Raw genomic sequence first — 56251 nt, forward strand, 5'->3', positions numbered from 1 at the left:
CGCCCGCCTCGATCTCGGCGGCCAGCGCGGCGGGCTTGGCTGCGATGACAGCGTGTTCCTCGGCGATTTCGGTGAGGCGGCGGCTGGTTTCGGCCATGCGCCGCTCGGCATCCGAGGCGCGCGCCTGCCAGCCGGCGTGATCGGCCTGCTGCCCGGCGAGCCGCTCGCGCGCGACGGCGAGGGCCTGATCCTGCGCGGCGAGATCGGCCATCGCGGCCTGCACCGCAGCGCGGGCGGCGGCGTTCTTCGCCTGCGCGGCCTCGAGCGCGGCGCGCCCGGCATCGCGGGCGGGGAGCTTTTCGCGGGCAGCCTCGGCGGTCGTGACGTCCTCGTGCGCGGCGGCGATCTGGGCCTCGATGTCCGAGGCGCTGGCGGCCAGTTCGGCGAGGCGCGCGGCGAGGCGTTCCTTCGCGGCTTCGGCCTGGTCGAGGCGGCGCAATGCCTGCCGCTCGGCCTCGATGGCCCCGGCGATGGCGCGCTCCTGCGCGACGAGCCCGGTCTGAAGCTGGCTGAGTTCCTCGCGGACCGCCTTGTCCTCGGCCTCGGCGCGGGCGGCGGCTTCGCGCAAGGGGGGCAGGGCGGCGTCCAGTTCGGCAAAGCGGTTGGCGGCTTCGAGCTGCGCGGCCTCGGCAGCGCCTTCGCCGCGCGCGACGAAGCCGTCCCAGCGCCTGAGGTGGCCGGCGCGGGTGACCAGCCATTCGCCGGGGGCGAGCGCGCGGCCATCGTCCGCATCGACACAATGCACCAGCGCCAGACGCGCGGTGAGTTCCTCGGGGCATTGCGAGAGGCGCTTTGCCAGGCTGTCGGCGACCGGTTGCGGAGCGGCGGCGCCTGTCCAGAATCGCCCGTCCGGCGTCCCCCCAGGCGCGCCCAGCGGCGACTTGCCGTCGCGTCCCAGCACCGCGGCGAGGGCGCGTTCGTAGCCGGGGGTGACGGTGACGCGGTCGAGCGGGGTCGCCATGCCCTGCCGCCCGGCCTCGCGCTTTGCGCGCGCTTCGCGGTCGCGGGCGAGGGCACTGTGCTCGCGTTCGACCCCTGCGAGTTCGGCGCGCGCGGCGGCCAGCTGGCTTGCGACCTCGTCGCGTCGCGCTTGGAGTTCGGCCTTGCGTGCCTGATCTTCGGCGAGCTTGGCGCGCAAGGTAGCGAGATCGTCGGCGGCTTCGTCGGCGGCCTCGCGCGCGGCGATGACATCGGCCTCCAGATCGCCGCTCGCCGCCAGCTCTGCGCGGGTGCGCTCGAGGCGGGCGGCCTCGGCCTCGATCCGTGCGAGGCGCGCTTGCGCCTGCTCGACCGCCGCCTCGGCGACGCGCCATTCGGCCTCGACCCCGGCCTGATCGGCGGTGGCCTTGGCGAGTGCGAGTTCGGCGGCGCGGCTGGCGCGTTCCTTGTCTTCGGCCTTCTCGGCAAGCAGCGGGCGCGCGGCTTCGGCGGCGGCCGCCGCAGCGCGGCTGACTTCGAGTTCCGTGGTGAGCCGCGCCAGTGCCTCGACCGCCGCGCTGGTCAGCCGGTCGGCATCCGAGCGGTCTTCCTCGAGCCGCACGCGCTGACGTTCGAGATCGCGCAGCCGGGTTTCGGCCGCATCGAGCTTCTCCGCCAGCGCCGCCATGCGGTGGCCGTGGGCGGAGGCATCGTCGCGCCGGTCGGCGAGTTCGTCGCGCGCTTCGGCGAGGGCCTGCGCGGCCTCGGCCTGCTCCTTCTGCACCACCTCGACCGCCTTCTGCGCCTCGGCTACCCGCGCCTCGGCACCCTCGGCGGCGGCCCGCGCGGCCTTGGCGGCGGCGGCGGCTTCGCGCCAGCGGGCGAACAGGAGGCGGGCTTCGGCGGCCTGTATCTGCTTGGAGAGTTCGGTATAGCGCTCGGCCTGCCGCGCCTGCCGCCGGAGCGAGGCGATCTGCGCGTCGAGCCCTGCCATGAGGTCTTCCAGACGCGCAAGGTTGGTCTCGGCCGCGCGCAGCTTGCTTTCGGCATCCTTGCGGCGGACGTGGAGCCCCGCGATCCCCGCCGCCTCTTCCAGCATCGCGCGGCGCTCGGCGGGCTTGGCGGCGATCACCTGTGCGATCTTGCCCTGGCTGACGAGCGCGGGGGAGTGCGCGCCGGTTGCCGCATCGGCGAAGGTCAGGGCGACGTCCTTGGCGCGCACGTCCCGCCCGTTGACGCGGTAGGCCGAGCCCGCGCCGCGTTCGATCCGGCGGGTGACGACCAGTTCCTCGCCGCCGTCATCCGAGGCGTGGAGCACCACTTCGGCAAAATCGCGCGGCGGGCGGGTGGAGGTGCCCGCAAAGATCACGTCCTCCATGCCCCCCGACCGCATCGACTTGGCCGAGGTTTCCCCCATCACCCAGCGGATCGCCTCGAGGAGGTTGGATTTGCCGCAGCCGTTGGGGCCGACGACGCCGGTCAGCCCGGGCTCGATGCGCAGTTCCGCCGGCTCGACGAAGCTCTTGAACCCGCTGAGCTTGAGCCGGTGGATCTGCATCTATGCTGCCGCGCCCCCCGCGAACCTGCCTCAGCGCGCGCCGGCGCGCTGGAGCTTGGGTTCCAGGTCCGCCCAGGTGCCGGCGTCAAGCTTGGTGCCGTTGAGCAGGAAGGTCGGGGTCTGGTTGATCTTGTCGTCGTTGGCGTAGCTTTCCGAGATCTTGGAGAGCTTCTCGAGGCTCGCGAAATCGGCCATGCAGGTGCGCGCCTGGTCTTCGCTGATGCCGCGCGCGGCGAAGAATTCGTAGAGCCCGGTCAGCTCGCCGAAGCGCACGAAGCGTTCGTTCTCGGGGAACTTGGCGAGATCGTTCAATGCGGATTCGTTGGCATAGGCGCGCTGCTGGATCGGGCCGAGGTTGGCCCAGATCTGGTCCGCGAGCGGCAAGGCGGCCTCGGGCGCGGAGCAGCCGATCAGGCGGGTGAGCGCAAGATCGAGCGGGCCGTGGATCAGGAAGCTTCGGAATTCGAAGCTGACCCGGCCCGAATTGACGTATTTCTCCATCAGCGGCTTCATGCCCTCTTCGGCGAAGCGCGCGCAGGCCGGGCAGGTGAGCGAGCCGTATTCGACCAGCTTGAGCGGGGCATCGGGATTGCCGACGAGATAGCCGCCGCGTTCGGTGGTGGCGACCTTCTGCGACCAGGTCGTGCCCGCCGGCGGCGCGACGACCGGCAGCGGCTCGCTGCTGGCACCGTCGGTGGCGGCATCCCCGCCGCAGGCAGCCAGCAGCAGCGGCGCGAGTGCGGCAAGGCACAGGGAGAACAGGCGGGTCAAGGTCATCGGATTATCCTCGGGCGGTCGTCAGGGGGAGAGGGATAGCCCCGCACGCGCCATGCCAGCAAGCACCGACGTGCAGGGGATGTGGAACAATCTGTGGGCGCGTCAGTCGGCCTTGGCGGTGAACCGCGTACGCAGCAGGGGGTAGAGCTCCTCCCAGCTGTGGACCTCGGGGAGCAGCTTGCCGTCCATCGCGAAGCTGGGCGTGCCGTTGACGCCGAACTCCTTGGCATCGGCCTCGCCGTTTGCGACCAGCTTCTGCGCGGCCGCATCATTGGCCACGCAGGCGTCAAGCTCGGCCTTGGACTGGCCCTTGGCGGCGAGCATCGCCGTCAGCCCGAGCGCGTTTGCCGCATTCGCGCGCCCCGCCTTGTCGCCGCGCTGCCAGATTTCCTGCTGGCTCTGCGGCGCGTTGCGCGCCTTGCCGAGCCAGTCGGCCTGGGCAAGGATCAGCGCGCGGTGGCGTACCTTGAACTGCGCCGGATCGCCGCAATTGGCGAGCAGCGTGACCACAAGGTCGAGCCCGTTGCGGATCACCGGGCGCACCTCGACATTGAGCTTGCCCGGACCGAGCAGCACGACATCGAGCGCCGGTTCGCCGCGCGCGGCAAAATCGGCGCAGTGCGGGCAGGTGTAGCTGATGAACTCGACCAGCGTGGTCTTGGCCTGCGGGTCGCCCACCAGATGGCCGCGATCGGTGCGGGTGACCGTATTCTGCCAGTTGGACGCCTTCGCCTTGGGCCCGAGGGAACTGTCGGGGCGTGAGAGGTCCTGGGCGGCGGCAACGCCGGCGACAAGCGCCAAGGCGGCGGCGGCGGCGGAAAGAAGGGGCTTGAGCATGGGGGCTATTCTTCCGGTGGGGTCTTGGCTTCGCTGTTCGAGAGGCTGCGGGCGAGCGATTCGAGCACGGTGCGCAGTTCGGGGTCGCCGATATCGCGCAAGCTGTCGCCCAATTCCAGCGGGATCGGTTTCAGCGAGGGCGGGGGCTTGGCGGGGCGGCCATCCGCAGGCGGCGTGACTGCGCCGTGGCGCAGCTTGACCCGCGCGACGGCGCGGTAGCCGAAAAAGCGGTTCACCCGCTCGATGATCTCGGGGATCACCTGCGTGATGAGCGGCGCGTGGGCGGGGATCACCACCAGCTGGAGGATCCCTTCCGCCTTCTCGCCCGGAGGAAAGCGGATCGCCTCGGGGCTGCAAACGCGGGCGTGTTTCGGGCCGACGATCTCGGGCCAGCGGGTGACGACCGAGGATTGCACGAAGCCGAAGCGGCGAAAGGCGGTGCGGCCAATCTCGGGCATCAGATCGCCGATCGCCTTCGCGCCCTGACCGCGGGGTCGGGTATATTGTTTCGGAGTTTTCTTGTCGCTTCCCATGGGTCCGTCCGCCATGCCATAGGCCGCGCGTGACTGCCAGCATCTCCGAAAATCTGCTCGGCTGGTATGGCCGCCACGCGCGCCATCTGCCGTGGCGCAATCCGCCGGGCGCGCCGCTGCCGGATGACCCGGCGTGGCCCTACCGGGTGTGGCTGTCGGAAGTGATGCTCCAGCAGACCACCGTGGCGGCGGTGAAGCCCTATTTCGCCAAGTTCCTTGCGATCTGGCCGACGGTCGAGGCGCTCGCGGCCGCCAGCGATGATGACGTCATGGCGGCATGGGCGGGGCTCGGCTACTACTCCCGCGCCCGGAATCTTTTGAAGTGCGCGCGGGCGGTGGCGGAGCGGGGCGGCTTTCCTTCGACCGAGGCCGAATTGCGCGCGCTCCCCGGGCTCGGCGACTACACCGCCGCCGCGATCGCCGCGATCGCCTTCGGGCAGCGCGCGGTGGTGGTCGATGCCAATGTCGAGCGGGTGGTCGCGCGGCTATTCGCTATAACCGAACCGTTGCCAGGGGCGAGGAAGGCGATCCGCGCGGCGGCAGCGACGATCACGCCCGAACATCGGGCGGGCGACTTTGCGCAGGCGATGATGGATCTCGGCAGTCATGTCTGCACCAGCAAGATGCCGCGCTGCCTCCTGTGCCCGCTCGCCGAAAGCTGCGAAGGCCGCAAGCAGGGCGAGCCCGAGCGCCTGCCGGTGAAGCCGCCAAAGAAGCAGGTCCCCGAGCGGCGCGGCACCGCCTTCTGGATCACCCGCGCGAAGGGCACGCAGGTCTGGCTCGTCACCCGCCCGCCCGAGGGGATGCTGGGAGGGATGCGCGCGCTGCCCGATGACGGCTGGAGCGCGCGCGAGGACGGAGCGGGCAAGGTGCCGCTCGCGGGCGATTGGCGGCGGCTCGGCGCGGTGCGGCACGGGTTCACCCATGCGCACCTGACGCTCGAGGTGCGCGCGCTCGAAACGCTCTCGCGGCCGCGGGGGGAAGGGCAGTGGTGGCCGGTCGACAAGATCGGCGAGGCGGGGCTCGCGACCCTGTTCGCCAAGGCCGCGCGGCTGGCGCTCGCGGCGGACTAAGCATCGCGCGAAAAAGTGGGAACCGGTCTTCCGCCCCGGCGATGCGACAACAAAAACTAGAGGATGCCGCCGCCCAGAGTCAGCCGAACGCCCGCGATCAGCAGCACCACCAAGCAGAAATTGCGTCCCCCGTCCTTCGACGACAGCGCCCCGATGATCACGCCGATCACGATCAGCGGCAGCGCAAGCCAGTTGGCCCAGCCGAGCAGCGGGATCTGCGCGGGGATGACGATGACAAGGCTGACAAGGCCGACGAGATAGGCGAGCAGGTTGAGCATGTGTCTTATATAGATAAGACACCGATCGCTTGCAAGACCAAGCGCGGATTGACGGGGCCCGCGCCCTGCCGCAGACAGGCGCGCAAAATCCTTTGGGAGATTCTGTGCAATGCCCCTCGACACTCTGGCCGACCCCCGTTTCTCCCGGCGTTCGCTGTTGCGAACGGGCGCGCTGTTCGCAGGCGGCGCGGCGCTTTCGGGCCTGCCCTTCGGCCGCGCGGCCTTCGCCCATGATGTCTCGGAAAACTGGGTCAATGTCGCCGCGCTTGCCGACAAGTACGTGGGTGGGCGCAAGGTCGCCAACCTGTTCCTGACCTTCGGCTGGGGGCAGGAGGATCACCCGCACACGGTGGGCGGCGGCACGCTGGCGCTCGGCAAGCCGGCGCAGGTGGACGAGAATTCGCTCTACCGCATCTATTCGATGTCCAAGCCCATCACCGGCATGGCGACGATGATCCTGATCGACGAGAACAAGCTCGGCCTCGACCAGCCGGTCCACGAGATCCTTCCCGCCTTCCGCAACATGCGCGTGCTGGTCGATCCCGAGGGCCCGCTCGACGAGACCGTGCCCGCCAACCAGCCGATCACCATCCGCATGCTGCTGACCCACACCGCCGGGCTCGGCTACCAGATCATCAGCAAGGGGCCGCTGCAGAAGGCCTTCAACGAGCAGGGTCTGATCGGCGGGCGGGTGAGCCGCTTGCCGATCCCGGGTGTCGAGCCCGTCACGCCCGCGCCGGGCCTCGCGGTCTGGGCCGACCGCCTGGCGGAACTGCCGCTGATGTATCAGCCCGCCACCAAGTGGAGCTATTCGGCGTCGATCGACCTCCTCGGACGGGTGATCGAAGTGGTGAGCGGCATGCCCTTCGAAGCCTTCCTCAAGAAGCGCATCTTCGACCCCTGCGGCATGACCAGCACCTTCATGCAGGTGCCCGCGAGCGAGGCGCATCGCCTGACCGACAATTACGGCGTCATCGGCGGCGTGCCCTTCCCGATCGATCCGGGCGCGAGCTCGATCTATCTCGATCCGCCCGAAGTGCCGGCGGGCGGCGGGGGCCTCGTCTCGAGCCCGAGGGATTACGACCGCTTCCTCAGGATGCTGCTCGGCTACGGCACGCTCGACGGCAAGTTCGTGATGAGCGAGAACGCGGTGCGTGTCGGAACCTCGAACCTGATCCCGGCGAGCGTCGATCTCAAGGGCAGCTGGCTCGAGGGCGAGGGGCACGGCGCGGGCGGGCGGTCCAAGGGTTCCAGCTTCGGCTGGGGCGGGGCGGCGGGCACGCTCGGCGCGGTCGATTTCGGCATGAAGCTGCGTTCGTGCCTGTGGACCCAGTACATGCCGTCCGAGGCCTATCCGATCCGCGACGAATTCCTCGCCGCATTGGAGAAGGACCTCGCGGCGATGCGCGCGCACAAGAAAGCCGCCTGATGCACGCACCTGCCGCAGCCCCGGGAATGGCCTTCGCCGGATCGCCGCTTGACCGTGCGGATCATATCCGCACCGATCCCGAGGCGCTGGCGGGACTGATGAACTGGCGCGCCAAGGTGCTGCTGCTCGATGGCTTGCTGCCGGGGGTGGATGATCAGCGCGGCCTCGTCTGGGGCTCGCTGGCCGACGTGGCCGAGGATGCCGAACTGGTGTTCCTCGGGATGCTCGACGGCAAGGCCCACTTCGTCCCCGTACCGGGCGTCGGCGCGGATGGCCCGGCCTATGCCATGCCGCGGGCATGGCAGCTGATGATGCAGCTCTCGCCCCCCGATCTGGCGATCTACGGCGGAGCGAGGAGCCTCGCCGATTGGCACGCCCGCCACCGCTTCTGCGCGCGTTGCGGCGCGGCGACCAAGCTCGTCAAGGGCGGCTGGCAGCGGCACTGCGACAATTGCGGCGCGGACCACTTCCCGCGCACCGACCCGGTGACGATCATGCTGGTCGAGCATGAGGACAAGCTCCTCCTCGGCCGCCAGCCGCGCTTTCCGCCGAAGATGTATTCCGCGCTCGCGGGCTTCGTCGAACCGGGCGAGACCATCGAGGAAGCGGTCGCGCGCGAGATCCACGAGGAGGCGGGGGTGCGGGTGCGCGATGTGCGCTACATCGCCAGCCAGCCCTGGCCTTTCCCGAGCCAGCTGATGATCGGCTGCACCTCGGTCGCCGACGACCCCGAACTCACCATCGACACAACCGAGCTCGAAGACGCGCGCTGGTTCACGCGCGCGGAATTGGAAGCCGCGCGGGCGGCGGGGGAGTCGGGGACCGACCTGCTCTATTTCCCGCGTCCCTTCGCTATCGCCCATCACCTCGTGTGCTGGTGGCTCGACCGATGAGCGCTCCGCAGAGCCTCACCATCGACATCTATTCCGATGTCATGTGCCCGTGGTGCCTGATCGGCTACGGCCAGCTGACCAAAGCCCTCAAGGAACTCGAGGGCGAGATCGCGGCGGAAATCCGCTGGCGGCCGTTCGAACTCAACCCGCAAATGCCGCCGGAGGGCGAGGAGCAGGAAGCGCACCTGCGCCGCAAATATGGCCGCCCCGCCGAGGAGGGCGCGCGCATCCGCGGGCAGATGAAGGCGATTGCGGAAGGGGCGGGCGTCTCGCTCTCTTATGAAGGCGAGGACGAAGCGCCCCCTGCGATGATGTGGAACACCCGCGATTGCCACAAGCTCCTCGCCTTCGCGCTCGAGCAGGCCGGGCCCGGGGTGCAGACCGCGCTGAAACTCGCGCTGTTCCGTGCCCATTTCAACGAGCGCCGCAACCTCGGTGACCGGATGGTGCTGCTCGACATCGCGGCGAGCACCGGCCTGCACCGCGAGGCCGCCAAGGCCGCGCTCGACGACCCTGACCTCGAAGCCCGCGTGCTCGCCGAAGAAGCCCAGGCGTGGGACATGAACATCTCGGGCGTCCCGGCGATGATCGTCGAAAACAAGTTCCTGATTCCCGGTGCGCAAGGACCCGAGGTCTATGTCAATGCGCTGCGCCGGGTCGCGGAAAAAAGTCGGGCGGCGGCGGGCTGAGGCGACGGCAACTAAGCCCATGCAGTCGTTCCGGGACCTCGCCGCGCTGTTCCGCCAGCTGGGTGCCTTGTGGTTCACGCTGGTTGTCGGCGGCCTTTGTGCAATCATCGTCGGTTATGGCTATCTCTATGCACGGCTTGGCAAGACCATCGGCTGGCGCGAGGATTACGGCTTCACCTGCCGCCGCAAGTGCATGATCGAGGACATGTGGCACAGCTGGAAGCTGCTCGAAGGCGGAACCGGGGCCGAGCTCACGCTGTTCGCCATGATCTGGTTCATTCCGGCAGTGGGTGCTGCGATCGGGTTGTATGCGGCGGGCAAGCGCGCGGTCGCGCGGAATCGCAACCGCATCCGGCCAATGGAACGCGAATGAGCGCCGTCGGCGGCGCGACCACCTGACCCGGAATTCGGCTGAGCGCCGCCCCATCACCCACCCATGACAGCGCCTCCGCGCGTCCACTCCTGCAAGTCGTTGCCACGCGCCCTCGCGATCCCCGTGCGGGCGCTTGCACCTTGCAGGAGAACAGCAATGTCCAAGGTATCCGCGATTTTCGACAGCCACGCCGAAGCCGAGCGCGCGGTCAATGACCTGCGCTCGCTCGGGATCGGCGACAACGACATGTCGGTGATCGCCCATCACAAGGGCACCACCACCGCCTCGACAGGCGCGGGCGAGGTGACCGACGAGGACCACCGCAACGTGCTGCGCGGCGTGCTCGGCGGGGGCGCGCTGGGCGCGGGCCTCGGGGTGGCCGCGCTGGCGATCCCGGGCGTCGGTCCGCTTGCGGCAGCGGGTGCCATCGCGGCGGCCGCAGTGCCCGAGGCGGTCGGCATCGGCGCCGTGCTCGGCGCGATCGGCGGGACGCTCAACGAAACCCTCACCAAGCACGGCGTCAGCGAGGAGGACGCGACCTATTACAACGACCGCATCAAGAATGGCGGCGTGGTGGTGACGGTCGAGGATATCGGCGTCGACGAGGCCAAGCTGCGCGAGGTGCTGATGCGCAACGGCGGGCACAACGCGGGCAATGCGCGCGCGGTCGGCTTCTGATCGCATGACCCGGCGCGGGCGGCGGGCGGGGGCGCAGCTCGCCGCCCCGCCGCCCGCTGTCCCGATCTCCAAGGAGGCAAGAGCCGATGGCCGCCTATCCCAAGGCGCAATACAAGAGCACCGGCGCGCGTCCCTCGGTGCGGCGCGGCGGCTTCGTCGTGCTGGGTGCGGTGCTGGTGGTGGTCGGCGTGCTGTCGCTCGCCTTCCCGCTGCTGGCGGCGCTGTCGTTCAATCTCGTGGTCGGACTCACGCTGCTCGCGGGCGGGATCGCGGCGCTGGTCCACGCGTTCCGCGTGCACGGCTGGCAGGGGCGGGCGGTGCAGATCATGCTCGGGGTGCTTTACCTGCTCGGCGGGCTGGTGTTTCTTGCCAATCCCTTCGCCGGGTTGCTCGCGCTGACGCTGGCGCTGGGCGCCTTCTTCGCGGCCGACGGGATCGCGCGGATGCTGATGGCGGCGCAGATCCGACCGCAGCGCGGATGGGGGCTGTTCCTTGTCTCGGGCCTGCTGTCGCTGCTGCTGGGAGCGCTGGTGCTGCTCGGTCTGCCGGGCGGCTGGTCGCTGGCGGTGCTGGGGCTGGTGGTGGGGCTCAACATGATCCTCACCGGCGCGGCGTTCCTGTGCTGCACCGGCACCGCGCCGCCGCGCGTGCAGGGTTAGACCAGCCCGAGGCGCTCGAGCTTCATCGCCAGCTTGCCGGGGAGGGCATCGCCGATATCCTCGCCCGCGGCCACGTCCCGGGGGGCCTTGTCCTCGGTGAGATAGCGCCAGCCCTGATGCGCGCGCTTGGGGCTCGTGTGGACGCGGATCAGGCGCGGTTCGAGCACGATGTCCCACCGCCCGTCCTGCGTCTTCTCGAAGCCGAGGATCGGCGAGCGTGCGACGATCGCGTGGTTGATGATCCAGTAGAGCGACCCGCCCACGCATTCCGCGTGCCGCGTCGGCCGGTTGCGGGTGGTCAGCGCAATCGCCTCGCGGTTCTCGTACCAGCTTTCGAGATGCGCGTAGCTCTTCGCCCCGAAGGCGATCTTGGTCAGGTGAAGCGGCATGGGGACCTTGTTCGGCACCCGGCGGCGGGAGTCAACGGCTGAGGTATTCGTCGAGCGTCAGATGCAGTCGCCGGATGCGCGCTTCCTGATAGTTCCCGAGCGTCTGGGCACCCTTGCGCGAAGCCTTGGCCCCGTCGCGCTGGAGCTTGAGGTTCTCGGTATCCTGATCGAGGATTTCGGCCAGCGCAAAGCCGGGGACGGTGGTGTAGCTGTCCTCCACGCCGAGCCGGATCGGGGTCGCGGGGGCAGGCCGTTCGCCAGTTGCGGGCAAGGGTTGCAGCACGAGGATCTCGTGCAGGCACTCGTCCGGCCCGAGCGGGCGGAAGCGATAGCACAGGCGGATGCCGATGCCGGGGAAGAAGAAGGCGTTGGGGAAGAGGAAATACTCGATCGAATCCATCATCTCGGTGGTGGAAACGTTCGACAGGTCGGTGCCAAAGGCGGCTCCCAGTTCCTCGCGCAGCAGCCGCGCATGTTCGGCGCGGGCCTTGGCGCCCGGCGGGAGCGTGGCGGGATCGCGGCCGAGCTTGCCGAACAGCGTCGCCTCGCTGACCTCCTGCCTGAGGTGGGGCGAGGGCACGCCCACCGCATGGATGAAGCGCGACACGTGCCTGCCGAAAATGTCGTATTGCGCATTGGCGTCAGCCGCGGTGTGGACCGCTTGCGCGTGGGTCTCGAGGACGTGGAAGGCCTCGAGAAACGCCTCCATCGCCATCTTCCAGTTGGCGGGCAGCACCTTCTCGGTGTGGAGCGCCACGTAGCGGTCGTGCATCGGCCAGAGTTCGAAATGCTCCGGCATGACTTCCAGCTGTTCGGCGAGCGGGGGCGGGTTCTCGCCCATATGGATGAAAACGAACCCGCCCCAGGTGCCGCACGCCACTTCGTCGAGGCCGAAGTTCTCGTCGGTGACGTGCGGGAAGTCCCAGCGGCAGGGGACTTCGCGCAAGGTGCCGTCGAGGTTCCAGCTCATCCCGTGGAAGGGACAGCGGATGTTCGCGCGCCGCACCCCGCGCGAGCCTTCGGCGGCGAACTTCATCCCTCGGTGCGGGCAGGAATTGACGAAGGCGCGGATCGCCATGTCGACACCCCGCACCACCAGCACCGAATGGTGGCCGACGTCGTAGACATAGCGGTCACCGGGATCGGGGATGTGTTCTTCGCGGCAGGCCCATTGCCAGACATTCGGCCACAGGCGCTCCATTTCGAGGTCGTGGAAGGCCGGATCGGTGTAGCGCGCAAAAGGCAGGTCGGCATCGCCGAGGAAGGTGTAGGCCTGCTCGCGCATCGCGGCGGGGGGACTGTCCCCGTCGGCATCGAGGATGTCCTGCATCGAAGGCCCCGGACAGCGCGCCTCGCCGGGGGCGAGCGACGGGTCGGCGGGGGCGGTGAGGTCGGGACGGCTCACCGCATCGCCTCGCGATTGTAGAGCGGGTCGGCGGGCTTGCGCTCGCCCATGATGAAGGGGGTGACGCCGACTATCGCGTCGCTGGCCGGATCATCGCGCACCCAGTCGACCAGCTCGGAGCGGTAGGCGATCTTCCAGGCGCCCGCACGGCGCTCGTAGCGGTCGACATAGCGGCCCGCGATGAACAGGTCGCGCGGCGCGCCGCTGTGGTCGAAGACGCGGTGGTAGGCCTGGTAGTAGACTTCGCCGAAGGCCTCGTCCTCCGAGACGAAATCAATCAGGTGCTGGCCGAGCATGTGGTGGTTGCGCCGGTGCTCTTTCAGCATCTCCATGCAGAACGCCGCGAAGTCGGCAGGCCCGCCCGAAAACACCCCGTATTCACACCTCGCATCGGGCCAGAACTGAGCCTCGAGCAGCGCCCCGTCCAGCCGGTCGAGCCCGCGCATGTAGAGCGCGGCGAGGTCGATGATGGCGAAGCGGTCGGCGCTCATGCGATACTCAGCCCGCCGTCGACGATGAAGGGCGCGCCGGTGGCGAACCTGCTCTCGTCGCTGGCGAGATAGACCACGAGATGCGCGATATCCTCGACCTCGCCCATCCGGCCTATGGGTTGCGCGACCGAGAAGGCCGCGCGGGTCGCCTCGGGATCGGGGGTGCCGGCGATGACGCTCTCGACATTGGGGGTGAGGATCGTGCCGGGCTGGACCGAGTTAACCCGCACCCCGTTCTGCTCGCGCGCGCAGTAGAGCGCGATGCTCTTCGTCAGCGTCACCACCGCCGCCTTGGCGGAGTTGTAGGCGGCCAGATCGGGCGACACCTTGTTGCCCGCGGCGCTCGAGAAGTTGACGATGGAACCCCCGCCACCCCGCGCCATCAAGGGGATCGCCGCCTTGCAGCCCATGAAAATTGAATCGACATCGACCGTGTAGCAGCGCCGGAAATCCTCCGGCGAAATGTCGGCGATGCTCCCGAAGACGGTGATCGCGGCGTTGTTGACCAGCACGTCCAGCCGTCCGTGGGTGGCTTCGACCTCGGCGATTACCTCTTGCCAGCGGGCCCAGTCGGTGACGTCCTGCCGGATGTAGCCGCAGCCCAGCTCCACCGCCGTGGCGCGGCCTGCGGCCTCGTCGATGTCGGTAATCGTGACTGCCGCGCCCTCGGCAATCAGCGCTTTCGCCGCCGCCTTGCCGAGACCCATCGCGCCGCCCGTCAGCAGCACCACCTTGCCGCCCACCCGTCCTGCCATCACTCTCTCCGTTGTCTTGTCGGGAGCGAGGCTATCAGCGGGCGAGACCGCTCACCACTGCCAAACCTAGGAAGACCAGGAAGCCCATCGAATCGGTGGTCATGGTGACGAAGATCGAGGAGGAGATCGCGGGGTCCGCCTTGAAGCGCTGGAGCGTCAGCGGCACCAGCACGCCGGCAAAGCCCGCGATCACGATGTTGCACAGCATCGCCGCGCCGATCACCAGCCCCAGCAAGGGGTTCTGGAACAGCACCGCCACGATCCCGCCGATCACCAGCGCGACCGTCCCGCCGTTCAGCGCCGCAATCGACATCTCGCGGCGGATCGCGCGCCAGGTGTTGGCATCGGTCAGCTGGTTGGTGGCGATCGCGCGCACCGTCACCGCGAGCGTTTGCGTCCCCGCATTGCCGCCGATCCCGGCGACAATCGGCATCAGCACCGCGAGTGCCACCATAGTCGCGATCACATCCTCGAACTGCGCGATCACGGTCGAGGCAACCGAGGCGGTGAGGAGGTTCGCCAAAAGCCAGCGCACGCGCGCCCTGTAGCTGTCGACGATGGGCTCGTTGATGTCGCCATCGCCCGCACCGCTCAGGAGCAGCGCGTCCTCGCCCGCTTCCTCGGAGATGATGTGGACGATATCGTCGACCGTCATCTGCCCGACCAGACGCCCGCTCTCGTCCACCACCGCGGCCGAGATCAGCGCGTATTTCTGGAACATCAGCGCGACCTCTTCCTGGTCCATCGTCACCGGGATCAGGGTCTGGTCGCGCTTCATCACATCGGTGAGCTTCACGCCGCGCGGCGTGGTCAGGATCCACGAGAGCGCGCAGGTTCCGACCGGGTGGTGGCGCTCGTCGATCACGAAGACCTCGAAGAAATCGTGTTCGAGATCGCCCTCGTCGCGCAGGAAATCGATGAGGTTGCCGACCGTCATCGCCTCGGGCACGGCGACGAAGTGCCGGCTCATCAGGCGCCCGGCGGTCTCCTCCGGGTAGGCGAGCGCGCTCGCCACGGCTTCGCGGGTTTCCGGCTCGAGCTCGGCGATGACCGCGGCCTGGTCTTCGGCATCGAGGTCCTCGATCAGCTGCACCGCATCGTCGGTGTCGAGCTGTTCGGCAATGGTGGCGACCGCCTGCGCGGGTAGGGCCTCCATCAGGTCCTCGCGCACGTAATCGTTGAGCTCGGCGATCACGTCGCTGGTCATCAGATCGGTGATCGCGCTCGCCAGCTGCGCGCGTTCGGACCTGTCGAGCAGCTCGATCAGGTCGGCGATGTCGGCGGCGTGGAGCGGCTCGACGAGGTCATAGACCGCGCCCTTGTCGCCATCATCGAGTGCGTCGCGCACCGCGCCGACATAATCGGCCTTGAGGCGGTTCTCCTCGTCGTGGCGTTCGTCGTCGACGCGGTCGTCGGGACGCACTTCGGCCTCGCCGGTGTCGGCGATCAGCAGATCGTCGTCGGAGAGGAGATCGTCGGCCATGGGGGCGGTTTAGGCGGGGAGGGCGCAAAAGCAAGGGTTGAGGGTGACAGGGACGAGATGGCTGCTAAAAGCGCGGGCAAATTGACGCAGGAGATACCCCAAATGGCCGAGACCCTCACCTTCACCCTCGACAACGGCACTGGCGAGACCGGCGACGTCGTCATCAAGCTGCGCCCTGACCTTGCCCCCGGCCACGTCGCGCGCATCACCGAACTGGCACAGGAAGGCTTCTACGACGGGGTGATCTTCCACCGCGTGATCGCCGGCTTTATGGCGCAGGGCGGCGACCCAACCGGCACCGGCATGGGCGGCAGCGACAAGCCCGACCTTGCGGCCGAATTCAACGCCGAGCCCCACGTCGAAGGCGTGTGCTCGATGGCCCGCGCGCAGAACCCCAACAGCGCCAACTCGCAGTTCTTCATCTGCCTCGACGACGCGCGCTTCCTCGACAAGCAATACACCGTGTGGGGCCAGGTGGTGAGCGGCATGGAACACGTCCACGCCATCCCCAAGGGCGAACCGCCGCGTGCGCCGGGGAAGATCGTCAAGGCGACGGTTGCGTAAGCCTCGGCATCATTGGAAAGCGGCAGTCGGCGCCAGTTTCCTGGCGCTGACTGCCTGCGATGGTGCGGTCGCGCGGGTCCCGCCCATCGGGGCCGATCTGCCGCAAAAGGTGGATCAGGCCCAACCCGCTTTCGACCAGCGGGTAAAGCAGCGTTTCCCTGCAGGTTCCGAAGCCGCCGCGATGGTTTCGGTTCTGAAGCAGCAAGGCTTCGAGGGACCGGAAAACTGGGAGCCGGATTTCGAGCAGCCCTCCTTCGAAGAGCACATTCGCAGCATGGATTTCCGTTCGGGATCGATGTTCAGCACCCTGTGGTCGGTGCGGTGGCGGGAAAAGGGCGGCAAGATCACCGAAATATGGGGGGTCTACGGGATCATCGCTCCGTGAGGCGGGCCGTTGAACCGCAGCCCCATCGGCGCTAAAGGCGCACCCCTCATGAAACCCTCCGCGCCCCCCCAGACCTACCGGGTCAAGAGCTTCGGCTGCCAGATGAACGTCTATGACGGCGAGCGCATGGGCGAGCTGCTCGCCGAGCGCGGCATCACGCCTGCGCCCGAGGGGGAGGAGGCCGATCTCGTCATCCTCAACACCTGCCACATCCGCGAGAAGGCCGCCGAGAAGGTCTATTCGGACATCGGCCGCCTCGTGAAGGCGGGCGAGGAGGCGGGGAAGAAGCCGCTCATCGCGGTCGCCGGCTGCGTCGCGCAGGCCGAGGGCGAGGAGATCATGGCGCGCGCCCCGGCGGTGAGCATCGTGGTCGGCCCGCAGGCCTATCACCGCCTGCCCGAGATGCTCGACCGCGCCGCGAACGGCGAGCGCGCGACCGATACCGACATGCCCGCCATCGCCAAGTTCGACGCGCTCCCGGCGCGGCGCAAGCGGGGGCCGAGCGCCTTCCTCACGGTGCAGGAAGGCTGCGACAAGTTCTGCACCTATTGCGTGGTGCCCTATACCCGCGGCGCGGAAATCTCGCGGCCTTTCAGCCATCTGGTCGCCGAAGCGCGCAAACTGGTCGAAGCGGGGGCGAAGGAGATCACGCTGCTCGGCCAGAACGTCAACGCATGGGCGGGCGAGGACGACAAGGGGCGCCGCGTGGGCCTCGGCGGGCTGATCCGGGTGCTGGCGGGGATCGATGGCCTCGCGCGCATCCGCTACACCACCAGCCACCCCAACGACATGGACGAGGACCTCATCGCCGCGCATGGCGAGGTGGCCAAGCTCATGCCCTATCTGCACCTGCCCGTGCAGTCCGGAAGCGACCGGGTGCTCAAGGCGATGAACCGCCAGCACACGGCGGAAAGCTACCTCAGGCTGATCGAGCGCTTCCGCGCCGCGCGCCCCGACATCGCGCTCTCGGGCGATTTCATCGTCGGTTTCCCGGGCGAGACCGAGGCCGAGTTTGCCGAGACGCTGAGCATCGTCGACGCGGTGCGCTACGCCGCCTGCTTCAGCTTCAAATACTCGCCCCGGCCCGGCACCCCCGCGGCGACGATGGAGGGCCAGATCGTGCCAGAGGTGATGGACGAGCGCCTCCAGCGCTTGCAGCAGCGCATCGGCGCGCACCAGCTCGCCTTCAATCAGGCGAGCCTCGGCAAGCGGTGCGAAGTGCTGGTCGAGCGCACCGGGCGGCACCCGGGCCAGTGGCTCGGCAAGTCGCCGTGGCTCCAGAGTGTACATTTCGAGGGCGACCACGCCATCGGCGACCTCGTCGAGGTGACGCTGGCCGAGGCGGGGCCGAACTCGCTACGGGGCCTGCTTCGCGCGCCCGTCTGAGCGCTCCGCCGCCACCGCCGCGCGGGCGATGTCGTTGTAGACCCGGCGCGGCTTGGCATTGCGCGAGGCGTCGTAGAGCTCGCGCACCAGCGCCCTGTCGTAATCGGTCAGCGCGACGGGCGGGGCGGGATTGCTGAACAGCGTGAGGATCGTCGGCGCGGGCGCATCGCCTTCGACCGGACCCGTGCCGAGCAGCGCGCGTACCGTCGCATAATCCGCCAGCTGGCCGAGCGTGAACCCGTGCGCCGCGTCGCGCGAAATGAGCACGGCGGCGCCGGTGATCTCGGTGGTGACGATGGGGTCCGAGGCGCTCAATGGCTGGATTTCGGTGTAGGTCGGGAACCGCTGCTGATCGCCCAGCTGCGGCCGGAAGGCATTGCCGAGCGCGTCCCGCACCGAGACCTTGTTCCACGCCCTCACCGGCCCCGCCTCGCCCAGCACGCGCTCTTTCTGATAGCCCGCAAGGTGGGCGAGTTGCGGCGATTCCGCAGTCAGCCAGCTCTCCGGCGGGCCCGCCGCCGGGGCCATGAAGGCGACCCGCACCGTCGGCACGCAGGTCGGCGAGCGGTCGGCGCCGACGCCCAGCGCCTCGGCATTCTCCCGGATGCGTTCGGCGATCACCGCGGCATCATCGGGCGCGAGGCCGAGCACGGTGACGCAAACCGGGAAGGCGAACTTGGCGACCGGGTGGTTCAGGCGCGGCGGGCGGATCACGGCGCGGGTGAATTCGCGCAGCTCCCGGTGCCGCTCGGCCTCGGTCGGGGGCGGGCGCACGATGATCTCGGGCGTGGAGCGGGGCGGGGCGTCCTGCGCGGCCGCGGCTGCGGCGAACGAAAGCGCGATCAGGAGACCTGCAAGCCTGCGCATATACTTCATCCTTTCAAGGACTTGATGCGGCAATAATAGCACAGATCGGGCGCGCATGTGAAGCATCCGTGACTTTCCACCACCATCTCGCCGCACCCGGCTTGCCAAGGCGCGCGGGGCGCTTAGGCTCGCGACTCAAGGGCCGAGGGATCGTCCTTCTGCCGCAGCCAAAGGACCTTATGGGCCGACGACCCTCCCGTGCCGGGCATCCGGCGCTCTCGCCCGATCCGCGCGGCATTCCGGCACAGCGGCGCGCGCGTGTCGATCTGACCTTCGAGAACCAGGCCCTGCTCGGCCCCCTGTTCGGCCAGTTCGATTCCAATCTGGTGCAGGTCGAGAACCGGCTCGGTGTGTTCATCCACGCACGCGGGCACCAGGTGGTGATCGAGGGGCCCGAGGATGACGTCGCCCGGGCGCGCGAGACCCTCAAGACCATGTATGACCGCCTCGCGCGCGGCGAGGCATTGGACAGCGGCGCGGTCGAGGCGCTGATCGCGATGTCGGCCGAACCGACGCTCGAAGGGATCATCGCGGGCGACGAGGGCGCGCCGCCGATCATGATCCGCACGAGGAAGAAGACCATCGTCCCCCGCTCGGCGACGCAGATCGAATATATGCGCGCGCTGGCCAAGGAGGACATCATCTTCGCTCTCGGCCCGGCAGGCACCGGCAAGACCTATATCGCGGTGGCGCAGGCGGTGAGCCAGCTCATCACCGGCTCCGTCCAGCGCCTGATCCTCTCGCGCCCGGCGGTCGAGGCGGGCGAGAAGCTCGGCTTCCTGCCCGGCGACATGAAGGAGAAGGTCGATCCCTACCTTCGCCCGCTCTATGATGCGCTCAACGACTGCATGCCGCCCGAACAGGTCGAACGGCGGCTGGCGAACGGCGAGATCGAGATCGCGCCGATCGCCTTCATGCGCGGGCGCACGCTGGCCGACAGCTTCATCATCCTCGACGAGGCGCAGAACACCACCCGCGAGCAGATGAAGATGTTCCTGACACGCTTCGGCCAGAACAGCCGGATGGTGATCTGCGGCGACCCGCGCCAAGTCGACATCCCCGGCGGCCCGCGCATGAGCGGCCTCAACGACGCGGTCGAACGGCTGGAGGGCGTCGAGGGCTTCGGCACCATCCGCTTCTCCGCCGCCGACGTCGTGCGCCACCCGATCGTCGGGCGGATCGTCGAGGCCTACGAGGGCAAGGACGAGGGGGAGGGGGCCTAGCTAGCCGCCGCTGGCAGAGACCGGTTGCGGCGGCGGCGCCTCGACAGGCGGCTGCGGCCACAGGTGCGAGGGGCTGATGGTCTTGAACCACACGATCACATCGTGCCCCATGCTGACGGGCAGGGGAATGTCGCCTGTCTCGAAACTGGTGACCTGCCAATTCGCCGGGTTGACGATCCAGCCTGACCAGCCGCGCCAGTAAGGTCGTCCCGTCCAGCGCGCGACCGGGCCCTCGGCCGGGCGACGGGCGAGATCGATCCACATCGCCGTCTGGCCGGTGCGGTCGAACACGTGGCCGAGTTCTCCCGGGCGGTTGTTGGGCAAGCTGAAGGGTTCGAGCGTCTGGCGCTGCGAGGCGCGCGTGAAGTCGGCGCCTTCGGGCACGAGCGTCGCGCGAAAGGCGCCTTGCGACCACGTGAAGCCGACGGTGGCGTAATCCTCCCCCAGCTTCTCGCGCAGCACCGTGCCGACCGTCACGAAGCCCACCGCCTTGGCGATGTCGGGCAGATCCTCGAGCACATGCGAATCATGCGCCCACAATGCCCCCCGTTCGTCCTGCTCCAGCATGGCAAGGGCGTTTTCGCCCATGGAGCGATCGCGGCGGGCGAAATAGGCGGCATCGGCCTTGGACTTGTCGGCATCGGCGCGTTCGAACTCGAAGGCCATGAAGGCCTGATGAGCGGCACGCGCCGCCCAGCGCGCTTCGGCAAAGCCGGGATCGGCGCGGGCGGCAGCAGGAGCGGCCTCGAACCACGCGTCGAGCGCGGCGGCGGCGGTGGCCGCACGCTCCGTTTCGGCGCGCGTGGCATCGATCAGCCAATCGACGAAGCGGGTTCGCGGCTTGTCCATGGCGGCGATCAGAGGGGCGAGATCGGCGCGCAGGCGTGCGGCGGCGGCAGGGTCGTGCCGCTCCGCCAGCGCCAGCGCCGCCGCCGCGTCGCGCCCGCCATCCTGCACGTCCACCCCAACAATCCGGACCTTGCGCTCGGCGGTCCGGTTCCAGTGACGCAGCCACAGCAGCAAGCCTGCAAATTCGTCATTCTTCCAGATGCGGAAGAAGGCCGGGGTCTGCATCACCGCGGCGGGATCGCCGATCCCCTCGCGGACGTAGCGGTCGAAGGCCAGCGCCGGCTCGCGATTGGCCTCGAGGATCAGCACCTCGATCTGCCCGCTGGCGACGAGCTGCCGGATCAGCGCGGCCTTGAAGGCCTGATCCTGGTGCGAGCCATGGGTCGCCTCCCCAATGCCGATCACCCGCGCGCCGCCGAGCCGTTCGGCGAGCGGCGCAAGGGTCGCGGTGTCATAGGCCGAGGGGTCGAAGGCGACGCCGCTGGCCTTGATCCAGTCGAGTGCCGCAGCTTCCTCCTCTGCGGTCGCAGGCGTCAGATCGGGCAGCGCGGGCAACTCGGGCTCGGCCAGCGCCACGGCTGCGCCTCCTGCCCACAGCGTTGCACCGATCACCCATGTGGCAAGTCGCATCGCAATTCCCCCCGGAATGTGTCGTCCGAGCGTGAGGCTAGCGGGGATTGGGGCGGAATCGAAGGGCGAAACTGTGCAAGGACGCAGCTTTCCCCCGGCCGGGATTCCGGGCTAAGGCGCGCGAGCATGGAACTCGACATCGACATCGAAGATTGGCCCGCGGGCGAATGGGAAGCGCTCGCCACACGCGCCGCCGCTGCAGCGGGCGAGGGCGAGCCGCTGCTCGCCAACCCACGCCTCACTGCCAGCCTGCTGTTCACCTCGGATGCCGAGGTCCACTCGCTCAACCGGGAATGGCGCCAGCGCGACAAGCCCACGAACGTCCTCTCCTTCCCGATGCTGGAGCGCGGGGAGCTCGAAGCCCTCGCCGCCGACGGCCCCCCGGTCATGCTCGGCGACATCGCGCTCGCCTATGAAACCTGCGCGCGTGAGGCGGCGGAGAAGGGCATCACGCTCGAAGCCCACGCCGCCCATCTCATCGTCCACGGCCTGCTCCACCTCGCCGGTCACGACCATGTCGACAGCGACGAACAGGCCGAGGCGATGGAGCAGCTGGAGACCCGCATACTTGCCAAACTGGGCATCGCTGACCCATATGGCGACAGGTAGCAACAGGAGCCACTCGCAAGGCCATGGCCGATTCCCATTCGTCCGCGTCCCCGTCGGGAGAAGCGGACAGTAGCAGCGGGCTGATTGCCGCGTTTCGCAAGATGCTCGGGTTCGAGGGCGCGCGGTCCTTGCGCGAACAGCTCGAAGAAGCGATCGACGAGCACGAGGACGAGAACGGCGGCCCGGGTGAAGGCGCGGCCACCGGCGGCGACCTGTCGCGGGTCGAGCGGCAGATGCTGCGCAATCTGCTCCACTTTTCCGAACACGATGCCGACGATGTCGCCGTCCCGCGCGGCGAGATCATCGCGGTGGAAGCGACGATCAGCTGGGAGGAAATGGTCGCCGCCTTTTCCGAACACGGCCATTCGCGCATGCCGGTCTACCGCGACACGCTCGACAGCGTGATCGGGATGATCCACATCAAGGATGTCTTCCCCTTCCTTGCCAACGGCACGCCGCCGCCCGCCGACTGGACCACGCTGATGCGCCAGCCGCTCTATGTGCCGCAGGCGCGCGGGGCGCTCGACGTGCTCGCCGACATGCGCACCCAGCGCGTGCACCTCGCCATCGTGCTCGACGAGTTCTCGGGCACCGACGGGCTGATCACCATCGAAGACCTCGTCGAGGAAATCGTTGGCGATATCGAGGACGAGCATGACGAGGCCCCGCCGGAACTGATCACCCCGATTGGCGAGGGGATGTGGGATGTCGACGCGCGCGCCGAGCTCGACGACATTGCCGAAAAGATCGATCCGCGCCTCGCCGAGGTTGCCGAAAGCGTCGACACCTTGGGCGGCCTCGCCTTCGTGCTCGCCGAAGCGGTACCGCCGGTCGGCACGGTGCTGGAACATACCAGCGGCTGGCGGATTGAAGTGACGGCGGGCGACGAAACCCACGTCACGCGCCTGCGGCTGCACCCTCCCGTGACCGAGGAAGAGGTGCAGTAGGCGCAACTTTTTGCCGCCTTCCACATTTTTTCTTCGATTTTTTGCATCCGTGCGCGCGCGGCACCGTATCTTCTGCCAGTGAGGAGATATGAGAATGCCTGCACGCCGCCTGCCCCCGCTTCGCGCCCTTGAGGCCTTCATGCGCACCGTGCGTCTGGGTTCGGCCCGTGCTGCGGCGGAGGAGATCGGCCTCAGCCCCTCGGCGCTGTCGCGGCGGATCAGCAATCTGGAAGAATTCGTCGGCAAGAAGCTGTTCACCCGCGCGCGGCAATCGATGCAGCTGACCGACGAGGGTCAGGCCTTCTACGAGGCGGTCAATCCGCACATGGAAGCGCTTGCGCGCGCGGTGGAGAGCCAGTCGGACAATATCGCACTTTTGCGCCTGCGCCTCGGCGTCCTGCCGATGTTCGGCAGCCAGCGGCTGTTCCCGCGGCTGGGCGAGTTGCGGAAGCGCCATCCGCTGCTCCACATCGATATCGACACCGCCCCGCATCTCGAAGACCGGGTGGGCGACACGCTCGATGCCGCGATCATCCTCTCGCGCGGGCCGGCGAGCGGGCTCCACGCGGTGCGGCTCGACCACAACCTCGTCCACGCGATCTGTTCGAAGGATACCGCGCGCGCCATCCCGGAAATCACCCCCGAGGTGATGGCCAAGCAGACCTTCCTGATCCACAACGAACTGCCCGAGAGCTTCGTCGCGTGGAAGAAGGCCAACGGGCTCGAACAGATGGACCCGGCGGCGATCGACCATTACGATTCGGGCGCGCTGATGCTGGAGGCGGCCGCCCAAGGCCTCGGCATCGCGATCATGCACGACGATCACCTGCGCCGCGCCAACGACAACCGCCTGATCAACCTGCCCGGTGCGCCGGTCGAGAGCCCCTATTCCTACTGGTTCGTGTGCCGCCCGGTGGCGCTGGAAAGCCGCCCGGTGCGGATTTTCCACGATTGGCTGGTGCGCGCGGGGTTGTAACTGGCGGGCCGGCAAGGCGCGGAAATTGCGGGCTTTCCTACAAGTGTCGCGCGTGACACACTCGCGCCCATGGCCCCCGCTGACGCCCGTTTAGATGCCCCTGCCGAGCGCCTCTTGAGCGCGGAGAGTATTTCGCGCCTGTACAGTGTCTCATGTGTCTCCAACACGGGCGGCGGCCGCGTGTCAGTCGGCGGTCTCGGGCTTGGGCTCGTAGCGCACTGGGGCGACCGTGTGTGCGAAGGGGCGCAAGGGGTGGCCGCGGATCTCGATCAGGGCTTCCTCGATCCGGCGGCGGGACTCGTTGGCGATCGCCTTGCGGCCCTTGAAGTCCTCAGGAGAGAAGGGCTCGAGGTAGTGGAGGCGGACCTTGAAGCTGCCCTTGCGTGACAGCACGCGCTTGGCGTTGTTGAGGCCGCCCTCCTCGCCGATCCAGCCGATCCACTCGGCGACGGGGCCGTAGTCGAGGATTACGGGCTGGACGAGCACGCCCGGCGGGGGCGGCTCGAGGACGGAGAGCATCGAAGTCTTGAAGGGGAGGAGCGACTGGCCGTCGGTGGTGGTGCCTTCGGGGAAGACCGTGACCGACCAGTTGTCGACGAGGGCTTCCTTCAAGGCGTTGATCTGCTCGGCCACACCCATGCGGTGCTCGCGCTTGACGAAAACCGTGCGGTTGAGGCTGGCTAGCCAGCCGACGACGGGCGCGGTGGCAAGCTCGGCCTTGGCGACGAAGGCGGTGCCGCTCGCGCCCGCCATCGCGAGAATGTCGATCCAGGAGATGTGGTTGGCGACGAAGAACACGTCACGCTTCAGGTAGGTGCCGACCACCTCGACCCGCGCCCCGCAGACCCGCGCGGCGTAGCGCAGGAACAGCATCGGGAAGGGCGAGCCGTAGGCGAAGATGCGATAGAGGTAATGCAGCGGAACGAACACCAGCAGCAGGACGATCAGCCCCAGCGAGCGGCCAGCGATGCGCAGCCAGCCCGCAAGACTGATCGGCGTGACCTCCCCCCGCGCCGCTGCCTGGCGCAGCTCCCAATCAGTCATTGCGCGACAGCCGCACGCCGTAAAGCTCCATGCGGTGATCGACGAGGCGATAGCCCAGCCGCTCGGCGATCTGGCGCTGGAGCGCCTCGACTTCGGGATCAACGAATTCGACGACCTTGCCGGTCTCGACATCGATCAGGTGATCGTGATGCGCCTCCGGCACGGGCTCGTAACGCGAGCGGCCGTCGCCGAAATCGTGGCGATCGAGGATACCCGCTTCCTCGAACAGGCGCACGGTGCGGTAGACCGTGGCGATCGAGATGCGCGGATCGATCGCGGCGGCGCGGGAGTGAAGCAGTTCGACATCGGGATGGTCTTCGCTCTCCGAAAGCACCTTGGCGATGACGCGGCGCTGTTCGGTGATGCGCAGCCCTTTTTCCGCGCAGAGTTGTTCGAGATCGATCTTGTGGGTCAAGAAAAGCTCCATCGCCGTGCGCGGTGCCCCATTCGGGTGCGGGCGCCCCAAAGCATTGCAGCCTCATCCCTACAGGGACGAGGCTGCTTGCTCAAGCGGCCCAAGCCGCCCTCTCAACAGGGGCGGCGCGGGGCGCTGCTTGTGTCCGCCCGGGGGCGACCCGAAGGGCCCGGTGTCAGACGGTCTTCTTGGCGCGGCGCGGCTTGGGCGCGGGCGTCCCGGGCTTGCGGCCGAGACCGATCTTCTTGGCCAGATCGCGGCGCTTTTCGGCATAGTTGGGCGCGACCATCGGATAGTCGGCCGGCAGGCCCCAACGCGCACGGTATTCTTCCGGGCTCATGTTGAAATTGGTGCGAAGATAGCGCTTGAGCATCTTCAGCTTCTTGCCGTCTTCAAGACACACGATGTATTCGGGCTTGACCGAATTGCGGATCGCTACGGCCGGCTGCGGCTTGGCTTCTTCCACAACCGCGACTTCGCCGAGATTGGCAAGTGCGTTATACACGTTGGTGATAAGCCCGGGCACGTCGCCCACGGCCACATCATTGTTGCTGAGATGTGCCGCGACAATGTCGCTGGTCAGCGTGATAAGCGTTTCTTTCATATCGATTTCCAGATCTTGCATGAGTTCCTCACAGGCGTCTTGTCCGCTGCGCCGGTTACTGCGCCATGGCGCAAGAATGCAATTATGGCAACTAGGTTGCTTTGCTTGTTCACGATTTCGCGATGAAACGAGGTTACTCGATTGATCGCGCGAAAGTAATCGCGTCGATCCTTTCGCCACTTGCCATGCGGTAATAGTTACGCCGCTCTCCGATCGGTTCGAAACCAAACTTGTGATACAAATGGATAGCAGGATTGCCGCGCCGCATTTCGAGAAATACGCGCGCCGTGCCGCGCGTTCGGGCGATGGCGAAGAGGTGTTCGATCAGCGCCGCCCCGACGCCGCGCCGCCGCGCGCCCGGCATGACCGCGATCAGCAGCAGCTCTTCCTCGTCAAGCACATGGCGGGTCAGCACGAAACCGGCAGGTGCTGCTTCTCCGGGACCGTCGGGGATGAGCGCGCCGACAGCATCCACCACCAGCGCATGGGTGCTGGGCATGGCCAGCGCATCGGCGACCTGCCGGCGGTTCCAGGCCTCGCCGTATGCCGGATCGAAGGCTGCCTCCATCACCGCCATGATCCGGTCGAGGAGGTGCGGGCAGGGCGTCATGCGGGACCGCGCAGCTTCATCGGCGTCGCGTCCGGCCCGCGCCCGTATATCGGCGCCAGCGCGGGGGTAAGCAGCGTGGGCGCGAGCAGCGTGACCGCGCCCGCATCGGGCACAATTTCGACCGCCTCGGCGGCGCTGCCCTCGGCCAGCAGCGCGGCGCGGCTGCCGGCAAGGAGCGCTGCATGGGGGCGGGCACGGGCCGCTTCGGGAGTGAGCGAGGCGGCCTCGCCGACCGGAAGACCGTCAGGGCCGAACTCCGCCACGAACCATTCGCCGTGGCCGCCATTGGTGCACACCGTCACGCCCCTGCTCCCGGGCCGCTCGGCGAGAGCCTGCGCCGCGATCAGCGCCAGCGTGGGGAAACCGAGCACCTCGGCGCCCCAGGCAAACCCCAGCGCGCGGGCGGTCGCAAGGCCGATGCGCACGCCTGTGAAGCTGCCGGGGCCGAGGCTGACGAGGATCCGGTCGGCGCGGCCCTTGGCGGGCAGGGCAGCGATCATCGGCACCAGCGCCTCGGCATGGCCGCGGCCGATCAGGCGGTGGTCATGCGCGATTCTCTCCTCGCCCTCGAAAAGGGCGATCGAGCAGGCCTCGGAGGCGGTTTCGATCGCAAGCGTGCGCATCGGCTCGCCCCTGCCTCAGGGTGCGGTGCCGTGCAAGCGGGGATGCGCGTCAGGCGATGCGGTTGAAGGTGGCGAAGTCGGGGCGGGGGCTGCGCGGGAAGATGCTCGCGGGATCGCCATAGCCGACCGAGCAGATGAAATTGACCCGGTGGCGGGGTTCGTCGGCAAAGAAGGCTGCGTTGACGGCGGCGGGATCGAAGCCCGACATCGGCCCGCAATCGAGCCCGATCGCCCGCGCGGCGAGCATCAGGTAGGCGCCTTGCAGCGAGGAGTTGCGGAACGCCCCTTCCTCGCGCCCGGCTTCGTTGCCCTCGAACCAGCTCTTGGCGTCGGTGTGGGGGAACAGCCAAGGCAGTTCCTCGTGGAAATCGATGTCGTAGCCGATCACCGCGGTGACGGGCGCGGCGGCGACCTTCTTCTTGTTGCCTTCGGCGACGCACTCGACCAGCTTCGCCTTGGCTTCCGGCGACTTGACCCACACGATCCGCACCGGCTGCATGTTGGCCGAGGTGGGCGCCATCTTCATCAGGTCCCATATCGCGTGGAGCTGTTCGTCACTGACCGGCTTGTCGAGCCAGCCGTTGTAGCTGCGCGCCTCGTTGAACAGTTGGTCCAGAGCCTCGGACGAGAGCACGTGATCGTGGAACTGGGTCGTCATGCGGCGCGCACCTCGGTGACTTCGGGGACATAGTGCTTGAGCAGGCCTTCGATGCCGTGCTTGAGCGTCGCCGTGCTGGACGGGCAGCCCGAGCACGAGCCTTGAAGGGTAAGATAGACCACCCCGTCGCGGAAACCGCGATAGGCGATGTCGCCCCCGTCGCCCGCCACGGCGGGGCGCACGCGGGTTTCGAGCAGTTCGTTGATCGCGGCGATCACCTCGGCGTCCTCGGGACGTTCCTCGACCGCCATGTCTTCCTCCGGCGGCGGCACGGTGATGCCGCCTGCGGTGGCGGGAGCGAAGAGCGGGGCCTCGGAAACGAAATGGTCGAGCAGGATCGCGATCACCTGCGGCTTCAATGCGCTCCAGTCTGCGCCCGGCGCGGCGGTGACCGACACGAAGTCCGCTCCGAAGAACACGTTCACCACCTCGCCCGTATCGAAGATCGCCTGCGCGAGCGGGCTCGCCTCGGCAGCTTCGGGGGTGGCGAATTCGCGGCTGCCTGCGGCCATGACGGTCTGGCCGGGCAGGAACTTGAGCGCCGCGGGGTTGGGGGTGGTTTCGGTTTCGATGAACATGGCCCCCATCTAGGGTGCGTGCCTTCGGCGGGCAAGGGCAAGCCGCGGGCGGCACGGATCGAGGTGCGCAGATCGCGATAAGCATTCACTATCGCTTCAGACTTTGCCGCCTTATAGTCCGCGCCATGACGTCCTTCCCCCGCGCCGCCCGCGCGCTCGCCCTTGTCCTTGCCCCGCTGGTCGCCCTGCAGCCGCTGCTCGCCGAGCAGGCCGCCGCGCCGCCCTCGGACAAGACCGACAAGCGGTTCGTCAATTCCGCGCACAACACGGCGCAGGTGCAGGCCCCGGTCGCGGATCCGATCCCGGCCGCGCCGCCGGTGCCCGCCCCCCGGGCGCTCCAGACCAACGGCCAGCCATGGCTCTACAAGGGCTCGGACATTCCGGTCGATGACAAGTGGCTGTTCGGGCAGATGAAGAACGGGTTGCGCTACGCCGTGCGCCGCAACGGCGTGCCGCCCCGGCAGGTCTCGATCCGGGTGCGCATTGATGCCGGCTCGCTCCACGAGATGGACAGCGAGCAGGGTTATGCCCACCTGCTCGAACACCTGCTGTTCCGCGAAAGCAAATATCTCGGCAAGGCCGAGGCGATCTCGGCCTGGCAGCGCCTCGGCGCGACCTTCGGCAACGATACGAATGCAGAGACCACGCCGACCCACACCGCCTACAAGCTCGACATCCCGGATATCGACGATGCCAAGCTGGCAGAGAGCTTCAAGCTGCTCTCGGGCATGATCCGCGAGCCGGTGCTGTCCGACCAGAATGTCGCCGCCGAGCGCCCGATCGTGCTCGCCGAGAAGCGCGAGCGGGGCGGGGCGGCGGAGCGTACCGGCGATCTCACCAGCAAGACCTTCTTTGCCGGACAGCGGCTCGCGGTGCGCCATCCGATCGGCACCGAAGCGACGCTGAACGGCGCGAAGGGCGCGGCGGTGCAGGCCTTCTACAACCGCTGGTACCGGCCCGAGAACACCGTGATCGTGGTCGCGGGCGATGCCGATCCGATGGTGCTGGCCGGGCTGGTCGAGCAGTGGTTCGGCGACTGGAAGGGCACCGGCAAGCCGGGGGTCGCGCCGAAGTTCGGCGATCCGGTGGCGCCCAAGGGCGCGGTGGCGCCTGCCGGCGGGCTTGCCCCGATCGGCCAGCTTGCGGTGGGGGTCGAACCCGATCTGCCGCGCAGCCTCACCTATGCGATCATGCGCCCGTGGCGCCCCGTTCAGGACACGGTGATCTACAACGAGGGCCTGATGACCGACGCGGTTGCGCAGGCGATCATCAACCGCCGGCTGGAAAGCCGCGCGCGCGGGGGCGGGAGCTTCCTTTACGCGCAGGTCCAGCAGGATGACGTCTCGCGCTCGTCCGATGCGACTTTCGTGACCTTCGCGCCGCTTTCGGCCGACTGGAAGGCCGCGCTTGCCGATGTGCGCAGCGTGATCGCCGACGCGATCGCCAATCCGCCCTCGCAGGAGGAGATCGACCGCGAGGTCGCGCAGTTCGATGTCGCTTTCGCCAACGGGGTCGAGCAGGAAAGCGTGCAATCGGGCAGCGATCTTGCCGACAACCTGGTCAACGCGGTCGACATCCGCGAGACCGTCGCCGCGCCCAAGGTCGTGCTGCGTATCTTCCGCGAGATGAAGCCGCGGATCACGCCGGCGGCCGTCCTGAAGCGCACGCGCGCGCTGTTCCAGGGCACGGTGACACGCGGCGTCTACATCACTCCGGCGGCGGGCGAGGCCGATGTCCCTGCCATCCGCACCGCGCTTGCCGCCAAGGTGGCAGCGGACGGATCGGCGCGGGTTGCGGGCGAGGCCATCGCCTTTGCCGACCTGCCCCCGGTGGGCGAGCCGGGCACCATCACCGCGCAGAAGCCGCTCGGCGTGCTCGATGTCGAACAGGTCGATTTCGCCAATGGCGTCAAGGCGCTGCTGTGGGCCAATGATGCTGAGCCCGGCCGCGTCACCGTGCGCGTGCGCTTCGGCGCGGGCTGGCGCGCCTTCGACCCCTCGAGCGCGGTCTATGCCGCCCTGGGTCAGGATGCACTGGTCGGATCGGGCCTCGGCGACCTCGGCCAGAACGAGATCGACCGGCTGGCGAACGGCCGCAAGCTGGGCTTTGACTTCGCGATCGACGATGCGGTCTTCACCTTCACCGCCCAGACCCGTTCGGAGGACGTGAACGACCAGCTCTACCTCTTCGCCGCCAAGCTCGGGATGCCGCGCTGGGACAAGGAGCCGGTGCTGCGCGCCAGGGCCGCGGCCGAGCTGGCCTACAACACCTTCTCGACCAGCCCGGGAGGCGTGCTGGGCCGCGATCTGGAATATCTCGTGACCGGCGGCGACGGGCGCTTTGCCACACCGGGGCCGGACGCGCTCAAGGCCGCCACCCCCGAGGAATTCCGCAAGGTGTGGGAGCCGCTCCTGAAGCAGGGCCCGATCGAGGTGCTGGTGTTCGGCGAGTTCGACAAGGCTGCCGTGACCGAGCAACTGCGGCTGACCTTTGGCGCCTTGCCCGAGCGTGATCCAGTCCCAGCCGATATCGCCGCGCGCGTCCCCGGCTTTGCGCCTGCGGTCGACAAGCCCACGGTCGTCACCCATCGCGGCGATGCCAACCAGGCCGCTGCCGTGGTCGCGTGGCGCAGCGGGGGCGGGACCGAGGATCTGTCGACCAGCCGCCAGCTCGAAATCCTCACCCAGCTGTTCAACAACCGCCTGATGGATGCCCTGCGCGAGCGCGCCGGGGCGAGCTATGCGCCGCAGGTGTTCTCGAACTGGCCTGCCGATCTGGTCGCGGGCGGGCGGATCACCGCCGTCGCCCAGATCGAGCCCGCCTTCGTGCCGCTGTTCTTTGCCGAGGCCGACAGGATCGCCGCAGACCTTGCCGCCAATCCGCCCACCGCCGACGAGCTGGCGCGGGTGACCGAACCGCTCGCCCAGCTGATCCGCCGGGCATCGACCGGCAACCAGTTCTGGCTCTACAATCTCGAAGGCGCGACCGCGGACCCGGTGCGCATCGCCAAGCTGCGCTCGATCCTGCCCGATTATTCGCAGACCACCCCGCAGGCGATGCAGGCACTGGCTGCTCGCTATCTGACCAAGGACCGCGCGTTCCGGATGGCGGTCATCCCCGAGGGCCAGACCCTTGCCGAGGCGGTGCCGGCGGGCGCGGGTGCGAATGCTGCGCAAGGCGCGGCTAGCGGGCGCTGATCGTTCCGGCCGCTGACTGTGGCCGGGAAATAAAGTTGTGCGCGGCGGCTTTGTCGCTTTACAATTCGTGCCGCGCTGCTTAGCGGGCGCCCCCGCGCAGGCTGTGCCGCGCGCCCTGACGTAGAAAGAGTTTGACTGTGCCCGAGACTTGGACCCCGGAGAGCTGGAAGGCCCACGAAGCGCGCCACCTGCCGCATTACGAAGATGCGGCCGAGCTGGCCGAGGCCGAGAAGACCCTCTCGTCCTATCCCCCGCTGGTGTTCGCGGGCGAGGCGCGCGCCTTGAAGGCCGATCTGGCGCAGGTCGCGAACGGCCATGGCTTCCTGCTGCAGGGCGGGGACTGCGCCGAGAGCTTCGCCGAGTTCCACCCCAACAACATCCGCGATACCTTCCGCGTGCTGCTCCAGATGGCGGTCGTCATGACCTTCGCCAGCAAGCGCCCGGTGGTGAAGGTCGGACGCATGGCGGGCCAGTTCGCCAAGCCGCGCTCCTCGCCGACCGAGACGATCGGCGATGTGACTCTCCCGAGCTACCTCGGCGACAATATCAACGGGATCGAGTTCGACCCCGTCAGCCGCCGCAATGACCCGCAGCGGATGGTCAAGGCCTATTCGCAGGCTGCCGCCACCCTCAACCTGCTGCGCGCCTTCGCGGGCGGGGGCTATGCGAACCTCAGGCAGGTCCACCAGTGGACGCTCGATTTCATGGGCCGCACGCCTTGGACCGAGAAGTTCAGCCAGATGGCCGACCGCATCGGCGAGGCGCTCGACTTCATGGAGGCCTGCGGGATCGACCCGGGCACCGTACCGCAGCTCAAGGGTACCAGCTTCTACACCAGCCACGAAGCGCTGCTGCTGCCTTACGAGCAGGCGATGACCCGCAAGGATTCGCTCACCGGCGATTGGTACGCGACCAGCGCCCACATGCTGTGGATCGGCGACCGCACCCGCTTCCCCGGCTCGGCGCATATCGAATTCGCGCGCGGGATCGGCAATCCGCTTGGTATGAAGTGCGGGCCGAGCCTCGAGCCCGATGCGCTGCTCCGCCTGCTCGATGATCTCAACCCGGGCCGCGAGGCGGGGCGCATCACGCTCATCAGCCGCTATGGCCACGACAAGGTCGAGGAGGGCCTGCCCAAGTTGGTCCGCGCGGTGATGCGCGAAGGGCACCCGGTGGTGTGGAGCTGCGACCCGATGCACGGCAACGTCGTGAAGTCCGACAGCGGCTTCAAGACCCGTCCCTTTGACCGCATCCTGCGCGAAGTGAAGGGCTTCTTCGCAGTCCACCGCGCCGAAGGCTCGCACCCCGGCGGCATCCATATCGAGATGACCGGGCAGGACGTGACCGAATGCGTCGGCGGCGCGGTGGCGATCACCGAGGAACGCCTCGGCGATCGCTATCACACCCACTGCGACCCGCGCCTCAATGCCGAGCAATCGCTCGAGCTCGCTTTCCTCGTGGCCGAAATGCTCAACGAGGCGGCCGGGGCGCAGCGCGAGGCGGACATCAGCCACGCGGCCTGAAGCGGCACGTTTAGCGCGCAATCTTCACCAGAGTGATGATTTTGCGATAGCCGTGCAGCTAGCAAGCGTCTTTCCTGTTTCACGGCGAAGGGGCATAACCCGGCGTCGGCACAGGCTTGGACGGGAGGCCGCAGGTGCATCGCAATGAACTGCCAAGGGCTGGGCAAGACCAGCAAGGGGCCGCGCTCGCCGAGCATTTCCGCGCCACCCGCGCGCTGACCGAAGCGCTCGTCGCACCGCTCAGCGACGCCGATGCCTCGATCCAGTCGATGGAGGATGCAAGCCCCGCCAAGTGGCACCTCGCGCACACGACGTGGTTCTGGGAGACCTTCCTGCTGCGCGAACACGCGCCGGGCTACCGGCTGCACGACGATCGCTGGCCGTTCCTGTTCAACTCCTACTACGAGGCCGAGGGTGCGCGGATCGCCCGCGCGTCACGCGGGATGCTCTCGCGGCCGACCCTCGCCGAGGTGCTGGATTGGCGCGCCCATGTCACCGAGGCGATGGCGCCGCTGCTCGCCGATCCGGCGCTGGCAGACCTCGTTGCGCTCGGGATCGCGCACGAGGAACAGCACATCGAACTGCTCCTCACCGACATCAAGCACGCACTGTTCCAGAACCCGCTGGGGCCTGCCATGTGGGTGTCTGCGGGCACCGGAGGGGCGGCGGCGACCCTCGCCGTCTCCTCCGGCTGGACCAAGCACCCCGGAGGCATCGCGCTTGTCGGGCACCAGGCTGCCAAGAGTTCTGGGGGTTTCGCCTTCGACAATGAAGGCCCGCGCCACCGCGTGCTGCTCGAGCCCTTCGCGCTTGCCGACCGGCTGGTGACCAATGGCGAATGGGACGAATTCATCGCCGACGGCGGCTATTGCAACGCTCGCCTGTGGCTCGCCGACGGCTGGGGCTGGGTGCAACGTGAGGGCATCGCCGCGCCGCTTTACTGGGACAAGGACGGGACGCATTTCACCCATCAGGGCTGGCAGACACGCGACCCTTCCGCCCCCGTCACCCACATCTCCCATTTCGAGGCCGATGCCTTCGCCACCTGGGCGGGCGCACGCTTACCGACCGAGTTCGAATGGGAAGCGATCGCGCGCGGACAGGACGGCTCGGCGAGCGAGCCCGCACATGATCCGCGCGGCGGCAACCAGCTCTACTGCGCGGGTCCGGTGCTGCCGATGGGCTCGCCCGGACTGTTCGGCGATTGCTGGCAGTTCACCCGCTCGGCCTATCTGCCATACCCCGGCTTCAGTGTCGCCGAAGGGGCGGTGGGCGAATACAACGGCAAGTTCATGAGCGGGCAGGTGGTGCTGCGCGGGGCAAGCTGCGCCACGGTGCGCGGCCACTCGCGCGTTTCCTACCGCAATTTCTTCTACCCCCACCAGCGCTGGCAATTCACCGGCCTGCGCCTTGCCAAGGACGCCTGAGATGACGAAACTTGCAGGCCTGAGGCTGGTCGAACGTGATGCGGGCGGGGTCGATCTCGCGTTCCGGGCGGATGTGCTGGCGGGGCTCGGCGAGCCGCAGAAGGCGATTCCCGCACGCTGGTTCTACGACGATGCGGGCTCGCAGCTGTTCGAGGACATCACGCAGCTGCCCGAATATTACCCGACCCGCGCCGAGACCGAAATCCTCCAGACCCGCGTGGCCGAGATCGCCGGGCTCATCGGAGAGGGGCGCGCGGTGGTCGAATTCGGCTCGGGCTCGTCGGTCAAGACCCCGCTGCTGCTCGGTGCATGCCGCCCCTCGGCCTATGTCCCGCTCGACATCGCGGGGGACTTCCTGCGCGCCTCTTCCGCAGCGCTCGCGGAGAAGTTCCCGGGCCTGCCGGTCCTGCCGGTCGAGGCCGATTTCATGCGCCGGGTGGAACTGCCCGCCGAGGTCGCCGATCTGCCCAAGCTGGGCTTCTTCCCGGGCTCGACGATCGGCAACATGATCGCCCGCACCGCGACCGATCTGCTCCGCACTATGCGCGCGACGCTGGGCGAGGGGGCGATGCTCCTGATCGGGATGGATCTGGTCAAGGACGAGGGAACGTTGCTCGCCGCCTATGACGATGCGCAAGGCGTGACCGCCGCCTTCAATCTCAATCTCCTCGCCCGCATCAATCGCGAGCTCGGGGGCGATATTCCCCTCGAAGCCTTCGCCCACGAAGCGCGCTGGAACGATCTTTTCGCGCGGATCGAGATGCATCTGGTTGCCCGAAGGGATGTGACCTTCACCGTGAGCGGCCAGCGCTTCGCGATTGCCGCAGGCGAGAGCATCCACACCGAAAACAGCCACAAGTTCACCAAGCGCTCGGGGCAGATGCTGCTGGCGGCGGCCGGGTGGGAGCCGCGCGCGCGCTGGACCGACGAGGCAAAGCGCTTCTCGCTGGTTCTGGCCGAATCCCGACCGGCGCGTTCGGCACCGTGAAACCCTTGGCCTTCCCGTGCGTTGGCGCGGGATGGACGGACAGGCAGATATTCTCATCATCGGCGGCGGCATGGCAGGGCTTTCGGCCGCCACCGCTTTGGCAGGCGCGGGCGCGGGCGTGACCGTGTTCGACAAGGGGCGCGGCCCCGGCGGGCGGATGGCGGCGCGGCGGGTGGAGATCGCCGGCGCGCAGGTCAGCTTCGATCACGGGGCGCAATATTTCACAGCACGCGATCATGCCTTCGTTGAGGCGGTCGCTGGCTGGGAGGCGGCGGGCGTAGCCGCACGTTGGCTCGCGGCGGGCGCGGATGCATGGGTCGGCACCCCCGGCATGAACGCGCCGGTCCGCGCCATGGCCGAAGGTCTGGATGTCCGCTGGAACGTGCGCGCAGAGCGCCTCTGCCGCGAGGGAGCGCTCTGGCGGGTGGAAGCGGGCGAGGCGGTGTTTCGCGCCGAAACGGTGCTGGTCGCGGTGCCCGCCGAACAGGCCGCCGTGCTGCTCGCCGATGCTGCGCCGGACTTTGCTGCGCGTGCCGCCAGCATCGCCTCCGCGCCGTGCTGGGCGGTGATGGCGGCCTTTGCCGAGCGCCTGCTGCTCGCCGACACTGTCCGCTGCGACACCGGCCCGGTTAGCTGGGCCGCGCGCAATTCCGCCAAGCCGGGGCGCTCGGGCGCGGAGACATGGGTGGTCCATGCCTCCCCTGCGCGCAGCCGCGAGCTGATTGACCTCGCCAAGGAGGAGGTTGCCCGCACCCTGCTGGCCGACTTCTTCGCTGCCACCGGCGCGCCCCCGGCCGCTCCGCTACACCTCGACGCGCACCGCTGGCTCTACGCCCAGCCCGAAGCCCGAAAGGGCGAGGGCCCCCTCTACGATCCCCAATTGCGCATCGGCATCGCCGGCGACTGGCTCCACAGTCCGCGGGTCGAGGGGGCGTGGCTGTCAGGCCGCAGCCTCGCGCAAGGCGTGCTTCAGGAACGGCTCGCCAGGACGTCGTAGTGGTGCCCGCGCCCGTATTTGGCGAAGCGGGTGAAGCCGGCGGCGCGCAGCAGCGCTTCGATTTCGCCCGCGCTCGCCCAGCGGTCATCGACCTCGTAGAAGATCGCCTCGACGCGCTCGAAGCTCGGCGTTTTCGCCAGTTCGGCGATCACCACCGCCTCGAGCCCCTCGACGTCGATCTTGACGAACATCGGCAGCTCGCCCGCCAACAGCGGGTCGAGCAGCGGAGCGTCGATCGTTTCGATCGTGACGCTGCCCGCTCCCGAAGCGCCCTCGCGCCCGGCGAGCGTGGCGGTGCCGGTGTGATCGGGCGCGACGTTGATCGTCACCTCGCCCGCGCTGTCGGCGATGGCGAGGAGGTGCAACGCGGTCTTCGCCGCGCCGCCATTGAGCGCCACATTGGCGGCAAGACGCGCATGGGTGGTCGGCACGGGCTCGAAGGCGATCACCCGGCGGCACCTGGGGTTCAGCGCCGCGACCAGCGAATAGAGCCCTTGGTTGGCGCCGATGTCGACGAAGACGAAGTCCTCCCGCTGGCCGAGCAGCAGATCGGCCAGATCGCGGCCATAGGTGCCGAAGATGCAATAGCGGAAGGTGGTGTCCTGCCAGTTGGGCACCATCAGCACGCCATAGGCCGAGCGAACGGCATCATCCCCGCGCGCCGCCATCAACGGGGAGAGCGCGGCCGCCTTCCACTTGCGCAGGGTCTTGACCACGCCGTAACGCCAGAATGCACCAAGACTAGCCACGCGGGGTCCTTTCCAGAAAGGCCGTGATCGCATCGGCTGCGCGCTCCGCCGAGGGGCGGTCCGAAAGCGAGAAGGTCGCGTCGATCAATGCCTGTTGAACGCCTGCATAGTCGGGATGGGAGGCAATCGCAGCATCGATCCGGTCGAGCAGGCGTTCAGCGTTCTCCAGCACCGGGCCGGCCTGCCAGTGGAGGTAGTTGGGATCGCCCTGCCAGTCGACCCCGTGGCTGTTGAGGAACAGGCAGGGGCGGGGCGCGCGCAGGAATTCGTAGACCTGGCTGCTGACATCGCCGAGGTAGATGTCGGCGCGGTTGGTGTAGCTCATGTCGCTGCTGGCGGCGCTGCCGGTGTCGATGTGGATGCGGGGCTCGCCTGCTAATTCGGGGCCGGGGGGAGTGACGCGGGCGAGGCTCGGCGGGTCGATGGTGACGACCCATTGGCGGGCAAACAGCATCACGTGCGGGGCGAAGATCAGGTTGTAGCGATCCTGACGGCGGAAGGCCTCGAGCACCTGCGCCCCGTGCCGGAACCAGCTCGAGAGTTTGGGCGAGGGGTGGGGGTTGTAGATCACCGTCGGCCGCTCAGGGGCGGGAAAGCTGCCTTCGAACCGATTGTGCGCGCAAAGATCGAGCTTGGGATAGCCGACCAGCGCGATCCGCTCCGGCGCAAGGCCTGCATCGGCAATCAGCCGGTCGCGGATCTTGGGGCCCGAGACCAGCACCAGATCGAACTTTGCGCTTTCGGGATTGAACCCGATCGCCCGGTCGCCGGCACCGTGGCGTGTGTGGATCAGCTTGAGGTCATCGAGCCCGTAGCGGGTCTTCAAGAGCAGCGTGGTCTTCTCCGAGACGACCACCGCATCGAAGCTGCGGAAGAAATCGAGGTTGTCGCGGTAGATGAGCAGCTTGGTGGCCGGAACGAGCCGTTCCAGCATCCCGGCCAGCAGCTGCGACCCGCCGCGCTTGAGGCCGAGATGCACCAGCTCCATCCGCGCCAGCAGCACCGGATCGGCCTGCCGCTCGATCTCGGCGCGCACGCCTTCGCGGGCATAGGCGAGGGTGACGTGATGCTGCCCCCGTGCCGCCAGCGCCAGCGCGATGGGGAGGCTGTGCGCGAGCTGGTGAGTCTGGTCGTGGTTGAACAGGAAGCAGATGCGCTTCATCCGCGCGCCGCTCCCAGCAGCCGCTCGGCCAAAGCATGGTCCTCGGGCTTGTCGACGTCGACCCCCATGCGGCCGTCCGGCAGCACCACCGGCGAAACCGATGCGCCCAGCTTTGCGCCCGCAGCCACCAGGGCCTGCGTCAGGGTCATCCGCCGCAGCAGCAGCCTGACCATCAGCACCGGGCCGAAATGGGCGGCAAGACGCAGCACCGACTTGCGGTCGGCCTCGACCTTCTCCCAGAACCTGAGCGCATTGGTGGCCCCCGGGCCGGTCAGCGCGAAGAGGTTTGCGCCGGTAAAGGCACCATCGCGGAACGTGAGCCATGTTCGCCGGTTGGGGCCGACCGCGCGTTCCAGATTGCCGCGCTCGACAAAGGCCACCGACACATCACCCGCGCCGGTGCCGGCAACGAATTGCGCGACCGTGGCCGGGGTCAGCATCACGTTATCGGCGGTGGTCACCAGCAGCGGCAGGCCCACGGCGGGGTCCTCGACCGCGCCCAGCACCGATCCGCTGATCGTTGGTCCGGAGACACGGAAGGTGATCTTCGGTTCCTCCACCGCCCAGGCCAGATCGCGGTGGGCGCGCAGTTCGAGCGTGTTCTGCGCAAGCACCACGATCCGCGCGATCTCGGGCGCGTCGAGCAGCGCTTCCAGCACGCGGTTCAGCATCAGCTCGCCCGCGACCGGGATCAGCGCCTTCATCTCCGCGCCGAAATGGGCCGCCATCGGGTCGATCCCCGGGCGCTGGCCGGCCAGCACGAGCGCAGTCCAGCCTTGCGATGCATCAGTCATGGCGAAGGCAACCTCGGGAAGCGGAGGGGGAGGGGACGTCCGTCCCTTTCCGCCACCGCCCCCGAATGTCAAGAATGGCCCCAGCCGCTAGGCCGCCATCGGCGCGGGGCAATAGCGCGCGAGGTATTCGCCGTGGCCGGGCATGGCGCCCACGAGGTAGCGGATCGATTGCTCCATCTCGTTCACTTCGCTCGCGGTCTTCACCGGATCGAGCGCGTCGGCCATCGCGTTGTGGCTGCCCATGGTTATCCCCTGACCCATCATCACCGCCGCCCAGCTGGTCTCGGTGAAGAGCTCGTCCTCCTCGCGGAAGATCTGGCCGTTGGCGCGGAACAGCTCGACCTTCTCGGTGAGCGTGTCGGGCACGGGCATGGTGCGCACGTAATTCCAGAAGTCGGAGTCGGTGCGCTGCGTCGCGTTGTAATGGAGGATCAGGAAGTCGCGGATGCGGGCATATTCGCGCCCCGTCAGGCGGTTGAAGGTGTCCTCCTGCACCTGCGTGATCCCGTCCAGCGAGAGCAGCGAGATCAGCTTGTCGATCCCGGTGTTGATGAGGTGGATCGAGGTGGATTCGAGCGGTTCCATGAAGCCCGCCGCCAGCCCCAGCGCGACCACATTCTTGTTCCAGAACTTGCGGCGGCGCCCGGTGATGAAGCGCAGCCAGTTGGGCTCGGCCTGCGGCTTGCCTGCGATATTGCCGAGCAGGATGTCGAGCGCTTGGCTGTCCTCCATGTAGGCCGAGCAATAGACATGGCCGTTGCCGTTCCGGTGCTGGAGCGGCACCTGCCATTGCCAGCCGGCGGCGTGCGCGGTGGCGCGGGTAACGGGCGGGGGCGGGCTGCCGTCCTCGCGCTGGCAGGGCAGGGCGACTGCGCGGTTGCAGGGGAGGTAATGGCTCCAGTCGTCATAGCCGGTCTTCAGCGCCTGCTCGATCAGGAGGCCGCGGAAGCCCGAGCAATCGATGAACAGATCGCCCGCGAACTGGCGGCCATCCTCGAGGCTGACGCCGGTGACGAAGCCGCTTTCCCCATCCAGCGCGACGTCGGCGACCTTGCCCTCCTGGCGCACCACGCCGCGGCTTTCGGCAAGGCGGCGCAGGAAGGCGGCGTAGCGGCCCGCATCGAGGTGGTAGGCGTAATTGACCGGCGGCAGATCGTCGCGCCGGAAATCCTCGGTCCGCGCGAACTTGCCGAAATAGGCGGCCATGGTCTCGAGGTTGAAGACCTGGATCGGGCGCTTGTCGCCCGCGCCTTTCATCCGGTGCCACACGTGATGGAAGCTGATCCCGCCCATGGTGTAGCCATAGGCGCCGAAGGGGTGGATGTAGCTGTCGCCGAGCTTGCCCCAGTTTTCGAACTGGATGCCGAGCTTGAAGGTGCCGCCGACGGCGCTGAGCATCTCGCGCTCGTCGACCCCGAGCAGCTGGTTGAAGCCGACGAAGGGCGGGATCGTCGCCTCGCCGACCCCGACCGTGCCGATCGCTTCGGATTCGATCAGGGTGATTTCCACCGAGCGGCCCGCGCGGATGCGCGACAACGCGGCTGCCGCCATCCACCCCGCGGTGCCCCCGCCGACAATGATAATGCGTTCGATTCCCACGTTTTCCTCGAATCCCGTCGGGCCTCTGCGGGCCATGTACGGGCGGAGAATGCCGCCCCTGCCAGTGTTGCCAGAATGCAATATGAACCAGAGATTACAAGTCTTGAGAACGCTCTCAATATCGGTTACAACCGCGCTGCAGCCCGCAGCTTCAGGCACGAACCTGTCGCGCGGAATGGGGAGAGACGACACATCATGAACACCGCCAAGCTTGCGCCGCGCCGGCGCCTCTTCGTCCTCGGCACCGCCTCGGTGCTCGCGATCGCTGCGGCCAATCCCGCGCTGGCGCAGGACGCAGCCACACCGGACGAGGATCCGGACGCCGCCGCCGCGCCTGCCGAAGAACCCGGCTCCGAAATCATCGTCACCGGCTACCGCGCCGCGCTGCAGAACGCGCAGAGCATCAAGCGCAATGCCGACACCGTGGTCGACGCGATCACGGCGGAAGACATCGGCGCGCTCCCCGACCGCTCGGTCGCCGAAGCCTTGCAGCGTGTGCCCGGCGTCAACATCGGCCGCTTCGAGAAGCCTTCCGATCCCGACCGTTTCTCGGTCGAAGGCACCGGCGTCATCATCCGCGGCCTGCCCTATGTGCGCTCCGAGCTGAACGGCCGCGACGTCTTCTCCGCCAATGGCGGCGTGGTGCTCAACTTCAACGACCTTTCGCCCGAGCTCTTGAGCTCGGTGCTGGTGTACAAGAACCTCACCGCCGACATGATCGAAGGCGGCATCGCGGGGACGGTCAACCTCACCACCCGCAAGCCGCTCAACCGGCCGGGCTTCCACATTTCGGGCACGCTCGAAGGCAATATCGGTGACCTTCAGGAAGAATGGTCGCCGGGCGGCTCGGTGCTGGTCACCAAGACCTTCGAGGGCGAGCGCGGCTCGCTCGGCCTCCAGTTCGGCTATGCGCGCTCCGAACTGGTGAGCCGCACCGATGCCTCGCAGATCACCGATCCCTGCTACCGCGCTGCGACGCTCAACGGGCCGTGCTTCCGTCCGCGTCCCGTCGGCAGCGGCGGGTTCCAGCCCGGGCCGATCGCCGACCCGAGCAATTTCCCGCCCGCCGGCAGCGTACTGGTGCCCAAGGGCGCAGGCGTGCGCACGACCAGGCTCGAGCGTGACCGCGAGGCCTATTCGGCGGTGCTCCAGTACGAAAGCCCGGATCGCGACTTCCTGTTCACCTTCGAATGGCTGCGTTCCGACACCACCTTTGCGGCCGACGAATATTCGGCGCTGGCGCTGGTCAATGACGACGCGCTGTTCCCGGTTCCGGCCGCGGGCAGCACCTGGGAGTTTGACAGCAACGGCGTGTTCCAGCGCGGCGTGCTCAGCCAGCGCATCGGCGATGCCTACGCCAACCCCTTCGGCCGCGGCGGCATCCCGCTCGAGACGCTGCGTCTCCAGCGCGAAACCACCTCGCGCACCGAGGATTTCTCGGTCGATATCGACTGGAGCATCACCGACCGCTTCCGGGTCAACTTCGAGGCGCAGCGCATCAAGTCCGAACTGGCGCAGGATGCGGTCATCGGGACGATGGCGAGCTGGGCGAATATCGCGATCGACAACACCGGTCGCACCCCGCAGGTCCAGTTCCTCGCGCCTCCGGGCGCTCCGGCCGATTACTTCACCTCGGGGCGCAACACCTATTACTGGTTCCTGATCGACAGCGTCACGCGCAACGATGGCGAAATCGATTCGCTGCGCTTCGATGCCGAATACGACATCAGCGACGACGGCTTCTTCAAGCAGGCCAAGTTCGGCGCGCGCTGGTCCGACCGCAACCGGGCGACGCGCGACACCGCCTTCAGCACCTGGGGTAATCTTTCGGCGCCCTGGGCCGGCCGCGCGGGCTGCGCGCCGTGGAACGCAGGGCCGGGCTGCGCGGCGACCGGCGGGTTCCAGCCCGGGCGATTCTTCACCGGGCTTCCCGGCCAGGAATTTGCGATCGGCGGCGGCGCGTTTGTGGATGATTTCCCGACCTTTTCAAACCTGCGCACGCCGTTCGATGGCGGCTTCCAGCGCGGCAACGCGCCTGCCCCGCTGCCAGGCGGCGCGTTCTTCTACGGCGGGGACGATTTCCTCGGCGAGTATCTGGGCGGCCTGACCGACCAGCAGGGGCGCGCGATCAACGTCTTCTCGCAGACCCCCAACCCCTATATCGGCGTCAACGGGCGCACCTTCTTCGATCCGGTCACCCGCACCTCCACGCCGTGCGACCCGTTCTGCCCGAACGAGCTCGACATCGTCTCGGAGGAAACCCGCGCCGCTTATGCCCGCGTCGACTTCGGGAGCGATTTCAACAACGGCTGGAAGATCTCAGGCAATATCGGGCTGCGCTATGTCGAGACCGAGGTGTCGGCGGGCGGCCTGATCGGCTTCCCCAACGCCCAGCAATTCGACATTCCGGCGGCGGGCGGCAATGGCGACGGGATCGCGCAGCTGTCCGAGGTTCAGGCCGCCTGCACCCAGGCGCAAAACCTGCCGGCCGACCAGCGCCCGGCCTATTGCTCGCTTTCGCCGGCGCGCCTCGCCACCTTTGCTGCGGCTTACACCACCGAAATCCTCGACGATCGCAGCAACGAGACCTTCAGCAACTGGCTGCCGAGCTTCAACGCGCTGCTCGACACCGGCAATGGCCTGCTGTTCCGCGCCGCGGTCTCGCGCGGGATCAGCCGTCCCGATCTCGGCGCGTACCGCTCTGGCGGGGCTATCGGCGACAACACCGGCGTCCTGCGCGCCCAGGGCACGCTCGCGACCGGTCCGCTGTTCGCGCTCAGAACCGGCAATCGCGATCTGAGGCCGATCGGGGTTTGGAACTATGACCTCACTGCGGAATGGTATTTCAGCCGGGTCGGCTCGCTGACCTTCAACGCTTTCGTCAAGGATTTGAGCGGGATCATCGACAATGCTGTGGAGGTGGTGAACTTCTCCAGCCCGCGGGTGCCCTCGCTCGAGGTCGAGGTGAACCGCCCCGTCAACCAGCAGGACGGCACGCTCAAGGGCTTCGAGATCAGCTACCAGCAGACCTACGACTTCCTGCCGGGCCTGCTGAGCGGGCTGGGCTCGCAGCTGACCTACACCTATGTCGACGGCGCGGATTTCACCAATACCGACCGCGCGGGGAACCTCGGCCCGTTTGCCGACGCGCAGCCGCTCGCCGGGATTTCCGAGAGCACCTTCAACGGCACGGTGTTCTACGAGAAGGACTGGCTCTCGGCGCGCCTTGCCTACAACTGGCGCTCGGCCTTCCTGATCACCCCGCGTGACGACATCTTCCCCTTCTCGCCGATCTGGGGCGAATCGACCGGGCAGCTCGACGGGTCGATCTTCGTCACGGTCCGCAACGGCCTCAAGCTCGGGGTGCAGGGGGTGAACCTGCTCGACGAGGTGACGCGTACCAGCCAGGTGGTTGACTTCGACGGCACGCGGGTGATCCGCTCGGCCTTCCGCAACGACCGTCGCTTCACCTTCCTCGCCCGCTTCGATTTCTAAGAGGGCAAGACCATGACAATTGCAGGGCTGCTGAAAGCGGGGACGCTCTCGGCGGCCCTGCTGCTTTTGGGGGCCACCACGCCTCCCTCCGAACAACCTCTCGCCCCGCGCGAAGGGGCGGGCTGGGAGCTGGTGTGGGCCGACGAATTCTATGGCACCGCACTCGACCGCAGCAAGTGGACGCCCGAGGTCTCGTGCTGGGGCGGGGGCAACAACGAACGCCAGTGCTACACCGACCGGTCGGAGAACATCGCGGTCGAGGGCGGGCTCTTGCTGCTCAAGGCCAGGAAGGAACGCTTCGCCGGCCCCGCGCGCCCGCCCGAGATTGCCGAGCGGGACAATCCGACTCTCGTGCAATCGCATACCTCGGGCAAGGTCCGCACCATCGGGCTCCACGCCTGGCGCTATGGCCGGATCGAGGCACGCGCAAAGGTGCCGGCGGGACAGGGCACCTGGCCCGCGATCTGGATGATGCCCGACAACCCCGCCTACGGTCCCTGGCCGCGCTCGGGCGAGATCGACATCCTCGAAGCGGTCAATATCGGCGCCAAATGCAAGGACTGCGCGGGCGGCGTGGGCGAGAACCGGACGATCAGCGCGCTCCACTTCGGCGACTTCGCCCCGGAGAACCGTTATGTCGATCACCGCAACGCCCTGCCAAGCCTGGCGCTGCCCTCGGACGGGTTCCACGTCTACGCGGTCGAATGGGGCGAGGGGCTGATCCGCTTCCTCGTCGATGACCGCGTGCACCTCACCGTCACCGCCGACCAGTGGAGCACCGCTGCGCCCAGTGCCAAAGGCAACCCCGCCGCGCCCTTCGATCAGCCCTTCTACATCATGGCCAATCTTGCCGTCGGCGGGCGGCTGGCGGAAGAAAACAATGCCAAGGGGGTTGCAGGCAGCAGCTTTCCCGCGCAATTCGCAATCGATTGGATAAGGGTCTACCGCTGCGCCAGCGACCCCGCGACGGGGCGGGCCTGCATCAGGTAGGCGGGACGGGAACGAGCGGGCCATGGCGCGGGTGCGCAAGACAGTCACGATCAGGGACGTCGCCGAGGATGCGGGCGTCTCGCTCCAGACGGTGAGCCGGGTCGTCAACGGCGGCCCCAACGTGCGCCCGCAGCTGCGCGACAAGGTGCAGGCCGCGATCGACCGATTGGGCTATGTCCCGAGCCTCGCCGCCCAGCGGATGAGCGGATCGCGCTCCTACATCATCCTTGCCATCAACGACCGCGAACGCACCCTTGCCGACTGGCGCGAACGGCAGGGGACCGACTGGGTCGACCAGATGCTGCTGGGCGGAATCCTGACCTGCTCGAAGCACGGCTACCGGATGATGGTCGAACTGGTCGACACCCATTCCGACCATGTCGAGCGCGAGCTGGGCGCAGCGCTTTCGGCCTTGCAGCCCGATGGCGTGATCCTGACCCCGCCGCATTCGGAGAACGCCCTCATTACCGCTCTGCTCGCGGCGCGCGGCATTCCCTTCGCCCGCATCGGATCGGATGCGCCGGGGGCTGGCATCCGGCTCACGATGGGCGATGCGGGCGCGGCGCATCTTGCCACTGCCCGGCTGGCCGCGCTCGGCCACCGCCGCATCGCGATGATCGCGGGGCCCGCGCAATACAGCCTCTCGGGCTGGCGCATCGAGGGCTGGCGCCGGGCGCTCGCCGAAGCGGGTCTGCCCGACGCGGGCCTCCTCGAAGTGGGCGATTTCGGCTACGAGAGCGGCAGCCGCGCCGCCCGCGCGCTGCTCGAGCGCGATCCCGACCTGACCGCGATCATCGCCTCTTCCGACCAGATGGCGCTCGCCGCACTCGAAGTCGCGCGCGAGCGGGGCCTCGAAGTGCCGCGCGACCTGTCGCTGATCTCCTTCGACAACACCCCGATCGTGCGCTTCACCCAGCCGCCGCTGACCGCGATCGACCAGCCCATCGCCGAAACCGTGGCGCGCGCCGCCGAATGGCTGATCGAACGCGGCGGCAATGGCGAGGGCGAGGAGGTGATCGAGGTTGCCGCAGCGCTGGTCGAGCGCGCCTCGACCGCACCGGCACGCGCTTGAGCGAGGGGCCCTCAGCCCCGGCCACCCTGCGCCAGCCGGTCTGGTTCCTTGCCCTGTTCGCGCTGGCCGCGGCGGGGGGCGCGGTCGCCTATGTGCCGCTGCTGACCGTGCTTCTCCCCCAGCGCATTGCCGAGCTTCAGGGCGGGGAAGATGTCGCCGCTCTCGCCCAGGTGAGCTTCCTTGGGGCCGTGATGGCGAGCATCGCCAACATCGTCGTCGGCATGCTGAGCGACCGCGCCCGCGCGCGGCGGCCTTTCGTCATTGCCGGGCTGCTCCTCTCGAACGCATTGCTGCTGGCGGTGGGGTCGGCGACGAGCATTGCGCAGATCGTGGGGCTGGTGATGGTCTGGCAGGTGGCGCTCAACCTGATGCTGAGCCCGCTGATGGCCTGGGCAGGCGATTGCTTTCCCGATGAGCAGAAGGGCGTGCTCGGCGGCGCGCTGGCGCTGTCGCCGGCGCTGGGAGCGCTGGCGGGATCGCTGGTGACATGGGAGGGGCTGGTGGCGCCGCAGGCGCGGCTGGCGCTGGTCGCCGTGCTGGTGAGCGCGCTGGTGCTGCCTGCGGTGCTGCTGGGCAAGGGGCGCGTCCGGCCTGCGCTGGTCGCCCCCGTTCCCGCGCCTGCCGAGCCCGTGCCGGTGCGCGAGCGGGTGGTGGCGCGGATGTGGGCAGCGCGGCTGCTGGTGCAAGTGGCGGAAGGCGGCATGTTCGCCTTCCTGCTTTACTGGCTGCGCTCGATCGCGCCGGGCTATCCCGAGAACGGGGCGGCCAACGTCTTCAGCCTCGTACTGGTGGCCTCGGTGCCGCTGTCTCTGCTGCTCGGGCGCTGGTCCGATGCCAAGGCGCGGCCGGTGGCGCCGCTGGTCGCCGCCGCGCTGCTGTGCGCCGGCGGGATGCTGGTGATGGCGGCGGCGCAGACCCTTGCCTGGGCCATCGCAGGCTATGTCCTGTTCGGCCTCGCGGCAGCGGTGTTCCTCGCGCTCCATTCGGGCCAGACCTTGCGCGTCCTGCCTGCGCCCCAGCACCGCGGGCGCGACCTCGGGGTGTTCAACCTCACCAACACCGTGCCGGGGATGGTGATGCCCGGGCTGACGGTGATGCTGGTCCCGCAGTTCGGCTACGGCGCGCTGTTCGTACTGTTCGCGGGGCTTGCATTGGGAAGCGCGGCGCTGCTTGCGGGCGCGCTGCGCCGCGCCTAACCCGCCGTGCTTGAAGCTTGCCAAAGCGGGCGCGCGGCGGCATAGTTTGATAACGTTCTCAAGAAAAACGAGCAGGGTTCTGGGAGGGACTGGCGAGATGGCGCTTAAGGCAGTGGGTCGGCTGGTGTGCGGGGCAGCGCTCGGCGCGCTGGTGGCAGGGTGCAGCACGCAGGAACCGGTCCGCTCGGTCAGCGCGCCCGTCGCCGAGGCTCCGGCAGCAGCGGAAAACAGCCCCGAAGCCTTGCTCGCGCGGATGAGCCTCGAGCGCAAGGTCGCGCAGATCATCCAGCCCGACATCGGCTCGATCACCCCCGAGGACATGCGCCAGTACCGCTTCGGCACGATTCTCAACGGCGGCAATTCCGGCCCCTATGGCAACGACAAGGCCCCTGCGGCCGACTGGCTGAAGCTCGCCGACGCTATCTGGGAGGCTTCCACCGCCCCGCTGCCGGACGGCGAGCCCGTGATCCCCGCGATCTGGGCGACGGACGCGGTGCACGGCCACGCCAATGTCCCGGGCGCGACGGTCTTCCCGCACAATATCGCGCTGGGCGCGGCGGGCGATGCCGACCTCGTCCGCCGCATCGGCGCCGCAACCGCGACCGAAATCGAGGTGACAGGCCTCGACTGGACCTTCGCGCCCACCGTCGCGGTGGCGCGCGATGATCGCTGGGGCCGCACCTACGAGAGCTATTCCGAAGACCCCGCGCTCGTCACCAAGCTCGGCGCGGCGATGATCGAGGGGCTGCAGGGCCGCCCCGGCGAGCCCGGCTATCTCGGCCCCGGCAAGGTCGCGGCCACGGCCAAGCACTACTTCGGTGACGGCGGCACGGCGCAGGGCGTCGACCAGGGTGATGTGAATGGCGACCTTGGCGAGCTCATGGCAATCCACGCCGCGCCTTACCCGGCCGCGATCGACGCCGGGGTAGCGAGCGTGATGGCGAGCTTCAACTCGATCAACGGCACCAAGATGCACGGCAACAAGCCCCTGCTGACCGATCAACTGCGCGGGAAGCTCGGCTTCGGCGGCGTTGTGGTGGGCGACTGGAACGGCCACGGCCAGATCAAGGGCTGCACCAATTCCGATTGCCCGCAGGCGCTGCTCGCGGGGCTCGACATCTACATGGTGCCCGAGGACTGGAAGGCGCTCCACGCCAGCCTCGTTCGGCAGGTCAAGGACGGCACGATCCCCATGGCCCGGCTCGACGAGGCGGTGCTCCGGGTGTTGCGGATGAAACAGGCGCTCGGGATTCTCGACGGCGAGGTCAAGCCCTCCGCCCGGCCCAATGGCGGCAAGTGGGCGCTGCTCGGCTCGCCCGAACACCGCGCGCTCGCCCGCGAGGCGGTGGCCAAATCGCAGGTGATCCTAAAGAATGCCGGTGTGTTGCCGCTGAAGGCGGGCGCACGGATCGAGGTTGCGGGGTCGGCGGCTGACAACATTCCCCAGCAGGCCGGGGGCTGGTCGGTGACATGGCAGGGCGGGGGTGACCTCACCGCCAACGACTTCCCGGGCGCGACCTCCATCTGGGGCGGGATTGCTGCGGCAGCCAAGGCGGCCGGCGGCGAGGCGGTGCTCGCGCCCAAGGGCAGCCCCGCCAGCAAGCCCGACATCGCGATCGTCGTCTTCGGCGAGCCGCCCTATGCCGAGTTCGTCGGCGACAGGAAGGACCTCGCCTTCCGCGACAAGGAGGGTCTCGCCCTGCTCAAGGCCTACAAGGCGCGCGGCGTGCCGACGGTGGCGGTGTTCCTCTCAGGGAGGCCCCTGTGGGTCAATCGCGAGCTCAACGCCGCCGATGCCTTTGTCGCCGCCTGGCTTCCCGGCAGCGAGGGCGCAGGGGTAGCCGACGTGCTGTTCGGCAAGGTGCAGCCCACCGGGCGGCTCTCCTTCAGCTGGCCCAAGACCTGCGAGGGCGCGCCGGTCAACTGGCCCGAGGGCGCGCTGTTTCCCCGCGGCTACGGCCTCGGCTTCGCCGCGCCGCGCATCGCGCCCGTTCCCCTCGACGAGACCTGCTCGGCGCTCAGCCATGACGCGGGCGCCGCTTGGTTCGCGAGCGGCAAGCTCGGTGCGCGGGTGCAGGCGCTTGCCGACAATGCGCTGCTTCCCGACCTGCGCGGGAGCGGCAACGGGATCGTCGCGACTGGGGTCGACCGCAAGGCGCAGGAGGACGCACGCCGCATCGCCTTTGGCCCGGGCGCGCGGCTCTCGCTCACCGGTCCGGCCAGCGGCGCTGCCTTCCGGATCACTTATCTCGTGAACCAGCGTCCCGCCGCGCCCGTCACCGTAACCGCGGGCGGCAAGCCGCTCGATATCACCCAGGGCCTCTCGGTCGCCGAAGGCAAGGGTTGGCGCGAAATAGTGCTCACGCCCAAGTGCCTCGGCGAGACGGGCGGCAAGCTCACCTTCGCCTCAGAAGCGCCCTTCGCCTTCCAGATCGGCGAAATCACCCGCGACGAGACTGCCGCAGGCGCGGAGTGTTCGTTCTAGCCAGCTAGGGCAGCACTATGTCGAAACCCTGCGGCATCGGGTCGAGGTTGTCGACCAGTGCCTGCAGCGCGGCCTTGTCGCCGGTCACTTCGAGCCCCGCCTTCTCGAGCGCGGCGACGGGCTGTTTCAGGAACAGGAGCGCCAGCAGCAGCGCGCGCGGTCCCTTGATGTTGGCGGCAGGGCTGGCGGGCAGGGCGCCGACACGGCCGATCAGGGTCTGGCCGGTGATCTCAAGGCTGGCAAGCTCCTTGCGATCGGTGAGTTCGATGCCGATGGTGATGCCCCGCGGCCCCGGCCGTTCGGGCGCAAAGCGGGTTGCGGCGGAATCGAGCAGTTCCTGCGTGGCGAGCGCAGCGATGAGGTCGGTCGGCTGGGCCGCCGCCGTCTGCGCGCGCCCGCGCCGCAGATCGCTCGCTGCGGCAAGGAACTGGTTGCGCCAGATCGCGCTCTCGGCCTGGTAGCCCTGCTGCTCGTAACTTGTCGCCAGCAGCGCCTTGGCCTCGGCGTTTGCAGGATCGGCAAAAACGAGGTTCTGGAGCAGTTCGGACGACCAGCGGTAATCGCCCGCAGCCATCGCATTGCGAGCCAGCGCCAGCGTGCGGTCCGCGCCGCCCAGCGCCTCGACAAGCTTGGTCGCGCGCTCCACCGGCGGATAGGCGTGGAGGTTGGCCGGGACTGCATCGTACCAGCCGAGATAGAACTGGTAGATCGCCTTGGCGTTGTGGCTGATCGTCCCGTAATAGCCGCGCGTCGACCACTCCGCGCTGTTCCCCGGCGGGGGCGCGGCCTCCAGCGCCTCGGCAATTTCCGCCATGGTATCGCCGCGGTTCATGCGGCGCACGGTCTGGTCGTGGAGCCAGCGGTAATTGTCGCGCTGGGCGGATAGCCAGGCGGTGCCCGCCTCGCGCCCGAAGATCGGCCAGCAGTGGCTCGAGATCACCGCGTCGGATTGCGGCGCATACCGGATCGCAGCTTCGTCGAGGTAATGCGCCCAGGCCCGCGCATCACGCACCTTGGCGCCGCGCGGGGTGAGGATGTTGTGCAGCGTGCAGGTGGCGATCTCGGCCGCGAGGAAGGTCTTTTCCGGGCGGATCAGCACGTTGAATTCGGCCGGAGCCTCGGAGCCCGAGACGATCTGGAATTCGAGCGCCACGCCGTCCACCACCCGCGTCTCGCCGGTCGCTGCGATGGTGTCGGTCGGAGGGATCAGCGAGAGCGTGCCGACCGACAGCCCCATGCCGATGCCGCTGCCCATCTGTCCGGTCGCGCCCGGGGCCAGCCCCGTTCCGAACTGGTAGGCCGCGCGCCGGGTCATGGCTCCGCCGGCGATGACATTCTCGGACGTCGCCTCCTCCATGAAGCCCTCAGGCGCGATGATGGCGACGCGTCCGGCCTTGACCGCTGCCTCGTCCACCACGCCGCGCACGCCGCCGAAATGGTCGCCGTGGCTGTGCGAATAGAGCACCGCGCTGACCGGCCGGGTGCCGAGCGTCTGGTTGACCAGCTCCATCGCGGCCTTCGCCGCCTCGACACTGGTCAGCGGGTCGATGATGATCCAGCCGGTTTGCCCGCGGATCACGGTCATGTTCGAGACATCGAAGCCGCGCACCTGCCACACGTTCTTCGTCACCTCGAAGAGGCCATGGCGCTTCAGGTGGCTCATGTGTCGCCACAGCGAGGGGTTGACGGTTTCGGGCGCGGTGCCGGTGACGAAGGCGTAGGCGTCGAGGTTCCAGACCTGCTTGCCGTTCGCGGCGATGATCACCGGATCCTTGCGCGTGGCGAGGAAGCCGCGCTGCGAATCTGCCGCATCGCGGCTGCCTTCGGCCGGGAGAGCTGCGGCTGTTTCGCGCTGTCCGGCCCTGGTCGCCTCGCTCGCCGGGCCAGGAGCGTTCTGCGCCGCGCCCGAACTGGCGGCGATGACGACGGCCAGCGCCGACGCGGCGCGCAGGCTTGCAAACTTCATGATGGTGGTACCCCTCTTCTCCCGCGCCAGTGATGCCCGTGTGACGACGCAGTTTCAAGCGGGGGTGGGGCGCAGCGAAAGCTGTTAGCTTCATGCATTCAAAAAATAGAACGCTTGCAACCAAAGATTGAATTTTTCCGATCAAGGCCGCGTCGCTATCAGACGCCGTCACCTCTCACCGCCCCGCGAAGGACACGGCACATGGACCAGACGCGCCCGATTCCGGCCACCCTAGCCTGCGCCCCGTCCCCGCGCCTCCGGCCGCAGCTCGCGCTGGTCGAGGCGCGCTTCACGCTGGCGCATCCCGAAACCGAGATCCCCGATGAATGGCGCGGGGCATTGGACGGGCTGCTCGGTTGGCTGGGGATTGCGGCCGATATCGTTCCTGCGCCCCGCCCCGGTCGGCTCAAGCGCCTGGCCGACTGGACGATGTCCGTCACCGGGGAGCCTGCGCTGTTCGCTCCGTGGTTCGGCTGGAGCCCGGCCGCCTTCCAGCACGGCGGCGTTGCCCACCTGCCGCAGGCGCAGTTCGTCGCCAGCTATTGCATCGATCACCCGCGCGGCGCGCCCCCGGGGCTGGGCGGGCTCGATGTGATGCTGATGAGCCCGCACCCGGCGCATTGCATTGCCGATGAGGCCGGCGCGGTGCCGGTGCCGCGTGCCGGGGTGCTCACCGCGATGATCCGCGCCGCCCGCACCGAAGCCCGCGAGCGGATCGCGATCATCGTCACCGCCCGCCAGCGCAATGCAGTCGCGACGCGCCTGCTTGCCGCGGGCAAGGTGGCGAACGGTGCGGGCGTGACGCTGGACATTCTCACGCTCGAAGAGGCGCTGCCTGTCCTGACACGTCCGCGCACGCCGTGGGACGCGGTGATCGCCATGCCCGATCTGCGCAGCACCGTGTTCACCCTGCTGGCCCATGCCGGCGGCGCGCGCCGGGCCTGGCCGATGCTGTGGTTTGCGGGCGAGGGCGCGCTGCGGCTCGTCACCAGCGAAGCGCCCGGCGAGGCAATGAGCCGTCTGCCGCTCGATGCGCCGGCTTTGATCCATGCCCTCGCTCTGACGCTGCACGCCGCCGGAGCCGAGCGCCCCGCCGCCCGGTTGCACGAGGCCTGGGCGCTGCTGCGCGACAGCGGCATAGGCATCGCCGGACAGGGCACGGAGAGCGCGCCCTATGCCAGCGACGTCTCTGATGGCGCCTTCATCGCCATGCTGTGCCGCGACGGCGCCGTCAGCAAGCGGCCCCAGCAATCGTGGCGCGCACTGAAGAATGAGAAAAACGCAAAAGCCGGGAGCAAAAACCCGCCCTTGCGCGTTATCTCGACTAACGAAAACATCACATCGGGCTAAAGGGTCATCGTCATGCCAAGTCGCAAGGTCGTCGCAACCGAACTGGCCCACGTGTTGAGGCAGATTTCGCACCCTGACCGCATCCGGCTGTTGCTCAAGTTGCAAGCGGGCGAGCAGACGGTCAACGAGCTGGGCGACCTGCTCGAAATCTCGCCCACCCGCGTCTCGCAGCACCTCGGCGTGCTGCGCGCGGTTGCTCTGGTCGAAACCCAGACCCGCGGCCAGCAGCGCGTTTACAGCCTAGCACAGCCCGAGCTGGCGCGATGGCTGATCGAGGGGATCGACTTTATCGGTCACCGCCTCAGCCGCGCGACCCCGACCGATCTGCAGAATGCCAAGCAGCTGTGGCAGGCCGAGGGTGCCGAGCCGGTCATCTGACCGGCGTGCCGGCAGTCACTCGTCAGGCCGCAGGGCGCACCATAAGTCCGGGGATTTCGGTCTTCTCCTCCGACCGCCGGCCGTAGCGCTCGACCAATTCGCTCCATTCGACCACCAGCACGCCGCCGGTCGACTGGTGCTGCTTCTCCCACGAGGACAGCATCTCGAGGCAGGCGTGGTCGATATAGTCGAGCTTCTCGACATGGATGTGGACTTCCGACCCGAAGGGTGAGCTTTCCAGCGCCTGGCCCAGCTGCGGGATCGAGAAGAACGTGGCAGAGCCCGTCATCCACAGGTCGATGCGGCCCGTCGCCGTGTCATGCTCGCGCCGGATCTCGAGGTGCGAGAAGGTGTAGACCAGCTTCGCCGTCGCCAGCACGAAGCCGAGGATCACGCCGGTCAGGAGGTCGATCGCCACGACCCCGATCAGCGTCGCGAAGTATATCGCCAATTCCTGCTTGCCGAATTCGGCGATCTTGCGGATCTGCGCGATGTTGACCAGCTTGAAACCGGTGTAGACGAGGATCGCGGCGAGTACTGAGGTCGGGATCTCGTTGAGGATGAAGGGGAAGGCGACCACCGCAAGCAGCAGCCAGCCGCCGTGCATGATCGCCGACAAGCGCGTCGTTGCCCCGGCTTCGACATTGGCGGCCGAGCGCACGATCACCCCGGTCATCGGCAGCGCGCCGAGTCCGCCGCAGATCATGTTGCCGATCCCTTGCGCTCGCAGTTCCTTGTCGTAATCGGTCCGCGCGCCGGTGTGCATCTTGTCGACCGCGGTCGCGCACAGCAGCGTCTCGGCACTGGCGACGAAGGCGAAGACGAGGCCCAGAGTGAGGATATCGGGGTTGGTGATTCCGGCGAAGGCTTCGCTCGTGGGGATGTTGAGCCCGCTCGCGAGGGTTTCGGGCAGCATCACCAGCGTGATCGGCAGCGCGAAGGCGATGGCAAAGGCCGTGCCGACGATCACGCCGAGCAGCGGGCCGGGGATCAGGGCGAGCTTTTTGGGCTTGAACTGGTTCCACAGCACGATGGTGGCGATGGTCACGATCCCCGCCATGGCGGCGAGGTGGTGCACCGAGCCATCGACCGGGAAGACCTTCATGATCGCCTCCGGGATCGCGGCGATGTTGAGCAGGCCATTGGCGCGCGGCGCGTCATCCAGCATCACGTGCAGCTGCGAGGCGAAGATCAGCACGCCGATCCCGGCCAGCATCCCGTGGATCACCGAGGGCGAAATCGCACGGAACCACTGCCCGAGCTTCAGCACGCCGGCCAGCAATTGCAGCGCGCCCGCGATCAGCCCGACCACGCCGAGCATGATCAGGCCATGTTCCTGCACCAGCTGGTAGACCAGTACCGCCATGCCGGCCGCCGGCCCGCTCACCTGCAAGGGCGAACCGGCAAGGCTGCCGACCACCAGCCCGCCGACGATGCCGGTAATGAGGCCGAGAGCGGGAGGGGCTCCGGATGCAATCGCAATGCCCATGCACAGCGGCAGGGCGACCAGAAACACGACGATCGAGGCGAGGAAATCGCGGCCGATCACTGCGGATGTCAAACGGTCGGAAGAAGCGGCGAGCATAGGGAGGCTCCAAGGCAGGGGGAAGGGCAGCCGGAAGGTTCGCGCCAGGTCCCACAAAGGGTGTGCGGGCTCTGGCGGCGCGGGATCAGCAGGCGTGGCTGTGGAGCATCGCTCCGGCCAGATCTGCCGCGTAGCGCTCCTCGACCGAGACCCAGGTCATGTTCGCATCGTCATAGGCCGACACCTCGCCGGTCTTGATGTCGTAGACCCAGCCGTGGAGCGTCACCGCCTTCTGCGCCAGCGCGACCGCAACCGTGGGATGGGTCTTCAGATGCTGCAACTGCAGGATGACGTTCTGTTCGAGCAGCATCCGCATCTTGGCCTCGGGATCGAGGCCTGCGCCCATCGCCTCGGTGATGTCCACCGCGCCCTGCGAATAGCCCAGCCATTCGCGCACATGCGGCAGGGTGGTGAGCCCGGCCCGGTTCATCGCGCCCTTCATCGCCCCGCATTCGGTATGGCCGCAGATCACGATATGCGGGATCTTGAGCGCGCCGATCGCGAATTCGATCGAGGCGGTCATCCCTCCGGTCTGGTTGGTGTGCGGCGGAACGATGTTGCCCGCGTTGCGGCAGATGAATAGTTCGCCCGGATCGGTCTGGGTGAGCATCGCGGTCTCGATCCGGCTATCGGAGCAGGTGATGAACAGCGCCTCGGGGCTCTGCCCGGTGGCAAGCCGCTCGAACAGTTCCGCTTTTTCCGGGAAGACCTCGCGCTGGAACTTGACCACGCCTTGGGCGAAATGGGGCATCGGGGGTATCCTTTTCAGTGAGACGAATTGGGGGCGGGCGCGCTCCACAGGGCGCGTGCGGCATCGATATGTTCGGCCTCTTCCAGCCGGGTGCGGATATCGACCAGCGGCAGGGCCTCGAGAATCCAGTCGGCGAGGAAGGGCTGGGCGAGACGGCAGACGTGGTTGCGCCCGTCCCGCCGCTCTTCGACCAGACGGTGGGCGCGCAGCAGGGCCAGATGCTGCGAGACGCGCGAAGTCGGCAGGGCAAGCGCCTGACCGAGCGTCGTCACGTCCCTTTCTCCCTGCCGCAGCTCCTCGATCAGCCGTAGCCGGTCGGCATGGGCGAGCTGCCGGAACAGATCGGCAAGCGCACGCGAGA

The 56251-nt window shown here is 68.2% G+C and carries 53 protein-coding genes (1 of these 53 cut by a window edge); 26 read left to right on the plus strand and 27 right to left on the minus strand.

Going from position 1 to position 56251, the window contains the following annotated elements:
• From AX708_RS05175 to AX708_RS05190, 4 genes are all read right to left on the minus strand, one after another.
• The coding region (locus AX708_RS05175) for an AAA family ATPase (RefSeq protein ID WP_067489629.1) at positions 1-2476 on the minus strand (2476 nt) is incomplete at its 3' end.
• 30 nt (positions 2477-2506) lie between these two features.
• On the minus strand, positions 2507-3253 hold the full coding sequence (locus tag AX708_RS05180; RefSeq protein ID WP_066532536.1) for a thioredoxin domain-containing protein: 747 nt from the start codon (positions 3251-3253) through the stop codon (positions 2507-2509).
• A gap of 102 nt (positions 3254-3355) precedes the next feature.
• Positions 3356-4090, minus strand: a complete 735-nt coding sequence (locus tag AX708_RS05185; protein WP_066532538.1) for a thioredoxin domain-containing protein — start codon at positions 4088-4090, stop codon at positions 3356-3358.
• 5 nt (positions 4091-4095) lie between these two features.
• Positions 4096-4638 (minus strand): DUF721 domain-containing protein, encoded by a 543-nt coding sequence (locus tag AX708_RS05190; RefSeq protein WP_066532541.1) that lies wholly within the window; start codon positions 4636-4638, stop codon positions 4096-4098.
• A 14-nt stretch (positions 4639-4652) separates the two neighbouring features.
• Here AX708_RS05190 and AX708_RS05195 point away from each other — a divergent pair, with 14 nt between their 5' ends.
• Positions 4653-5696, plus strand: a complete 1044-nt coding sequence (locus tag AX708_RS05195) for an A/G-specific adenine glycosylase (RefSeq protein WP_066532543.1) — start codon at positions 4653-4655, stop codon at positions 5694-5696.
• Between the two features lie 56 nt (positions 5697-5752).
• On the opposite strand, the gene AX708_RS05200 is transcribed toward AX708_RS05195, so the two are convergent.
• Positions 5753-5974, minus strand: a complete 222-nt coding sequence (locus AX708_RS05200) for a hypothetical protein (RefSeq protein WP_067489632.1) — start codon at positions 5972-5974, stop codon at positions 5753-5755.
• 109 nt (positions 5975-6083) lie between these two features.
• Between AX708_RS05200 and AX708_RS05205 the strand changes: the two genes are divergently transcribed.
• From AX708_RS05205 to AX708_RS05230, 6 genes are all read left to right on the plus strand, one after another.
• Positions 6084-7403 (plus strand): serine hydrolase, encoded by a 1320-nt coding sequence (locus tag AX708_RS05205; protein WP_066532552.1) that lies wholly within the window; start codon positions 6084-6086, stop codon positions 7401-7403.
• Positions 7403-8296, plus strand: coding sequence for an NAD(+) diphosphatase (nudC, locus tag AX708_RS05210; protein WP_066532554.1), 894 nt, complete (start codon positions 7403-7405; stop codon positions 8294-8296). Before AX708_RS05205 ends, nudC begins: the two co-directional genes overlap by 1 nt.
• Positions 8293-8985, plus strand: coding sequence for a DsbA family oxidoreductase (locus AX708_RS05215; protein WP_066532556.1), 693 nt, complete (start codon positions 8293-8295; stop codon positions 8983-8985). Before nudC ends, AX708_RS05215 begins: the two co-directional genes overlap by 4 nt.
• A 19-nt stretch (positions 8986-9004) precedes the next feature.
• On the plus strand, positions 9005-9358 hold the full coding sequence (locus AX708_RS05220) for a hypothetical protein (RefSeq protein ID WP_066532560.1): 354 nt from the start codon (positions 9005-9007) through the stop codon (positions 9356-9358).
• Positions 9359-9514: 156 nt separating this feature from the next.
• Positions 9515-10036, plus strand: coding sequence for a hypothetical protein (locus AX708_RS05225; protein ID WP_066532564.1), 522 nt, complete (start codon positions 9515-9517; stop codon positions 10034-10036).
• An 86-nt stretch (positions 10037-10122) separates the two neighbouring features.
• Positions 10123-10695 (plus strand): DUF308 domain-containing protein, encoded by a 573-nt coding sequence (locus AX708_RS05230; protein ID WP_066532567.1) that lies wholly within the window; start codon positions 10123-10125, stop codon positions 10693-10695.
• Here AX708_RS05230 and AX708_RS05235 read toward each other — a convergent pair.
• The 5 genes from AX708_RS05235 to mgtE are packed head-to-tail and all read right to left on the minus strand — an operon-like array spanning position 10692 to position 15218.
• Positions 10692-11084: a DUF1489 family protein gene (locus tag AX708_RS05235; protein WP_066532701.1), complete on the minus strand. Its 393-nt coding sequence runs from the start codon at positions 11082-11084 to the stop codon at positions 10692-10694. The two genes, AX708_RS05230 and AX708_RS05235, sit on opposite strands and share 4 nt — an antisense overlap.
• A gap of 31 nt (positions 11085-11115) precedes the next feature.
• Positions 11116-12489, minus strand: coding sequence for an aromatic ring-hydroxylating dioxygenase subunit alpha (locus AX708_RS05240; RefSeq protein ID WP_082745707.1), 1374 nt, complete (start codon positions 12487-12489; stop codon positions 11116-11118).
• On the minus strand, positions 12486-12980 hold the full coding sequence (locus tag AX708_RS05245) for a nuclear transport factor 2 family protein (RefSeq protein ID WP_066532568.1): 495 nt from the start codon (positions 12978-12980) through the stop codon (positions 12486-12488). Before AX708_RS05245 ends, AX708_RS05240 begins: the two co-directional genes overlap by 4 nt.
• Positions 12977-13735, minus strand: coding sequence for an SDR family oxidoreductase (locus AX708_RS05250; RefSeq protein WP_066532569.1), 759 nt, complete (start codon positions 13733-13735; stop codon positions 12977-12979). Before AX708_RS05250 ends, AX708_RS05245 begins: the two co-directional genes overlap by 4 nt.
• A 34-nt stretch (positions 13736-13769) precedes the next feature.
• Positions 13770-15218: a magnesium transporter gene (mgtE, locus tag AX708_RS05255; RefSeq protein WP_066532571.1), complete on the minus strand. Its 1449-nt coding sequence runs from the start codon at positions 15216-15218 to the stop codon at positions 13770-13772.
• A gap of 102 nt (positions 15219-15320) precedes the next feature.
• Here mgtE and AX708_RS05260 point away from each other — a divergent pair, with 102 nt between their 5' ends.
• From AX708_RS05260 to miaB, 3 genes are read left to right on the plus strand one after another with little or no spacing between them, the layout of a single operon-like run.
• Positions 15321-15782, plus strand: a complete 462-nt coding sequence (locus AX708_RS05260; protein WP_066532581.1) for a peptidylprolyl isomerase — start codon at positions 15321-15323, stop codon at positions 15780-15782.
• Entirely contained in the window at positions 15745-16167 is a 423-nt protein-coding gene (locus AX708_RS05265) for a hypothetical protein (RefSeq protein WP_156454528.1), read from the plus strand. Before AX708_RS05260 ends, AX708_RS05265 begins: the two co-directional genes overlap by 38 nt.
• 48 nt (positions 16168-16215) lie before the next feature.
• Positions 16216-17553 (plus strand): tRNA (N6-isopentenyl adenosine(37)-C2)-methylthiotransferase MiaB, encoded by a 1338-nt coding sequence (miaB, locus tag AX708_RS05270; RefSeq protein ID WP_066532586.1) that lies wholly within the window; start codon positions 16216-16218, stop codon positions 17551-17553.
• On the opposite strand, the gene AX708_RS05275 is transcribed toward miaB, so the two are convergent.
• The gene (locus AX708_RS05275; RefSeq protein WP_067489635.1) at positions 17524-18420 is read right to left on the minus strand and encodes a hypothetical protein; all 897 of its coding nucleotides are present in this window, start codon (positions 18418-18420) and stop codon (positions 17524-17526) included. The genes miaB and AX708_RS05275 overlap by 30 nt on opposite strands.
• 179 nt (positions 18421-18599) lie before the next feature.
• Between AX708_RS05275 and AX708_RS05280 the strand changes: the two genes are divergently transcribed.
• On the plus strand, positions 18600-19643 hold the full coding sequence (locus tag AX708_RS05280) for a PhoH family protein (protein WP_066532592.1): 1044 nt from the start codon (positions 18600-18602) through the stop codon (positions 19641-19643).
• On the opposite strand, the gene AX708_RS05285 is transcribed toward AX708_RS05280, so the two are convergent.
• The gene (locus AX708_RS05285; protein WP_066532595.1) at positions 19644-21122 is read right to left on the minus strand and encodes an erythromycin esterase family protein; all 1479 of its coding nucleotides are present in this window, start codon (positions 21120-21122) and stop codon (positions 19644-19646) included.
• Positions 21123-21248: 126 nt separating this feature from the next.
• On the opposite strand from AX708_RS05285, the gene ybeY reads away from it, so the two are divergent.
• The 3 genes from ybeY (at position 21249) to AX708_RS05300 (ending at position 23654) form a co-directional block, all read left to right on the plus strand.
• Entirely contained in the window at positions 21249-21731 is a 483-nt protein-coding gene (gene ybeY, locus AX708_RS05290) for an rRNA maturation RNase YbeY (protein WP_066532597.1), read from the plus strand.
• A 23-nt stretch (positions 21732-21754) separates the two neighbouring features.
• Positions 21755-22678 carry a hemolysin family protein gene (locus tag AX708_RS05295; RefSeq protein WP_066532602.1) on the plus strand — a complete coding sequence of 308 codons (924 nt, stop codon included), beginning with the start codon at positions 21755-21757 and terminating at the stop codon, positions 22676-22678.
• A gap of 94 nt (positions 22679-22772) precedes the next feature.
• Positions 22773-23654, plus strand: coding sequence for a LysR substrate-binding domain-containing protein (locus tag AX708_RS05300; protein WP_082745708.1), 882 nt, complete (start codon positions 22773-22775; stop codon positions 23652-23654).
• Between the two features lie 183 nt (positions 23655-23837).
• Here the strand turns inward: AX708_RS05300 and AX708_RS05305 are convergent, their stop codons facing one another.
• The 7 genes from AX708_RS05305 to AX708_RS05335 form a co-directional block, all read right to left on the minus strand.
• Entirely contained in the window at positions 23838-24698 is an 861-nt protein-coding gene (locus AX708_RS05305) for a 1-acyl-sn-glycerol-3-phosphate acyltransferase (protein WP_066532605.1), read from the minus strand.
• Positions 24691-25113, minus strand: coding sequence for a Fur family transcriptional regulator (locus tag AX708_RS05310; RefSeq protein WP_155800105.1), 423 nt, complete (start codon positions 25111-25113; stop codon positions 24691-24693). The genes AX708_RS05305 and AX708_RS05310 overlap by 8 nt, the downstream gene beginning before the upstream one ends.
• 175 nt (positions 25114-25288) lie before the next feature.
• Positions 25289-25738 (minus strand): MucR family transcriptional regulator, encoded by a 450-nt coding sequence (locus tag AX708_RS05315; RefSeq protein ID WP_066532606.1) that lies wholly within the window; start codon positions 25736-25738, stop codon positions 25289-25291.
• A gap of 112 nt (positions 25739-25850) precedes the next feature.
• Positions 25851-26294 carry a GNAT family N-acetyltransferase gene (locus AX708_RS05320; RefSeq protein ID WP_197426271.1) on the minus strand — a complete coding sequence of 148 codons (444 nt, stop codon included), beginning with the start codon at positions 26292-26294 and terminating at the stop codon, positions 25851-25853.
• A gap of 29 nt (positions 26295-26323) precedes the next feature.
• A complete protein-coding gene (gene tsaB, locus AX708_RS05325) occupies positions 26324-26950 on the minus strand; it encodes a tRNA (adenosine(37)-N6)-threonylcarbamoyltransferase complex dimerization subunit type 1 TsaB (RefSeq protein WP_066532612.1) in 627 nt (208 codons plus the stop codon).
• A gap of 49 nt (positions 26951-26999) precedes the next feature.
• Positions 27000-27608: a malonic semialdehyde reductase gene (locus tag AX708_RS05330; RefSeq protein ID WP_066532615.1), complete on the minus strand. Its 609-nt coding sequence runs from the start codon at positions 27606-27608 to the stop codon at positions 27000-27002.
• A complete protein-coding gene (locus AX708_RS05335) occupies positions 27605-28186 on the minus strand; it encodes a NifU family protein (RefSeq protein WP_066532618.1) in 582 nt (193 codons plus the stop codon). Before AX708_RS05335 ends, AX708_RS05330 begins: the two co-directional genes overlap by 4 nt.
• 125 nt (positions 28187-28311) lie before the next feature.
• On the opposite strand from AX708_RS05335, the gene AX708_RS05340 reads away from it, so the two are divergent.
• The 5 genes from AX708_RS05340 (at position 28312) to AX708_RS05360 (ending at position 36318) form a co-directional block, all read left to right on the plus strand.
• Positions 28312-31383: a pitrilysin family protein gene (locus tag AX708_RS05340; protein WP_066532620.1), complete on the plus strand. Its 3072-nt coding sequence runs from the start codon at positions 28312-28314 to the stop codon at positions 31381-31383.
• A 137-nt stretch (positions 31384-31520) separates the two neighbouring features.
• Complete coding sequence (locus AX708_RS05345; protein WP_066532627.1) at positions 31521-32906, plus strand: class II 3-deoxy-7-phosphoheptulonate synthase; 1386 nt, start codon at positions 31521-31523, stop codon at positions 32904-32906.
• A gap of 134 nt (positions 32907-33040) precedes the next feature.
• Positions 33041-34333, plus strand: coding sequence for an ergothioneine biosynthesis protein EgtB (gene egtB, locus AX708_RS05350; protein ID WP_066532628.1), 1293 nt, complete (start codon positions 33041-33043; stop codon positions 34331-34333).
• Between the two features lies 1 nt (position 34334).
• Entirely contained in the window at positions 34335-35321 is a 987-nt protein-coding gene (gene egtD, locus AX708_RS05355) for an L-histidine N(alpha)-methyltransferase (protein WP_066532630.1), read from the plus strand.
• 31 nt (positions 35322-35352) lie between these two features.
• Positions 35353-36318, plus strand: coding sequence for an NAD(P)/FAD-dependent oxidoreductase (locus AX708_RS05360; protein WP_066532632.1), 966 nt, complete (start codon positions 35353-35355; stop codon positions 36316-36318).
• Here AX708_RS05360 and AX708_RS05365 read toward each other — a convergent pair.
• The 4 genes from AX708_RS05365 to AX708_RS05380 form a co-directional block, all read right to left on the minus strand.
• Positions 36291-37067: an FkbM family methyltransferase gene (locus AX708_RS05365; RefSeq protein ID WP_067489642.1), complete on the minus strand. Its 777-nt coding sequence runs from the start codon at positions 37065-37067 to the stop codon at positions 36291-36293. The genes AX708_RS05360 and AX708_RS05365 overlap by 28 nt on opposite strands.
• The gene (locus AX708_RS05370) at positions 37060-38229 is read right to left on the minus strand and encodes a hypothetical protein (RefSeq protein ID WP_066532638.1); all 1170 of its coding nucleotides are present in this window, start codon (positions 38227-38229) and stop codon (positions 37060-37062) included. The genes AX708_RS05365 and AX708_RS05370 overlap by 8 nt, the downstream gene beginning before the upstream one ends.
• Positions 38226-39023 carry an NTP transferase domain-containing protein gene (locus tag AX708_RS05375; RefSeq protein ID WP_066532641.1) on the minus strand — a complete coding sequence of 266 codons (798 nt, stop codon included), beginning with the start codon at positions 39021-39023 and terminating at the stop codon, positions 38226-38228. Before AX708_RS05375 ends, AX708_RS05370 begins: the two co-directional genes overlap by 4 nt.
• An 87-nt stretch (positions 39024-39110) precedes the next feature.
• Positions 39111-40658, minus strand: a complete 1548-nt coding sequence (locus tag AX708_RS05380) for a tryptophan halogenase family protein (RefSeq protein WP_066532644.1) — start codon at positions 40656-40658, stop codon at positions 39111-39113.
• 159 nt (positions 40659-40817) lie between these two features.
• Between AX708_RS05380 and AX708_RS05385 the strand changes: the two genes are divergently transcribed.
• The 5 genes from AX708_RS05385 to AX708_RS05405 all read left to right on the plus strand — a co-directional run bounded on the left by AX708_RS05385 (position 40818) and on the right by AX708_RS05405 (position 49860).
• The gene (locus AX708_RS05385; RefSeq protein WP_066532646.1) at positions 40818-44117 is read left to right on the plus strand and encodes a TonB-dependent receptor; all 3300 of its coding nucleotides are present in this window, start codon (positions 40818-40820) and stop codon (positions 44115-44117) included.
• A 12-nt stretch (positions 44118-44129) separates the two neighbouring features.
• A complete protein-coding gene (locus tag AX708_RS05390) occupies positions 44130-45107 on the plus strand; it encodes a family 16 glycosylhydrolase (RefSeq protein WP_066532649.1) in 978 nt (325 codons plus the stop codon).
• Positions 45108-45129: 22 nt separating this feature from the next.
• Complete coding sequence (locus AX708_RS05395) at positions 45130-46179, plus strand: LacI family DNA-binding transcriptional regulator (RefSeq protein ID WP_066532652.1); 1050 nt, start codon at positions 45130-45132, stop codon at positions 46177-46179.
• Complete coding sequence (locus tag AX708_RS05400) at positions 46176-47375, plus strand: MFS transporter (protein ID WP_066532653.1); 1200 nt, start codon at positions 46176-46178, stop codon at positions 47373-47375. The genes AX708_RS05395 and AX708_RS05400 overlap by 4 nt, the downstream gene beginning before the upstream one ends.
• A 97-nt stretch (positions 47376-47472) precedes the next feature.
• A complete protein-coding gene (locus AX708_RS05405; protein WP_066532657.1) occupies positions 47473-49860 on the plus strand; it encodes a glycoside hydrolase family 3 protein in 2388 nt (795 codons plus the stop codon).
• Between the two features lie 4 nt (positions 49861-49864).
• Here the strand turns inward: AX708_RS05405 and AX708_RS05410 are convergent, their stop codons facing one another.
• Positions 49865-51826 carry an alkyl/aryl-sulfatase gene (locus tag AX708_RS05410; protein WP_066532659.1) on the minus strand — a complete coding sequence of 654 codons (1962 nt, stop codon included), beginning with the start codon at positions 51824-51826 and terminating at the stop codon, positions 49865-49867.
• Between the two features lie 201 nt (positions 51827-52027).
• On the opposite strand from AX708_RS05410, the gene AX708_RS05415 reads away from it, so the two are divergent.
• Entirely contained in the window at positions 52028-53176 is a 1149-nt protein-coding gene (locus tag AX708_RS05415) for a hypothetical protein (RefSeq protein ID WP_066532662.1), read from the plus strand.
• Between the two features lie 12 nt (positions 53177-53188).
• A complete protein-coding gene (locus tag AX708_RS05420) occupies positions 53189-53554 on the plus strand; it encodes a helix-turn-helix transcriptional regulator (RefSeq protein WP_066532664.1) in 366 nt (121 codons plus the stop codon).
• 22 nt (positions 53555-53576) lie between these two features.
• On the opposite strand, the gene AX708_RS05425 is transcribed toward AX708_RS05420, so the two are convergent.
• The 3 genes from AX708_RS05425 to AX708_RS05435 form a co-directional block, all read right to left on the minus strand.
• A complete protein-coding gene (locus AX708_RS05425) occupies positions 53577-55139 on the minus strand; it encodes a SulP family inorganic anion transporter (protein ID WP_066532667.1) in 1563 nt (520 codons plus the stop codon).
• An 85-nt stretch (positions 55140-55224) separates the two neighbouring features.
• Complete coding sequence (locus AX708_RS05430) at positions 55225-55890, minus strand: carbonic anhydrase (RefSeq protein ID WP_066532671.1); 666 nt, start codon at positions 55888-55890, stop codon at positions 55225-55227.
• A 14-nt stretch (positions 55891-55904) separates the two neighbouring features.
• Positions 55905-56251: the 3' portion of a metalloregulator ArsR/SmtB family transcription factor gene (locus tag AX708_RS05435; RefSeq protein WP_067489645.1), read on the minus strand. The gene runs 19 nt beyond the window's last position; 347 of the gene's 366 nt are visible here — the last part of the coding sequence; its start codon lies off the right edge, out of view; the stop codon is at positions 55905-55907.

This window comes from Erythrobacter sp. CCH5-A1, assembly GCF_001557115.1.
Taxonomy (GTDB): Bacteria; Pseudomonadota; Alphaproteobacteria; order Sphingomonadales; family Sphingomonadaceae; genus Erythrobacter.

Bases quoted from the DNA above. Each gene is read 5' to 3' on its own strand.
- AX708_RS05220 (WP_066532560.1), top strand. From the start codon at position 9,005: ATGCAGTCGTTCCGGGACCTCGCCGCGCTGTTCCGCCAGCTGGGTGCC.
- AX708_RS05380 (WP_066532644.1), bottom strand. From the start codon at position 40,658: ATGGCCCGCAGAGGCCCGACGGGATTCGAGGAAAACGTGGGAATCGAA.
- AX708_RS05390 (WP_066532649.1), top strand. From the start codon at position 44,130: ATGACAATTGCAGGGCTGCTGAAAGCGGGGACGCTCTCGGCGGCCCTG.
- AX708_RS05200 (WP_067489632.1), bottom strand. From the start codon at position 5,974: ATGCTCAACCTGCTCGCCTATCTCGTCGGCCTTGTCAGCCTTGTCATC.
- AX708_RS05370 (WP_066532638.1), bottom strand. From the start codon at position 38,229: ATGAAGCGCATCTGCTTCCTGTTCAACCACGACCAGACTCACCAGCTC.
- AX708_RS05275 (WP_067489635.1), bottom strand. From the start codon at position 18,420: ATGCGCAGGCTTGCAGGTCTCCTGATCGCGCTTTCGTTCGCCGCAGCC.
- AX708_RS05285 (WP_066532595.1), bottom strand. From the start codon at position 21,122: ATGCGACTTGCCACATGGGTGATCGGTGCAACGCTGTGGGCAGGAGGC.
- AX708_RS05340 (WP_066532620.1), top strand. From the start codon at position 28,312: ATGACGTCCTTCCCCCGCGCCGCCCGCGCGCTCGCCCTTGTCCTTGCC.
- AX708_RS05250 (WP_066532569.1), bottom strand. From the start codon at position 13,735: ATGGCAGGACGGGTGGGCGGCAAGGTGGTGCTGCTGACGGGCGGCGCG.
- AX708_RS05410 (WP_066532659.1), bottom strand. From the start codon at position 51,826: ATGAAGTTTGCAAGCCTGCGCGCCGCGTCGGCGCTGGCCGTCGTCATC.
- AX708_RS05385 (WP_066532646.1), top strand. From the start codon at position 40,818: ATGAACACCGCCAAGCTTGCGCCGCGCCGGCGCCTCTTCGTCCTCGGC.
- AX708_RS05330 (WP_066532615.1), bottom strand. From the start codon at position 27,608: ATGACGACCCAGTTCCACGATCACGTGCTCTCGTCCGAGGCTCTGGAC.
- AX708_RS05260 (WP_066532581.1), top strand. From the start codon at position 15,321: ATGGCCGAGACCCTCACCTTCACCCTCGACAACGGCACTGGCGAGACC.
- nudC (WP_066532554.1), top strand. From the start codon at position 7,403: ATGCACGCACCTGCCGCAGCCCCGGGAATGGCCTTCGCCGGATCGCCG.
- AX708_RS05420 (WP_066532664.1), top strand. From the start codon at position 53,189: ATGCCAAGTCGCAAGGTCGTCGCAACCGAACTGGCCCACGTGTTGAGG.
- AX708_RS05205 (WP_066532552.1), top strand. From the start codon at position 6,084: ATGCCCCTCGACACTCTGGCCGACCCCCGTTTCTCCCGGCGTTCGCTG.
- AX708_RS05185 (WP_066532538.1), bottom strand. From the start codon at position 4,090: ATGCTCAAGCCCCTTCTTTCCGCCGCCGCCGCCGCCTTGGCGCTTGTC.
- AX708_RS05230 (WP_066532567.1), top strand. From the start codon at position 10,123: ATGGCCGCCTATCCCAAGGCGCAATACAAGAGCACCGGCGCGCGTCCC.
- miaB (WP_066532586.1), top strand. From the start codon at position 16,216: ATGAAACCCTCCGCGCCCCCCCAGACCTACCGGGTCAAGAGCTTCGGC.
- AX708_RS05315 (WP_066532606.1), bottom strand. From the start codon at position 25,738: ATGCAAGATCTGGAAATCGATATGAAAGAAACGCTTATCACGCTGACC.
- AX708_RS05320 (WP_197426271.1), bottom strand. From the start codon at position 26,294: ATGGCGGTGATGGAGGCAGCCTTCGATCCGGCATACGGCGAGGCCTGG.
- AX708_RS05295 (WP_066532602.1), top strand. From the start codon at position 21,755: ATGGCCGATTCCCATTCGTCCGCGTCCCCGTCGGGAGAAGCGGACAGT.
- AX708_RS05430 (WP_066532671.1), bottom strand. From the start codon at position 55,890: ATGCCCCATTTCGCCCAAGGCGTGGTCAAGTTCCAGCGCGAGGTCTTC.
- AX708_RS05245 (WP_066532568.1), bottom strand. From the start codon at position 12,980: ATGAGCGCCGACCGCTTCGCCATCATCGACCTCGCCGCGCTCTACATG.
- AX708_RS05415 (WP_066532662.1), top strand. From the start codon at position 52,028: ATGGACCAGACGCGCCCGATTCCGGCCACCCTAGCCTGCGCCCCGTCC.
- AX708_RS05395 (WP_066532652.1), top strand. From the start codon at position 45,130: ATGGCGCGGGTGCGCAAGACAGTCACGATCAGGGACGTCGCCGAGGAT.
- AX708_RS05215 (WP_066532556.1), top strand. From the start codon at position 8,293: ATGAGCGCTCCGCAGAGCCTCACCATCGACATCTATTCCGATGTCATG.
- AX708_RS05305 (WP_066532605.1), bottom strand. From the start codon at position 24,698: ATGACTGATTGGGAGCTGCGCCAGGCAGCGGCGCGGGGGGAGGTCACG.
- ybeY (WP_066532597.1), top strand. From the start codon at position 21,249: ATGGAACTCGACATCGACATCGAAGATTGGCCCGCGGGCGAATGGGAA.
- mgtE (WP_066532571.1), bottom strand. From the start codon at position 15,218: ATGGCCGACGATCTCCTCTCCGACGACGATCTGCTGATCGCCGACACC.
- AX708_RS05300 (WP_082745708.1), top strand. From the start codon at position 22,773: ATGCCTGCACGCCGCCTGCCCCCGCTTCGCGCCCTTGAGGCCTTCATG.
- AX708_RS05360 (WP_066532632.1), top strand. From the start codon at position 35,353: ATGGACGGACAGGCAGATATTCTCATCATCGGCGGCGGCATGGCAGGG.
- AX708_RS05405 (WP_066532657.1), top strand. From the start codon at position 47,473: ATGGCGCTTAAGGCAGTGGGTCGGCTGGTGTGCGGGGCAGCGCTCGGC.
- AX708_RS05280 (WP_066532592.1), top strand. From the start codon at position 18,600: ATGGGCCGACGACCCTCCCGTGCCGGGCATCCGGCGCTCTCGCCCGAT.
- tsaB (WP_066532612.1), bottom strand. From the start codon at position 26,950: ATGCGCACGCTTGCGATCGAAACCGCCTCCGAGGCCTGCTCGATCGCC.
- AX708_RS05190 (WP_066532541.1), bottom strand. From the start codon at position 4,638: ATGGCGGACGGACCCATGGGAAGCGACAAGAAAACTCCGAAACAATAT.
- AX708_RS05235 (WP_066532701.1), bottom strand. From the start codon at position 11,084: ATGCCGCTTCACCTGACCAAGATCGCCTTCGGGGCGAAGAGCTACGCG.
- egtD (WP_066532630.1), top strand. From the start codon at position 34,335: ATGACGAAACTTGCAGGCCTGAGGCTGGTCGAACGTGATGCGGGCGGG.
- AX708_RS05335 (WP_066532618.1), bottom strand. From the start codon at position 28,186: ATGTTCATCGAAACCGAAACCACCCCCAACCCCGCGGCGCTCAAGTTC.
- AX708_RS05425 (WP_066532667.1), bottom strand. From the start codon at position 55,139: ATGCTCGCCGCTTCTTCCGACCGTTTGACATCCGCAGTGATCGGCCGC.
- AX708_RS05225 (WP_066532564.1), top strand. From the start codon at position 9,515: ATGTCCAAGGTATCCGCGATTTTCGACAGCCACGCCGAAGCCGAGCGC.
- AX708_RS05375 (WP_066532641.1), bottom strand. From the start codon at position 39,023: ATGACTGATGCATCGCAAGGCTGGACTGCGCTCGTGCTGGCCGGCCAG.
- AX708_RS05180 (WP_066532536.1), bottom strand. From the start codon at position 3,253: ATGACCTTGACCCGCCTGTTCTCCCTGTGCCTTGCCGCACTCGCGCCG.